This window comes from Thermosulfuriphilus sp. (assembly GCF_054026695.1).
In genome coordinates, this window is record NZ_JBPMLP010000011.1 from 1 (window position 1) to 42,371 (window position 42,371).

Consider the following 42,371-nt stretch of genomic DNA (forward strand, 5'->3'; position numbering starts at 1 on the left):
ACAATGAGGCCACTATTGCCGCCATCGCTACCCCTCCAGGTCCTGGGGCTATTGGAATCGTCAAAATAAGTGGCCCCCTTGCCGAAAAGATCATGCACCGGCTTTTTCGACCGGCAAGAACGCTCAAATCCTTTGAAAGCCACAGGCTGTACTACGGCTGGATAGTTGATCCTGAAACAGATCAGCCGGTCGATGAAGTTCTCTGTGTCCTCATGAGGGCCCCTCATTCCTACACCCGGGAAGATGTTCTCGAAATCCAAGCCCACAGCGGGTATTTGATTCTTTCTCAAATCCTGGAACTGGTCCTCAAACAGGGGGCCAGACCAGCAGAACCGGGGGAGTTCACCCGTCGGGCCTATCTCAATGGCCGGATAGATCTCAGCCAAGCCGAAGCTATTGCTGAGATTACCCAGGCCCGAAGTGAAAAGGGCCTCTCCCTAGCCCTTTCGGCCTTGAAGGGGGGAATTGCCCAAAAGGCCCAAGCCATCAAAGAGGCCCTGAGCGAGGCCTTGGCCGTTATCGAGGTAGCCATAGACTTCCCAGAAGAGGACCTCGAGATTATCTCCAACTATGAACTCCGTCAGAAGATCATCTCTCAGGCAATCACCCCTATCCAAGAACTACTGACAGCCTATGAAGTTACTCGCGTCTTTAGAGAAGGAATCTCGGTGGTCATTGCCGGACGGCCCAATGTAGGTAAGTCTAGCCTCCTCAATGCCCTGCTTCGAGAAGAACGGGCCATTGTCTCAGCCATTCCTGGAACCACCCGAGACCTCATTGAAGGTCTGGCTACCATCAGGGGAATTCCGGTAAATCTTATAGACACCGCTGGTCTCAGGGTAGCCCGAGATGAAATTGAAGAAATCGGGGTCAGTCGGGCCCAGGAACGCATCCGGGAGGCTGATCTCGTCATCTTCGTCGTCGATGCTTCAGAAGGGTTCACACCTGAGGATCAGGATATCTACCAGAGAATTGAATCCAGGACTCACATTGTGGCCTTAAACAAGATTGATATTGCCTCTGAAGAGCGCCTCCGATCCTTAAAAGAGAAGTTTTATCCAGAAAATTTGGTCTTTATCTCGGCTCTGACCGGCCAAGGCTTGGGAGAACTTACGGAGAAGATCTACCGAAGCCTGGTTAGCCAAAAGGAAGGGGCATCTTTACAGGTTGTTCCCAATATTCGCCAAAAGGTGGCCTTTGAACGAACCCTTGAGGCCTGCCAAAGGTCCTTGGCTGGTCTTGAGGCCCAAGAAAGCCCAGAAATCATTGCTGTTGATCTGAAAGAGGCCTTAGACCACCTTGGTCAGATAACCGGAGAAACCACCACTGAGGAGATCATCAACCGAATCTTTGACCAATTCTGCATTGGTAAATAAGGAAAAACAACTCCTAAGTTTGGAAAAAGGGCTAAAGGCCCTGGAGATAGAGATTCGCCCAGAGGCGGCTGAAAAGCTTATCCGTTTGGCCGATCTTCTCATCTACTATGCCCGACCACTTGGTCTCACCAGCCTGGATGACCCCCTTGAGATTTTAGAGAAGCATATCATCGATAGCCTCACTCCCCTTCCCCTGATTGCTTCTGGAGCCTGTCTCCTTGATGTGGGCTCGGGGGCCGGATTGCCTGGTTTACCTCTAAAGATTGTCCACCCAGACCTGAAGCTTACCCTGATAGAGCCTAGACGCAAAAGGGTCACTTTTATGACCTACGCTGTGGGGGCCTTGGGGCTTTCGGGAGTAAAGATAATGCGCTGTTATCTGGGAAAAGATTGCCAAGGACTAGAGCACAAAGGCTATCAAGTAGTCATCAGTCGGGCCTTTACAGACCTTAAGACCTTTTATAATCTGGCTTGGCCTTATGTAGCCCCTCAAGGTGTGTTGGTGGCCATGAAAGGCCCTCGAGTTGAAGAAGAACTGGCCTTACTGCCAGAGGCCTTTCGGAGGCAAATTAAAGTTAAAAAACTCAGGTTACCTTTTTCCCAGGCAAGGCGTTGCCTTGTTTTTATGATCAAGGGCCATGATTGAATTTACCCCGGATGTCAAACCCTACATGGACGAAGAAGACATCAGAATCATAGAGTCCGTCCTTCTAAATTTTAAGAAGGATCACCTAGATGTCCTCGAGTGGGGTAGTGGTGGAAGTACCCTCTATTTCCCCCGCTTTCTTTCCTCCCAAGGAATCAGCTATACCTGGACGAGCATCGAACACAACAAATCGTGGTTTGAGACCGTACTCAAGGCCGTCGAAGGCATCCCCCACGTAAGGCTAAACCTGGTCAGATTCGATGGTCCAGGGAGAAAGCTGAGAAAGATTCCCATGAAGGAATATATAGAATGGCCCCGCAGGCTTAACCAGAGATATGATTTGATCCTTGTCGATGGACGCAAGAGACAGGAATGTCTTCTGGAAGCTCCCAGACATCTCAAGCCGGGAGGGCTTGTCCTCCTCCACGATGCCCAGAGGAAAAGATACCATCGGGCCTTTAGGATCTATCCGTACAGTCGTTTCCTGGGATATCGAATCTGGATAGGAGGGCTCAAAGCCCCACAAGCCGATATCAGACTTAAAAATTATATAAATTACTTTTACTACGCCTACATCTATTACCTTTATGAGCGTTTGAGGAGGCTTTTTACTAAAGCATTTTGATTAAGGGATCCTTCTCTGCTAATTCTTTGAGGCTTTCCTCGTAGATCATGTAGGCCTTGTCTCCAAAAAGGACCATCCGAACCTCTTTTATTTCCGGATGCTCTTTAAGATAACTTGTAATGGTCTCAAGGGCGATTGAAGAGGCCTCTTTGAGAGGGTAACCATAGGCACCTGTACTGAGAGAGGGAAAGGCGAGAGTCTTTATCCCCCGGTCACTGGCCAGTTTTAGACTCGAGTGATAGGCACTAGCCAGCAGTTGGGCTTCCCCCTTGTTGCCCCCTCTATAGATGGGCCCTACGGTGTGGATGACCCAGCGGGCCTTGAGATTGCCTCCGGTAGTGATCACTGCTTGTCCAGTAGGGCAGTGGCCAATACGGCGGCATTCCTCCATAATCTTGGGACCACCGGCCCGATGGATCGCCCCATCTACACCTCCTCCGCCAGCTAGCCTCTCATTGGCAGCATTCACCAGGGCTTCGGTATCCTCCTGGGTTATGTCACCCTGTTTGATGATTAAAAGAGCCCCACCGATTTTGGCCCTAATCATTCCGCACCTCCCTTTGATCTTCTGAAGGAGCCAGAAGTAAAAAAATCTCCCCCTCGGCCTTAAGCCGACCGGCTATCCTACCGGCGGTATCTCCGGTGCCCAAGAAAAGATCTAAACGATCTAAACCTTTTATCGCTGCCCCCTTATCATGGTTAAAAACCAAGCCCCCCCAGGACCTTGTTCCTTGCCACTGGCCCTGGAGACTAAAGCTCGGAAGCTCGGTGAGTAAAAAAAGAGGTACCCCCGGGGGAAAAAATCGATGATCAAGGGCCACACTTCTAAACGGTACCAGGACCTCGCCCAGGGCCCCAAGGGGACCTCGGGTGACCTCCTCAAAGAAAACGTAGCGAGGATTCTTGGCCAAAAGGGCCAAAGGATCCGGAAGAGACCTTAGATATTTCTTCATATCTTCAAGGCCCTTTATCTCTTTGGACTGGGGGAGCAACTGGGATAAACTTTTGTAGGGCCAGCCATTGGCACAGGCAAAATGAACCCTGACCTTCTCTCCTTGAGGAAGCTCTATAACCCCTGAACCCTGGATCTGGAGAAAATAGGCCTCAATGGGGTCTTCTAACCAAAAAAGTTCAAGAGAGCGTCCTCGAAGGGCTCCCCTGATATCTATCTCCTCCCTGGTGTAGTATGGCACCAGAAAACGCCCATCAAGACGCCCCCAAAGCCTGCCCTCAAGACCGAAAAGAGTCAGATCAACGGTCACCAGGTCAGTTGGGCAACGATAGATAGGAAAATTAAAACGAGATGAAGGTCGGCGAGCTCCCCTTATAAGGGGCTCATAATAACCAGTGACCAAAAGAGCCGGAGTTAAGCGATAGGCCACTAGGTGGTCCCTTAAAAAAGAGGATCTTTCTTCTCGAGGAAGCCTAAAGGCCTCTTCCAAGACCTCTAAGGTCCTAAGAATTCTTTTGCGGCTAAGAGGACCAAGAGGAGAGGGAAATTTTTCTTGTGAAGATCTTTCAAGAAAGGCTCGGCTGGCTGAAAGGGCCCGGAAAAGTCCCTCATCTGGCCCCTGATCTACTAAAGGGAGACGAGTGACCGGCCAGGACTCATAAGGTAGCCTTTTGAAAAACCTCTCCCAGACCAAGGGACGCAGAAAAAGGGCCCCTAGAAGAACGAGTAGAAAAAGAGCTAACCAACCTAACCTTCTTCTCACAGACCAGTGGCTTCGATCTGACGCCTGACGGCCTCAAAAGAGGCCCTTAAGGCCTGCCTTTCCCCTTCCTCTAAGGGGAATTCAACTATTCTCTCCACTCCAGAACGCCCGAGGATCACCGGTACCCCCAGAAAACATCCCGAAAGGCCGAACTCCCCCTCGAGGTAGACCGCACAGGGGAGAAGACGTTTCTGATCCCGAATAATAGATTCAGCCATCTCGATGGCCGAAAGGCCGGGGGTAATAAAAGCGCTTCCGGTTTTAAGATAGCTGACAATCTCGGCTCCCCCGTGCCGAGTCCGCTCAACAATATCGGCCATAGTCCCAGAGGAAAGGAGATTCTCTACCGGTACCCCATTTACGTTGGCTAGTCTGGTCAGGGGGAGCATGTGATCTCCATGGATGCCCATAACCATAGCCTGGACGTCAGCCGGAGATACCCCCAAGGCCCGGGCCAGAAAATATCTATACCGAGCCGAATCAAGAACCCCGGCCATACCGATGACCTTTTCTTTGGGGAGTTCAGAGACCTTATAGGCCGTATAAACCATGGCATCTATAGGATTAGTAATCACGATATAACAGGCCTCAGGGGAATACTTGATAGTATTTTCCACGCAGGATTTGACAATCTCAAGGTTAACCTTAAGGAGATCATCACGACTCATCCCCGGTTTACGCGGCCTTCCGGCAGTGATTATCACTATCTGACTGCCTTCGGAAGCCGCCCAATCCTGTGTTCCGATGACCCTTCCAGAATATCCCCACAGGGGGCTGGCCTGAGCTAGATCAAGGGCCTTGCCCTTGGCCAGCCCCTCCACTACATCGATGAGGACTATATCCGCCAGCTTCTTGACAAAGGCCCAGATAGCTACCGAGGTCCCTACCGCCCCTGCTCCCACAATAGTGATCTTAGCCATGAAGAGACATTCCCCCTTCAGTTCTTAATTTGCTGATTCTTTACCTGAAATAGATCTATTTGACCAGAGAGAAGACTTTAAGGAGATACTTTTATCGCCCAGAAGGGGATAATTACCTGAGATAAAGGCTCCTTTTCGAGGGTCGGCGAGGTCACCGAATAATAAATAAAATTTCGCCGTCCATCAGGAAGAATGATCTCTCCCATCCCCACTGTCCTATCTGGAGAAAGGATTCGAGACTCCGCCTCCTTTTCTATAAGGAGAGCAATTATCTCTTCAGAGACCCCAGCCCCCTTAAGCCTTATAATCTCCTCCACGGTCAAGGAGAAAGCAGGAGAAGACGTAAACAAGACCAAAGTAAAGAGAACCAATAAAACCCTCATCATTATTAAAGATCCTTAAAGACCTTGGCCAGGGATTCCCCGCCCACATGCATCTTCCATTCATTAAGATAGCCAAAAGGGGTCTCGTGGACAAGAAATCCTGCCCGTTCAAGCCGCTGCCGCACCGAAGGAATTATGGCCAAAGCCAACTCTGGCGGAGCCTTGCTTGTGGAAAGATGGCTAAATGAATGTAAAAGGACTGTCTTGGTGGCAAACTTCCCAGCTAGCCACTTGATATTTTTTACCATTTTGCCTATTAAAGACTTCTCCCGCCCCATGTCTTCAGCCTCAAGATGATAAAAGACCACCACTGCTTCTCTCAAGGAAAGAGGCCCCGAAGGCTCTTCAGCCCCGGGGAGAACCTTGGCAAAAGGGCTTGACCAAAACTCCTTGGCAAAAAAGAGCAAAAGCTTCAAGGCAAGTATTGATCTGATTCCCGGGAACTGAGACAAGCACACTCCTTAAGAGCAAAAGGGCTATCCAGACGATACCAACGACGACCTGAGAGAAAATACCAACGCCCATCATCATAGCGGGCGACCAGAGCCCCATGGAAATCCATAAGCCTTTTGACATCCTCAAGGGAGTAAGGATTGTGATAATCTCCCTTGACCGGAGTCCGACCACAGGAAAAAAGGACAAAGACCAGACCAGGAACCACAGAGACAATAACAATTCCTAAAATCCATCTCCAAATCTTCATAAGCCTATTTTAAGATTGGCTGAATCAATACTCAACCCTCATTTTTAAAATGCTCGATAAAACGAAGTCTTCAGAGGTATTAAGAGAAAAGCCTTTTAAACTTTAAAGTTCTGGGCTTAAACACTATATCAACCTTGATAAAAGCTTAATTATTAAGTAAATGACCGAAGTTCTAAAATAGAAAAGGGGGGCAATGCCCCCCTTTTTGGTACTATTTGGCTTTGATTTAGATCTCCTCTACAGTAATGGCCCCCTGAGGACAGACCTCAACACAAGTTTCACAGCCCAGGCAATCTTCAGGACGCTCGATGACGGGTTTGCCATCATCTCCGACCTCGTAAACCTGAGCCGGGCAAGCATTAATACACTCCTGATCGGCCGCACACTTGTCGTAGTCGATGGTAATCTGGAACATACTTCCCTCCTCAGTTAATTTTTTAGGCCCTTACACGGACCCCATTGGCCCCAAAACACCTCGGTGATCCTTACCACGATCTGACACAATTTTCACCAATATTTTAAAGCCCAAAAGTTTCTTTTCTATACTTCTACCTCTTTTTTAGAGACTCCATAAGAAAGCCAGAGGGGAGCTTTAGTTCGAAGACCCGCCTTATACAGATGATATTCTTCGGCCAGACGACAGATAGCCGGGGCCCAGAGAGGACACCCCAAGGCATGTATATGAGTGTAGGTACCAAGTACGTTTCGGTAGATGATACCGTCATGGAAACCATCCACCCCATACCCCCTCAAGACCCTAAAGGCAAAGTTTAGACCGGCTTCACCTCTGGGGCGAGAATAGTGAAATTCATGTCCGATTATTTCCAGACCTTTGGGATAAAAAGGATTCTCATTCTCAACCCTGACGATCACATAGCCGTGTCCCTGAGGACGGGGGCAGACCTCAAAATCAAGCCCCAAAGCCCCGACCATCTCAAAGGAGCGTCCCTGGTAGATTATCCTCTGGCCAAGATACATCAATCCTCCACACTCCGCGTACACTGGAAGACCATCATCTATGGCCTCACGGAGATCCTGACGCAAGGCTTGATTGCTTTCTAAAAATTCGGCTTGGGTCTCGGGAAAACCTCCTCCGATATAAAGGGCATCAATGTCTGGAAGCCGGGAATCCTCCAAGGCATTGATAAAGATCAATTCCGCCCCACAGGACTCAAGAGCCTCAAGATTTTCAGGATAATAGAATTGAAAGGCCGCATCCCTGAAAATCCCAATCTTGACCTTAAAAGAAGAGTTAGGCGGGGAGTCCACTTCTGGAATGCTTACGGGATGAACCTCACGGGCTAGAGCTAAAATGGCCTCAAGGTCAATATTGGCCAACACTTTTTCTTCAAGAATTTTTAAGACGCGGGATCTTTCTTCATACTCTTGCCAAGGCAAAAGCCCCAAGTGCCTCATAGGTAAAAAGTTACCCACCCGGGGCACAACTCCCAAAACCGGAAGATCGCAGTATTTCTCAATACTTTCTCGAACGATACGCTCATGCCGAGAACGGGCAATTCGGTTAAGAATTACCCCCCTGATCGCCAAATCGGGGGCAAAATGAAGACAGCCTAGCACTTGGGCGGCTATCGTCCTAGTGACTTTGGTACAGTCAAGGACTAAAATTATCGGCGAGGCTAATCGTTTGGCCAACTCGGCCGTCGAACAGCTCCCCTCAACATCGGCTCCATCAAAAAGCCCCCGATTGCCTTCAACAAGAGCCAGATCAGCCCCAGGGATTCTTTTTCCAAAGGAGTCCAAAATAGCCGAGGCATCCATCATGAAGGGATCAAGGTTATAACAATTCCCCCCAGCTACCAGCCCCAACCAACCAGCATCAATGTAGTCTGGCCCCTTCTTAAAAGGAATCACTTTAAGACCTTTAAGACGTAAGCCATGAAGGATACCCAGGGTAATCAAGGTCTTCCCGGCCCCGCCCTTCAAGGCGGAAATAGTCAAACGAGGAATACGAGCTTGAGGTCTTTTCATAAAAGGGGCCTTTGGATAGTCAGTGAATCGCCATTCAGCTAGTAGATATATGACGGCCTAGTCTTTGTCAACCAGAACCACAGGGATATCTTTTTTTTAGGGAAGATATCCAGGCCTCCTTAAGAGCCTCGATCTGATCCTCATATTCTCGAGACGGCCTTTCTAGCCCGCATCTCTGGCAGGTCACCCGGGCCTTGGCTCAACATCCCTTGAGAAGGGCCGGCCCCCCACAGGCCAAACACCTTAAAACCATCTCTTCCATTGGCAAAGCCTCCACAAATGGGTAAATTGTCTCCGGCTTTTAAAATTGTGCCCTAGGTGGAGAACTATGGCAAAGGAAATTATTGAAGCATTAAGAAAAGAGCTGGCCGAAAATCCGCAGTCCGTATTTGCTCACCACCGTCTGGCCTTGGCCCTCTGGCAAGAGGGTCAAGCCCAAGAGGCTATTGAAACCCTCAAGAAGGCCCTGGAAATAGATCCTTATGCCTACGATGTCCGGATTAATTTGGGAACTATCTACTTCCAACAAGGGGATCTAGAGGCCGGAATTCGGGAAACAGAACAGGCCCTAAAGATTTATCCCCGTTCAGCTGAAGGCTGGACAAACCTGGGGCTGGCCTACTTTGAACAAGGTCGCCTGGAGGAGGCCATTTCTGCCTATAAAAAGGCCCTCGAAGTCCGCCCCGGGATGGCCACCACTTGGGTCAATCTATCCACCGCCTTGGTAGAGAAGGGAGAATACCAAAAGGCCATAGAGGCCTGCAATGAGGCCCTTGAGCTGGAACCCGGTTTCTCCGTGGCCCTTAATAATCTGGCTGTAGCCCACTTTTATCTCGGAGAATATCAAGAGGCCCTTGACTACGCCCAAAGGGCCAAAGAACTCGGCTATCCTGTCCCCGAAGAGCTCATTGAAGAAATCAAGAAGAGACTTTTTTAAAAAATGCCCCTTTACATCTCCTTAAAAGAACCTCGATGCCCATTTTGTGAACAGGAGATCCTTCCTCCCCAAATGCGCCCAGATATCTACTCTGGTGACTTTGAAATCGGTTTCTGTGACTGCGGAGCTCTCTATCTCCACGACGCCACCGGCCACAATATTGGAGCCGCCATGGTCGAGGCCTTGACTATTGCCTGTCGCCCCCATCAAGAGATGGCCTGGGATCTTCTCCCCGATGAAGACTATCAAGATGCTCTACTGGAACACTATGATCTCCGGCTCCACCGGCTGGTACCAGGAGGAGAATGGGAAGGACGAAGGATCAGAGGGATTCTCTACTTTCTCAAACTAAAGGGTGACCTTCAAGGACCTCTTCCTTCATCTCCGGCCGTCTCATCCGGCCCTCCTTCACCTTCGCCTCCTTCAAGACGGCGTCTCAGCCGCCAGCAGGCTGAAAGATTGATAGCCTCCGGAAGGCTAGGGGAGCTCAAAGATCTGGCCCGGGCCTCAACAGGCGTCCTTCGAAGTCTTCAGAAGGTCCTTTATAGTGCTGACGAATCCCTTCGCTGGAAGGCAGTCATGGCCTTGGCCGAGGTGGCCGAAGAGTTGTGCCCAGAGAGAGTCTCTTCCGTGGGGGACCTTATCAAGGGGCTTATTTGGGCCAGTGCCGACTCGGCAGCCACCAACTGGGGCGCCCTTGAAGCCGTAGGAGAGATTATCAGCCGCTGTCCAGATCTGTTTGGCGATTTTATCCGCAACCTTGTGGCATTTCTCAAAGATGACACCAACCGAAAGGCAGCCCTCTGGGCCCTGGGTCGTATTGGCCAAAGGAATCCCCAACTTGTAAAGCCGCGGGCTTTTTTCGCCATTGTTGACCTCCTTGATGATCCAGATCCAGAAGTAAGAGGACACGCCCTCTGGGCTATCCTTCAAATAGGAGCCAAAGAGGCCACCAGCTTTCTCAAACAGCTGAGCAACGACAAAGGTGAATTTCGTCTCTTCGACGGGCAAAGACTCCAAACCCTTACCGTCGGCCAGCTGGCTCGAAGAGGATTAAAAGCCACCTAAGGGATACAGAAAATGACCGCAGATTCTCTCTCAAAAGACAAAGAAAAAAGGGCCCAAGAAGCTCTGGACAAGGCCCAAGAATGGTCGGCCAAAGGGGCCGTCGGCTTTGCCCTTGAAGCTTACCAAGAGGCCTTTGCCCTTTTTGACGAACTTGGCCAACTAGGACAGGCCGCAAATATCGCCGAAAAGATTGGAGATCTTCAGCTCATCCGAGGCAACCTGAACAAGGCCCTGGTGGCCTACAAGTATGTCCTTGAGGTCTGTGAAGAAGAAGGAGATTCCATCGGCACGGTCCTTATCTCCGAAAAAATAATCGACATCCTCAGGCAGAAAAAAGAATATGAGCGCCTCTTACCTTATTTTTTCCGTTGCCTAGAGCTAGCTGAAAAGTTCGGCGATGCCCACAAGGCGGCCAGATATCTAGTTGGAATAGGCGATGTTTATACCTACCAAAAAAAGTTTGATGATGCCCTTGAGGCCTATCAACTGGCTCGAAAAATCTACAAGGGGCTGGGTTCCCTAGAGCAATTGAGAATTGTCGAAAAAGGTATCAAAGAACTAGAGAAAATCAAAGAAGGCCTTTAGTCCGGCAAGCTCACAAATTTAAGCATTAGTTCTGGACCAAAAGCCTAAGAACGCGTGTACCCTGGAAGATCAACATGGGTACACGTCCCCGTGTCACAGGTCTTCTGATCAACAATTCTGGGGCCAGAAGATTTGGAATCTCCGGAAATAAGGGCTCGGGCCACACTCATAAGCCTCTTTACCCTTTTACCATGACAATTAGAACAGGAGACCTCTGAAATCTTATCCCGACTTTTAAGAAGGGTCTCGAATTCATGACCGCAATCCTCACAACGGAACTCGTAGATGGGCATGGTCTCCTCCCTTTATCTCAAACAAGTTTACCATTCCCAAAGAGAAAAAAGCGCATCGACTAAATATAAAAGACCCCGCTTCCCCTTCTGGGGGTGTGCGGGGTCTTCTTTAAGTACCCGATAGGGGTTATTCTACGGCCTGCCCCTTGCCTGGGATCCCGTACATAACAGTTGATCCCGTAGAGAAGTACTCCAACTTCCCTTCCTGAACTAGGGCGTTAGCCGCCTTTTTAATCTCCCGAGGAGAATAATCAGGCAGAGCCCGCTGCATATCCTTTAGATAAAGTTTTGATTTAGCAGCGGCCTTCTTTTCCATGAACTCCATGATCTTCTGTTTCACTTCTTCGATATCGGCCATATCTCAATGCCCCCTTTTATTATTTTACCTGGATATGGTTGGTGAACTTAAAGTGGGTTGAGGTCCGATAAGTGTCATAGGCCAAACGATAGTCATCAATGCTCTTCTCAGTAAAAGGAATCTCAGTAAGTTCAAACCATTTCTCCCAACCTATACGCTCAATCCAATCACCAATGCGCTCATACTTCCGAGCATGCTTCTCATAGACCTCAAGGATATGCCGAATAGCCTTGACCACACTAGGCCACCTTGGTGGCTCGTTGGGCAGATAAGGGATAACTAACTTGGAGAACTTGGGTGCGCTGATCCGGTTGGAGACCTTCCCACCGACCAAGATGGCAATACCATCACCTTCGCCGTCTGCAAGAGGCATAGCTGGACACATAGTATAGCAGTTACCGCAGAACATACAACGCTTCTCATTTACCCGGACGGTCTTGATCTTCTTACCCTCAATCTCCACCGTGGCCGGCTTAATAGCCCCAAGCGGGCAGGCCGCAATGGCCAGCGGGATTTCGCAGACACCGGTAATACGATCGTCTTCTACCAGAGGGGGCTTACGGTGGATACCAAGAATGGCAATATCAGAGCAGTGAACCGCACCACACATATTGAGGCAACAGGCCAAAGCAATGCGCACCTGAGCCGGGAGACGATGGCTACCAAAATACTCAAAAAGATCATCCATGACCGCTTTAACCACACCAGAGGCATCGGTGGCCGGAGTATGACAGTGAACCCAGCCCTGAGTGTGGACGATGTTAGTTACACTGGCCCCCGTGCCTCCGATGGGAAATTTATATGAACCACCAGGATGTTTACGTCCCTTAAGATCATCCTTAAGGGCCCGAAGGGTCTCTTCATCGGTTACGTGAAACTCAATATTGTTCCGCGTAGTCCAACGAACGTAACCATCACAGTATTTATCTGCAATGTCGCAGATCTCTCGAATATAATCAGTAGTAATTAACCGAGGGGTACCACAGCGAACCACGTAGACCACGTCTCCGGTTTCGCTTTTGTATTTGAGAACCCCGGGCTCAAGAATCTCATGGCTCACCCACTTACCATAGTTCTTTTTGATTACCGGGGGAAAGAACTGGTCATACTTTGGAGGACCGATATCGGTAATCCGGTTCTCCATGGGCTTCTTGGGATTATAAAGCTTTTCGGCCAGATTAGGATCATATGGCTGATCATAAATCGGATCGTACGTCTTCTCTGACATATCTTCACCTCCTAAAAAGGTTATAATCTCTTCAAATTAACATTTAAGCTGGATGCCGCCTACGGAACTCGGCCGCATCGCGCTTCCAGCCCCCAGGGACCTCCTCTTCACGCCAGAAGACATAAGGATTAGAACGGGGCTCCTTGACCATCTGGGGAATGGGATCAACCTCGATTTGGCGGATAAACTCCGGCAGAGTGAAGCGCTGAATAAGCTCACCCAGACGCTCCCGGTTCTTGCCGTTCTCCATCCAGAGATCCCAGACCTTCTCAATGAGCTCCTTCAGGTTGTCATAAGGAGGCTCAAGCCGCATAAAAGGAACAATCACTGTTGAAAGCTGAGCACCATCAAGAATAGGGGCTTTAGCACCCATGAGAATGGTAGCCCCAGTATCAGTACCCGGCCTCAAAGCCTCTGGCATAACATTTATACAGTGCATGCAGCGGTTACACTCTTTGTTGTTGATATAAAGCTTCTCGCCATCCCAGGCCATGCACTGGGTCGGGCAGAGATCAATGACCTCTTTCTGGATATCAAAAGCCCCCCAGTCACGCCCTCCATGGGCCCCAGCATTGGGCTTAAGTTCACCACCAACATAGGCCTTCACTGCCTCCTGATCAATGCGAATATCATCAATCCAGGTACCTATGACCGAAAGGTCAGCCCGGGCAATGGCCGCCACGCAATCATTAGGACAACCGGAAAACTTAAACTTAAACTTATAAGGGAAGGCTGGACGATGAAGCTCATCCTGATAGGTCATGGTAAGATCATAACAGAGCTCCTGGGTATCAATACAACTCCACTCACAGCGGGCCTTACCAACACAACAAGAAGGCGTCCGCAAATTAGAGCCAGACCCGCCCAAGTCCATCTTCATCTGGTGGGTAAGATCAAAGAAAATAGGCTCAAGCTGCTCGGTAGTAGTCCCCAAGAGAACCATATCCCCCGTAGACCCATGGAAGTTGGTCATCCCAGAGCCACGATGATCCCACATATCACAAAGCTTTCTTAGAGCCGCCGAATGATAGAATTTACTGGCCGGCTGATTGACCCGCACTGTATGGAAGGCCCAAATGGCCGGAAATTTATCCTGCTGGTCCGAATAACGGCCGATAACCCCACCACCGTAACCAAAGACACCAACGATTCCACCGTGTTTCCAGTGGGTCTCCCTGTTCTTGAAGGACAGCTCCAGCTGTCCCAAAAGATCCATACAGGCCTGTTTGCCCTTGGCCTGGCCATAATTGTCAATATCATCGACAAAGCTCGGCCAGGGACCCGATTTTAGCTCATCGCACATCGGGGTGTCGTGTTTCTTGATGTCCGCCATTATCTCCCTCCTTTTGAAGATTTACCAAAGAAAAGATAGGGAATGGGCGAATGAGCGCCCATTCATTTTTCTACCGGGCTTTTTGTATAATAGGGCAATCTCTTTGTCAATTAAAAAATGTGAGGACTAGCACATGCAAAAAGAAAGGCGGGCCTAGGCCCGCCTTTCGCCTAGCACTTGGCCTTTTTAACCACTAGCTTGAGGCGGGCCTTTTCGTTTTTGAGGCTCATAAGACGATACTTAGGACTACGTTTAATGAGAGAGAGGATATCGGCGCAAGTGTCGGGATCGTTACAGGAAAGATAAACTGTCCGCCCACAGGGTGAATCCTGGAGCACCTTTTTGGCCTCTCCATAGGTCATCATGATTCACCTCCTACCCATGGTAGAGTTTTTATTTTAAAAGAATTTCAGCTTCTTGAAAAGCTCCTAGGCTGTAAAGACCGTCCCCCAAGAGATGATTAGCTCCTCTTTTTCTTGGGCCAACTTGCGGGCCACTTTCTTGATGGTCTCTAAAGTGAGCCCCAGACTGCGGGGAACCTTAAGGGCCGTTTGCTGCCGCCGTGGATCCCCCCCTAGTCCCAAAGGGTAGGTTATCGCATCAGCTACATATATTAGTCCAGCCAGGTTGGAAGAATCCTTCGTTTCGGTCGGTTGGTGATGCCATCTGATGCCCTTAACAATAGGTTCGGGGAAATTCCAGCTCTCGGCCAGATAAGCTCCCACCTCAGCATGGGAGACCCCAAACCTTCCCTCGGCCTCGGTCAGGGAAAGGCTCTCTTCCCGACTCAATTTGAATATCCTGGCAAAGTCCTCTGGTAAATAAAGATAGATAATAAAGCGACCAATATCGTGAAGGAGCCCGGCTGTATATAGGGCCTCTGTATCAGAGGATAGCTCCTTGCCCAGATATTCTGCAGCTCGAGCAGTAACCACTGCGTGAAGCCAGAGATTATTGAGATCAAACTCCTCAAAAGGGCGGCTATTCTCTACAAACTGAGTCAAAGCCAGGGCTAAGGTTATGTTTTTAACCTCAACAAATCCAAGCCTCATAATAGCCTGCCTCAAGGAGACTACGGGTTGCCCTCCCCGGTAAAGAGGAGAGTTAGAAACCTTGAGGATCTTGGCAGCCAGCGCCTGATCATCCTTGATGATCTCCTCTAACTCCTGGGCCGAGATATCGTCCGTCTCTAAGGCCTGAAGGACCTTTTGGACGGTAAGGGGGATCGTTGGTAGGGTGTCTATGTTTTTGAGCTTTTCAAGGACTTCCATAGATTCATCTCCCATCAATTCATCGGAATTATTGGCCGCCTGCTTGAGTCTCAGTTAAGAAGCCTGTCTCCCCCGTCGATAAGAAAAATGAGACATTTTCCTGGAATAACATTTTCCTGGAATAAAAGGGTGAGCGGTATGGCCGATTTTATCCTAACCCCTGAAAGAATCGAACAGACAAAGGCCCTTTTTGAAGAGGCCCTTATATCCACAGGGGTTCACATGGCCCTTCTGATTGATGAGGCCGGGAACATCCTCGTCGACACCGGGGATAATAAAGGCCTGGATACAGTTTCGCTGGCGGCTTTAGCCGCAGCCAATTTCGGAGCCACCTGCGAAATTGCCCGAATGATTGGAGAAGAGGACTTCACCCTCCTTTTTCATAAAGGCAAAAAAGAAAGTGTTCATTTCAGCAAAATAGGCCCCCATCTCATTCTGGTACTTATCTTCGGTGATGACATCTCCCTGGGGGTAGTCCGGCTTAAGGCCGCCCAAGTAGCCCAGGAAATCGCTAAGATCTTTGGTTCAGACGGCAGGGGAAATGGCGCTAATTGATCTCAGTCGTAAAGAGATTCACTGTAAGATTGTCTATTACGGACCAGGTAGATGTGGCAAAACAACCAATCTTCTCCACATCTATAAGAATATTTCTGATAATCACCGTGGGCAATTGCTTACCATAGAAACCAAGGGGGAAAGGACCCTTTTCTTTGATCTTTTGCCCGTCCATCTGGGCAAGATCAAAGGGCTAAACATCCGTATCCAACTCTACACCGTACCCGGCCAGACCCTTTATCGCTCTACCCGAAAACTCGTCCTCAAAGGGGTTGATGGCTTGGTCTTTGTGGCTGATAGTCTCAGGGTCCGCAGAGAGAAAAATATCGAAAGCCTCTTAGATCTCAAAAACAATCTCCGGGAATACAATCTTGATATCAGCAACATCCCCCTTGTCTTTCAGTATAACAAAAGAGATTTGATTAAGACCGGAGTCCCCATACTCTCCATTGAAGAGCTGGAAAGGGACCTCAACAGTGAACTCAAGGCCCCCTACTACGAGGCAGTAGCCACTCAAGGTATTGGGGTCTTTGAGACCCTTAAACATATAAGCAAACTTACAGTTTTACATGTGGCCCGGAAGTACATCTACCGGGATACCCAGGCCGCATAATTTTTAGGAGGAAGAGATGGCTCCCGACCTTCCCGACAGGTCAGACTTTGAGGCCGAAATCGAAGCCGCCATTGAGAAGGTCTTCGAGCCGGTAATCGAAAAGCCGGCTACCGAAAAGAAGACACCTTCGCCCCCTGCTCCAGAGCCCGAACCTAAAACAGAAAAACCCGGAGGAGAGACCCCAGAGGTCTCCAGACCAGAACCAATCCTTGAACTTATTCCCGAAGAGGAAAAGGAGGAGAAGCCCTCTGGAAAAGTACCCGCCTCCAGCCCCAACGAGGCGGGAGATGCCTCAGGAGATGATTTTATCAGCCTCTCTTTGGAAGAGATCGCTCCTCAAGAAGAAATTGGCCAAATAGAGGAGATCACCGAGACAGACGAAGCAGAACCAGCATCACCAACTGAAGGAGAAAAAAAACCAGAGTTTGTTACCCTCCTTGAGCCTGTTGAGGCCTCCATTCTGGCCCTTGATTGGGAAGTATCACCAAGATACCTGGAGGAATTCAAACAGTGGCTTGAGAGGCTGAAGGCCTTTGGAGGGCCAGTGGCCGAAATTGCTGCTCTTATGGATAAGGCCGCCCAAAGACTTAAAGATCCCTCAAAGGCTACCCCAGAAACCATGGCCCTCCTCTATCGAGCCCTAGGACTTCTTAAGGCCTTAAGCCAGGGGAAAGATATCTCTAAAGGACTAGAAAAACTTCAAAAAGAACTAGGAGAGACCAAAGCCCCACCACCTGAGACCCCGGAAGGCATTCGGGATCTATTAGAACTTCAGAGCAACATACTGAAGAAATGTCTTCATCTTATCCAGACATTTGAACGTCTCTTCCGAAAGGCCCGAGGATTGGATCGACTAGCGGAGACATGTGCCCAGATGAAATCAGAGATCGAATTTGCCCTTTCTATCGCCCCGGAATGGATAGATATAGACCTTGAGGTCTCTGGCAAAAACCTCCTCCTTCCCCAACAAGGCCCCAGGCCAGAGGAGCCCCAAGAAGAAAAAGAACCTGAGATCACCCCTCCAGACTACAAAGTAATCCACTGTTTTGCTGGTGAAAGGGAATTTGTTGTTCCCGAAAAACAGGTTGGCTTTCTCGATAAACTCCCTAAACGCCTCCAAAAGAAGCTGGTCAACAATCGAGTCTTTAAGGCCTATTGGTTAAAATGGCCTTTTATACGGTTAAACAAGAAATTCCGAGGAGCCTTAAGCCAGATCTCCGAAAATCGTCTTCTGACCTTCTCTGCCCCCTATATCCCCTTAAGCCCTACAGCCGAGACGGTCCTCATCCTTTGGGACGGCCAAAAAGGATTGGCCCTGGGCATCGACGAGGCTTTGGAATTTGAGCTCTCCCCCAAGGCTAAACTTTTCCCGGCCGAGGGGGCTATTGGGTTGGTGGAGATAGATGGTGAAAAAATTCCCTACTACGACCTGGAACATATAAAGGAAAACTTTTGGGGTCAGGATCTATGAAGGCAGAAATCCCTGAAGAGATCAAAAAGAGACTCATCGAAGCCGAGGTTTACCTAGACCAGGGCTTAATAGACGAGGCCCGGTCTGTCTATGAGACCCTGCTTAAGGAGCTACCAGAACTTGCTCCTGAAGACGGAGACGGCCTTCGAGAAGAGATTCAGAAAAAACTAGCCACTTTAGGGCAGGAATCCTCTGATAGTCACGAGGCCCCGGTGCTCCTTGAGGTGGATGAAAACGAGAAGGCTTTTCTCAACGCCATTGCCCTTAAAGATTCCGGATTTCTGCCCGAGGCCATAAATGAATTCCGCCGTCTTATTGAAAAAGGGTACCGGGAGTTTGAATGCTGGCGTCACCTGGGAGAGGCCTATATCAGCCACGGCATGATATATGAGGGTATCGAGGCTCTGAAAAAGGCCCTTGAGGCCCCCGGAGTGGGGACAGATCAATACCTTGATACCTGTTATCGAATCGGCTTGGCCCTAGAGACCGCAGGAGCCTATACTAAGGCCATTCAATATTATGAAAAAGTCAAGGAGATCAATCCCTCTTATCTCAATGTTGCCGAACGCATTGAGGAACTTTCCCGTCAGGTAGAGCGTTTCGGTCGTTTCTATTACCTGATCCAGAAAAAGATTATCACCGAAGAGGATTTCGAAGAGGCCACCAAGTTGGCCAAGGAGAGGGGAACCTCCATTGAAAAGACCCTCATTGAGGACTTTGGGGTTCCCAAAGAAGAGGTTGGCAAGGCCTTGGCCGAGTTCTATAAACGTCCCTTTGTGGAATTCAATGAGCTTGAGGCCGGTGAAAAACCCTCTTGTCTTGAGGGAGTAAGAGAACAGTTTTTAAGGGCCAATGTCTGTGTCCCTATACTGGAGAAGCCGGGGGGCACTGTCGTGGTGGCCATAGATAACCCCAATGATATTGTCAAAATAGACGCCATCCGCCGGGTCATAAAGGCCAAAAATCTAGAGTTTGTCGTGGCCCTGCGCGAAGATATCAATCAATTTATTGATTATTTTTACGGAAAGTATGGCCTCACAGAAGAAGATGAAGACGTCTTCAGCCAGCTTGAAGTCATCCCTGAAGAAGAGGAGGAGTAGACCGAGGAGACCCCGGAGGCAGAAAATGTAGTTGTCCAATTGGCTAACCGCATCTTGGAAGATGCCTACAATAAAGGAGCCTCAGATATACATATTGAAAGCCTTTCCGGGAAAAGAGGGGCCCGGATACGCTTCCGGATAGACGGAGACTGTATTCACTATCAGGATGTTCCCTACGCCTATAAAAAGGCCTTGGTCTCCCGGTTTAAGATCATGGCTGACCTTGACATTGCCGAAAAAAGACTCCCTCAGGATGGGAAGATCAAGTTCCGGATGCGGAATGGCCGAGTGTTTGAAGTCCGGGTGGCAACCCTGCCAACCATCGATAACAATGAGGATGTGGTCATGCGAATCCTTGCCGCTGTTGAGGCCATGCCGCTGGATAAAATCGGGCTCCGTGAAGAGAATTTGGAAAAATTTAGAAAAGCCTTGGAGCTGCCTTACGGCCTGATTCTGGTGGTAGGCCCTACAGGGTCAGGTAAGACTACCACCCTCCATGCCGCCCTGGGCTATGTCAATCGCTCAGAGAAAAAGATCTGGACGGCCGAAGACCCGGTTGAGATTGTCCAGGAAGGATTGCGCCAAGTCCAGGTAAGGCCCAAAATCGGCCTAACCTTTGCCCGAGCCCTAAGGGCCTTTCTTCGGGCCGATCCAGATATCATTATGATTGGTGAAACCAGAGATGAGGAAACCGCTCATATCGTTATCGAGGCCTCCCTCACCGGACACTTGGTCTTCACCACCCTTCACACCAACAGTGCAGCCGAGACTATTGTCCGCCTTTTAGGAATGGGTATGGACCCTTACAACTTCGCTGATGCCCTTTTGGCTATCCTTGCCCAGCGGCTGGCTAAAAAGCTCTGTAGCTGTAAGGAACCCTATGAACCCGGCCCCAAGGAGATCGAAGAAATCCTTTATGAATATGGTGACCATCCAGTCCATCCCTTGCGGGCCGAAGACCTCAAGGGAATCACCCTCTACCGTCCCAAAGGGTGCTCCCGTTGCCATAAAACAGGCTATCGAGGAAGAATGGCCATCCATGAGCTTTTGGTCGCTAGCGATACCATCCGGGAGCTTATCCAGAAACGGGCCCCAGTGGCCGAGATAAGGGACCAAGCAATGACCGAAGGGATGCTCACCCTTAAACAAGATGGCATCCTCAAAGTGCTTGAAGGACATACTGACGTCAAACAGATACGGGCCGTCTGTCTGCGTTAGACCACCTCAAGACGAACGACCGGACAGGTCATGGTGTGCTGGATATCATCGATAGTTTGAATCTTAGAGAGAACCATATCTGAAAGGGCGTCGTGGTCTTCGGTCTCTACCTCGGCAATGATGTCATAAGGGCCCATGATGACATCCAGCCTTCTTACCTCTGGCATCTCTTTAAGCCGACGGGCTACCTCTGCCGTCCGACCAATACGAGTATTAATAAGAATGTAGGCCTTGAGCATCCCGGACCTCCATATGATTGGGTCTTTATATGAGAATAGGGCCAGCCTAGAACAAGGTCAACCCGAAAGCCCGTTCAGTTAGGCTCCATACAATTGACTTATCAGGCTCCGCCGTTTTAAATAAGCCCCTCTTAAGGAGACAAAAGCTCTCTTTTTAGGGAAATTTTTGCTTCAAGGAGGGGCTAATGCCCTACGCCGCTGTGCGAGGTTTTAAGGATATCCTTCCTGGTGAGGCCTCCCGTTGGGCCTGGGTAGAGGCCCGGGCCAGAGAGGTTCTTACAAGCTATAATTTTCGGGAAATACGCATCCCTGTCCTCGAGAAAACAGAACTTTTTGCCCGCTCTATCGGGGCCTCCACTGATATTGTCGAAAAGGAGATGTACTCCTTCCTTGATCGAAGTGGTGAATCCGTCACCATGAGGCCTGAGGCCACTGCTGGAATCATCCGCTCAATTATCGAAAATAATCTCTATCGGCAGACCGCGGTCCTCAAGCTTTTCACCATTGGTCCCATGTTTCGCTACGAGCGCCCCCAAAAGGGTCGTCTTCGCCAATTTCACCAGATAGACGTAGAGGTAATAGGCGCCGAGGAAGCCACTACAGATGCAGAGGTCATCGTCTTGGCCCTGGACCTCCTCGAGACTCTAAAGGTTAGAGGGGTTCGTTTGGAAATAAACTCCCTGGGATGTCCTCTCTGTCGTCCAAATTTTAGAGAAAAACTTCAGGCCTTTCTCAGGCAACAAGAGGGGCTTTGTCCGGATTGTCAGAGACGAAAAGATACCAATCCTCTCCGGGCTCTTGATTGCAAGAACAAAACCTGCCAAGCCCTCTATACTGAGGCCCCGCTAATAGGAGACTTTCTCTGTCGGGCTTGTCGGAAGCACTTTGGGGAGCTTAAAAAGACTCTGGAGACCCTGAAGATCGCCTATGAGGTTAATCCTCGTTTGGTCCGGGGGCTAGATTATTACATCCGGACCACCTTTGAAGTTATTGCCTCTGGCTTGGGAGCTCAGAATACAGTGGCTGCTGGAGGTCGCTATGATGGACTGATGGCCGAACTCGGGGGCCCCCAGGCCCCAGCCATAGGCTTTGCCATCGGGATGGAGCGCCTTCTTCTGATCGCCGATATCCCGGAAGAGATAGAACCACCGCTGGCCCTATTCTTTGCTCCCTTGGGGGAAAAAGCGATAAGGGTAAGCCTGGGGTTGGCCAGAGAGCTACGCCAGCGGAGAGTCACGGTAGAGGTAGATCATGCCCCTCGAAGCCTTAAGGCCAAGATGCGTCGAGCCCATCGCCTGGGGGCAAGATTGGTAGCCATCATCGGAGAAGAAGAGCTTGCCAAACAGAAGGCCATCATCAGGAATATGGAAACCCATCAACAGGAAGAGGTAGCCCTTCAAGCCGAAGTCATCTGGAAGACGGTAGTCAAAGCCATAGAAGTCTAAAGAAGAGCGAATCGGGAGGGATCATGCAAGATTTAGGAGATTGGAAGAAGACCCATCATTGTAATGCCCTAAGGGCCTCTGATATCGACCAAGAGGTCTGCCTGATGGGCTGGGTATTGAGACGACGCGATCATGGGGGATTGATATTCATTGATCTGCGCGATCGGGAAGGTATAACCCAGGTAGTCTTCTCTCCCGATGTTGACCAGGCCTCCCATGAACAGGCCCATCGTCTGAGGAGTGAATACGTCATCGCTGTGAAGGGCTTTGTCAGACGACGGCCGGAAGGGATGGAAAATCTCAAACTTCCCACTGGGGAAATCGAAGTCGCTGTCAAGGAGCTCCGAATCCTAAATACCTCCAAGACCCCTCCCTGGCCCCTTGATGAAGATTTAGAGGTCTCTGAAAGCCTGCGTCTGCGTTATCGTTATCTTGATCTTAGAAGACCGGAGATGTACCGGAACCTTCTCCTGAGGCATCAAGTAGCCCAGGCTTGCCGTCAATATTTGAATTCCCAGGGATTCCTGGAGGTAGAGACCCCTTTTCTGACCAAAAGTACCCCGGAAGGAGCCCGGGATTTTCTCATTCCCTCAAGGCTTAATCCCGGACGGTTTTACGCCCTGCCTCAGTCACCACAGCTCTTTAAGCAGATTCTGATGATCGCTGGTTTTGAACGTTATTATCAGATTGTCCGCTGTTTTCGAGACGAAGATCTTAGGGCCGACAGGCAACCTGAATTCACCCAGCTTGACCTGGAGATGTCCTTTATAGACGAAGAAGATATCCTTTCCCTCATGGAGGGACTGATCAGCTATATCTTCAAAGAAACCTTGGGGATCGATCTGCCTTGCCCCTTCCCCCGGCTGACCTACGAGGAGGCCCTTGACCGCTACGGCCTTGATCGTCCTGATCTCCGGTTTGGATTGGAGCTGGTCGATCTGTCTTCGCTCTTCAAGGAAACTGGCTTTAAAGTCTTTCGGCAGGCCATTGAATCCGGAGGGGTGGTCAAGGCCCTTAAGGCCCCAGCAGACTTTTCCAGGAAAGATCTAGACGAGCTGACCAGTTTTGTTGCTAGTTTTGGAGCCAAAGGGCTGGCCTGGATAAAGGTCCGCGAAGATGGCCTTCAGGCCCCAATTGTCAAATTCTTCCGCCCCGAGGAGATCGAAGGCCTAAAGGACCAACTTGATCTTAAACCCGGAGAGACGGTCTTTTTTGGCGCTGATGAACGGGCGGTAGTCAATCGCGTCCTGGGCGAATTAAGGCTGGAGTTGGCCAGACGCCTTGATCTTATCCCCCAAGGGGTCTTTGTCCCCCTTTGGATCCTTGATTTCCCCATGTTTGAGTTTGACGACGAAGAAGGACGCTGGGTCGCTGTTCATCATCCTTTTACCGCCCCTAAGGTCGAAGATCTCTACCTCCTTGAGAGTAATCCCGGCCAGGTTCGCTCCCGGGCCTATGATTTGGTCTTAAATGGGGTAGAGGTAGGGGGAGGTAGCATCCGTATCCACCGGAAGGATGTCCAGGAAAGGGTTTTTTCTCTTCTGCAGATCTCCCCGGAAGAGGCTGAGGAGAAGTTCGGCTTTCTCCTTGAGGCTTTGACTTACGGCGCTCCTCCTCATGGGGGTATTGCCTTGGGTTTTGATCGTCTGGTAATGCTAATGGCGGGCTGTGAATCAATACGCGAGGTTATTGCCTTCCCCAAGACCCAGAAGGCCCAGTGTCTTCTAACTGGGGCACCCAGTCCGGTGGCCATGACTCAGCTGGCCGAGCTCTACATCAAGCCGGGCTGGCTTAAAGAAAGCAAATAAAGGAGTAGATTATGCCGAGATGGAACCCTTATCGTCGTCTCCTGGATCACGAACACACCAAGTTCTGGCGACATGAGCTCAAAGATGTCGCCGAACCCAATCTGATGAAGGAGATTTTTCCCTACGATCAGGTCCCCTTGATCGACTTTGATCACAAGTTTTTGGCCCCTTCTCCAGCCGAAGAGATCTTCATCACTGACACGACCTTTCGTGATGGCCAACAGGCTAGGCCTCCCTACACTGTGGATCAGATAGTCACCCTCTTTGACTTTCTTCACCGGCTAGGCGGAGACCTAGGAGTTATTCGCCAGAGCGAATTCTTCCTCTACACCAAGAAGGATCGTGAGGCGGTGGAGAGGTGTCTTGAGCGGGGCTACCGCTATCCAGAGATTACGGGTTGGATCCGGGCCAAGGCCGAAGATATGAAGCTGGTCAAGGAAATGGGACTCCGGGAAACTGGGATACTGACTTCGGTTTCTGATTATCACATCTTCCTCAAACTAAAAAAGACCCGCCGCCAAGTAATGGAAGATTACTTGGCAATTGTTAAGGCCGCTCTGGAACTGGGAATTGTTCCTCGATGTCATTTTGAGGACATAACCCGGGCCGATATCTTTGGTTTTGTCATACCCTTTGCCCAGGAATTAATGAAGCTCCGGGAAGAATCGGGAATCAATATCAAGATTCGCCTCTGCGATACCTTGGGGCTGGGGATAACCTATCCAGGCGCCGCCCTTCCTCGCAGTGTTCCCAAGCTGGTCAGAGCGATGATCGACGAAGCCGGAGTTCCCGGAGAGCTCTTGGAATGGCACGGGCACAATGACTTCTATAAGGCCCTGATCAACGCCACGACAGCTTGGCTTTATGGCTGTGCTGCCATAAACGGCACCTTGTTGGGCTTTGGAGAACGGACCGGCAACACCCCTATCGAGGCCCTGATAATTGAATACATTGCCCTTCGGGGGGACGACCATGGGATCGACACTACAGTAATTACCGATATCGCCGAATATTTTGAGCGGGAGCTTAATCATCACATACCCCCCAATCAGCCCTTTGTCGGTTCGGAGTTCAACGCCACCAAGGCTGGCATCCACATCGATGGACTTCTCAAAAACGAAGAAATCTACAACCCGTTCAATACGGCCAAGATCCTCAAACGTCCAGTATCAATCATCATTACCGACAAAAGTGGAACCGCTGGCATTGCTTACTGGGTCAATACCCACTTTGGCCTTACAGGTCCTCGGGCGATAGACAAACGACATCCAGGAGTAAGCAAGATCTACAAGTGGATCATCAAACAGTACGAAGGTGGCCGGATAACCTCCATCTCCCATGAGGAGATGATGCGTCTTTGTCGTAAATATCTACCCGAGCTTTTTGTCTCCGAGTTTGACCGTCTCAAGGCCAAGGCCTATGATCTGGCAGCCAGCATCGTCGAAGAGCTGGTGGAAAGGGAAGAGATCCGCTCTATGGATCCAGCCAAGATCGAACCCGTCCTCAAACAGATCCTGGAGGAGAATCCTTTTATTCAGTTCATTTATGTAGTCGATATTGAAGGGCGGAAGATAACCCGCAACATCACCCATCCTGAAGACCGGGGCAAATACGCCCACAGTGGTCTTGGAGACGACTTTTCTGACCGAGCTTGGTTTATCGGCCCCCTTAAGGACGGCAAGGTTCATGTTACTGACTTCTATACCTCACGGATCACAGGGGCTCTATGCATTACGGTCTCCGCTCCTATCCGAAACGAATATGAGGAGATAGTCGGTGTCCTCGGGGTGGACATCCGCTTTGAGGATTTGGCTAAGATGGAGGAAAACGGAGAAATTTGATCAAGACGTTGATCATATTTTTGGGGCAGGTGGTCATTATCTCCTTATCCGGAGTGATGGCCCCTGGCCCCCTTACAGCTGCCACAGTCGGCCAGGGCCTTAAAGACCGATGGGCCGGGGTTTGGATAACCTTAGGCCATGGGCTTATAGAAATCCCCTTGATGATTATCCTCCTTCTGGGCTTAAGCCACCATTTACAGAATCCCCTGGCCAGCAAAATTATCGGTCTCCTGGGTGCTGGGATCCTCCTCTGGATGGGAATCGATCTGGCCCGATCACCAACCAATTTTATCAAGACTAAGGCCCATTTCTCTCCTTTGATCTCAGGTCTTCTCCTTTCGGCTGGCAACCCCTATTTTCTCCTCTGGTGGGCTACCATAGGGGCCAGTCTGATAACTAGATCCTTAAAATTTGGCTTCTTAGGTTTTATTCTTCTGGCCACCGCTCACCTCCTCTGCGACCTGATCTGGCTAACCCTCCTGTCTCGAGCGGCCCATCGGGGAGGAAGCCTCCTTTCCCCTAAAATCCAACGTCTAGTTTATATAGCCTTGGGAATCGGTCTCATGGGGCTTGGGATCTCCTTCCTTCGAGAGGCTTTGATTTAAAATTGCTTTCCCTGAAGACTTTATTTGATTATTTTGAATAGGCTTCCAATAGATACGGGGAACCTATCATGTTTCAAGAACCCAAAAGCGGAGGAGTCTCTAAAGGATTTCAGGCCATCCCTGGGATGATCAAAGGTCTTTTCTGGCTATTTTTTATCTGGCTTGCCATCTGGCCTTTTGTCCAACAGCAAGCTTTAGAGAAGGAACGTTTGGCTTTAATGCGCCAGATGGAAGAGGCCCGAGGCAGCCGAGTTATCACTCTTATCCATCGTCAGGAGTCCCTATCTATCTTGGGAATCCCGGTTTATCACTACATAGATATCGATGATTCTGAAGCCATCTTGCGAGCCATCAGGTTGACCCCTGAGGAGATGCCTATAGACCTAATTCTTCACACTCCAGGGGGGTTAGTCTTGGCTGCCGAACAGATTGCTCGGGCCCTCAAAGAGCACCCTGGCAAGGTAACCGTCTTTATTCCCCATTACGCTATGAGTGGCGGTACCCTCATTGCCCTGGCCGCTGATGAAATCGTCATGGATAAAAATGCTGTCCTTGGCCCGGTAGATCCCCAATTTGTCTCTGGGAGAACAGAAGTAGTAGCAGCAGCCTCTATTCTTCGAGTCTTAAAAGAAAAACCCCTTGAGAAGATCTCTGATGAAACCCTAATGATGGCCGACCAGGCAGAAAAGGCCCTAAGACAGGTAAAAGATTTCGTCTATAAACTCTTAAAGGACAAACTTCCCTCCGAAAAGGCCTCCCTTCTAGCCCAGAAGCTTTCTCAAGGAACCTGGACCCACGATTATCCCATCTTTGTTAGTGAGGCCCGGGCCATGGGGCTTCCGGTAAAAACCAATGTTCCCCAGATAGTCTATGAACTTATGGCCCTTTATCCGCAGGCCCGAGGGGCTAAACCTTCGGTGGGCTACATCCCTTTGCCCTACAAGCAGGAAGGGTCTAAGACTGGAGGGAGGACCTGATGGCCTGGAAGCGGGGCTATGTCCAGGTATATACTGGACCGGGCAAGGGTAAGACTACAGCCGCCTTGGGTTTGGCCGTTCGGGCCGCTGGGGCTGGGCTTTCGGTCTTCTTCGCCCAATTTGCCAAGGCTGGAGACTATAGCGAGATCAAGGCCCTTTCCCGTTTTGCAGATCTTATTACCGTACGTCAGTACGGTACGGGAGTCTTTGTTCGGGGAAGGCCCAGCTCCATGGAGCTGGCTGCAGCCAGAGAAGGGCTTAAAGAAATAAAATCCATCCTTAAATCCCAAGAATATCGGTTAGTAATCCTAGATGAAGCAAATGTAGCCATCAGGTTCGGCCTTCTACCCCTTGAGGAGATCCTCGATCTCATAAAAGGAAAACCAGAGCCTGTAGAACTTGTTCTCACCGGGCGCTGGGCGCCCGATGAGATCATTGAGGCCGCAGACCTGGTCACCTATATGGAGGCCGTCAAGCACTACTACCAAACCGGGGTTAAGGCCCGGGTTGGCATTGAAAAATAGTCCTTAATCTAAAGAGGCCCTACCGTAATGGTCTTTTTCTTCTTATCTCTGACGACTTCGACTATCACCTTATCCCCTTTGTTTTTGCCGTAGAGAATAAGGCGTAAATCAGCCACGGTTTTGATAGGCTGGCTATCAGCAGCAATAATGATATCTCCTTTTTTGAGGCCAGCCTTCTCCGCCGGGCTTTCCTCGGCCACCCCTTTTATCTCCAGACCATCTTCAGTCTCCTTGAGGTAAACTCCCAGCTTTACCCCTGTTGGGGCTTTAACCGGAGCCGGATAGAGGACATAGTCGGCCAAGCCGGGCTCCAGCCTCTCCCCACTTGACATCACTAAGATACTGTAAGGGACTTTGTGGCGTCGCCAGACTCGATCTGGTATCCCGGCACTATACATAACGTGGCCTTTACCAACAATGACCACCATGACCTCTTCGGGGTGTTCCTTGAGATATTTGACGATGGCCAAGGCCATGGCCTCGTCCCAAAGGATCTGACTCTGGTAGAAAGTCTCAAAATCCTTGACATCACCCTCGGGATGTTGCTCAAAGACCTTCTTTAACCGGGCCCGATAGACCTCGTTAGAAAAGTCAAGCTCCCCCGGCACCCAGACCTTTTCCTCCGGGCTTAATTCCTCAAGACCTTTGCGGGCCACCTTCTCGGAGATCTCCTTGGGAATATTAAGGGCCACTACCGGCAGACCTTTTTCCTTAGCGTAGTCAAGGATCGGTTTATAGAGCCGGAAATCCATTCCCCAGCGCTTAAAATACTCTGTCTTTTTAAGAAAGGTGAATTCATCAATTCGACCAGCCAGATAATCGTCCAGGACCGGCTGATAAGGCTGTTGAAACATCTCCATACCTATGGCCACCTTGAGACCAAACCGCTCCACCAGGGCCCGGATGATCTCTAATTGAGTGAGGTGGTGGGAATACTCATCATGTTGCTCCCCTAGATAGATCACCCTATCGCGAGCCAGACGGGGTAAGATATCCGTAAGAGACGTCAGCCGGGAGATATCCACGGCTGGTATCTCTTGAATCAGCTCCAAGCGATGTCCCTTACCCACCGGTGCCTCCCGAAGAACTGTTTCTCCTCCGCCCAGATAGACCTCCTGATAGCGCCCGAGGTGAAGGATACGGGGGAAGAGACGCTTGGTGGCCTCTGGATCCTCGACAAGCACCAGGGCCACGAAATGATTGGAAGCCCAGGGACTTCTCTTAACCCCCAGGAAGAAACCATGCCCCTGCCAAGCCGAGGCCTCAAAGAGTCCTTTCAAGGCCCCCGGAGGACCTTGTTGGCTGATAAAGAGGAGGTCCATGGTCTCCTGATCAAAATCTGTCAGGCGCTTAGGGGGAATGATCACCGCTCCTCGACGCAAGAGGTAATCAACCAGAGGTCTGGCTAGGGCCTGTTCCTCAGGACCAGCGACAATTCCTATACCCCTGGCTCCCAAAAGTCGCCAAATACAGGGAGGATATTCATCATCGGCCAAATAACGCAAAAGATCATAGCCTGGGTCTAGAATCAGGGTCTGAGGGCGAGAGGAAAGATTGACATTGACCACCTGACGCCTTTCTTTGAGCTCAATAAAGATGTTCTTTTCCTCGGATTCGGTGATCACCTTAAGAGGGACAGAGACCCTAAAGATTGGCCCCTCCTGAATAAGGGAGAAGGTGAGGACAAAGCCTGAGTCTTTTGGAGTGACCAAGGCCCCACTAAGCTTAATTTTGGGAACCACCCGGCTCTCCAACCACTGGGAAAAAAAATCCGAGAGATCTTGGCCGCTGACCTCGGAAAAGACTCCCTCCAAATCTTCCCAACCGACCCGACGGAAGAGATTCTCTTTCCAGAAACGACGCACCCCTCTGAGGAAAACGTCCTCCCCTAAGGTCTTTTTGAGCATATGGAAGAACATAGCCCCTTTATTGTAGCCGATGACCTTAGAGAGCCGATCATAGCGGCCGTAGAAGTCCTTAAGAGCTCCACCCTCAGCTCCTGCAAAACTCTGATATTCCACCAACAGCCGGTGCCGGTAGGCTACTCCTTCGCCTTTTGCCTCGGCCAGGCTATGGTCCGCCAAATAGGTTGTCAATCCTTCTGACCAGTTGCCGGTAGCCTCATCAACAAAGACACTACAGCCCAGCCACTGGTGAAGGACCTCATGGGGAAGGGAGGTCTCGGGGATAAAGGGAAGGCGCATCACCTTGCTTCCCAGAAGAATGACCCCGGGAAAGGAATAACCCACCTCGTAAGGACTCTCCACCACTGCCAGACGCCGATAGACAAAGGGGCCTATCTTCTCTGAATAGAGGCGGAGATAGGCTATGGTTTTCTCCAGATAAAGAACCGTCAGGTTAGGATCTTCAGAAAGGGTATAGACGGCCACGGTGGTCTCCCCTTCCTTGCGATCGGCAATATGGTAGGGGCCGGCGACCAGGGGTGGGGGCTCAGTAGGATGGGGAAATTTGAAGCGATAGTAGCGTCCTTTCTTCTTACGTTTGACCTTTATTTCATCGGCCGGGGCTATGGCCCGAAATTTGTGGGGAACTACGGCCGTAAGATGATAGACGGCCAGATCCCTAGGGGCAGGGAACCATCCTCCTGTAAGAAGAATTCCCTTAGGGGAGATGGCATTGGCCGCCAAGGCCTCCCCTCCTTGGCTAAAATGAAGTCCCCGAGGATCAAAGCGAGCGATAAAGTTGATTTTCAGCCGGCGGTTGTGCCCCAAGGCCATTATCCGAAAGGCATTACCCTCTATCTCCGGTTCAATGGCCTTGCCGGCCAGAGATACCGATCGAAGCACTATATTGCCGACCTCAAACCAGACCACCTTCCCGTTAGGAAGATCGGTGGTCAGGGTGCCCCGGAGGAGATGATCCTTGAGGCTGAAGGAGACAAAGAGGTTGATCTTTAAGGGCTCTTCTTCTTTGGCCAGGGATTGAGGGGGAGAGAGGAACAGGGAAAGGATAACAAGGACAAGCAACCATCGAAAAACCATGGAGCCTCCTTAAAAAACTGGCCTGGAAAAATTCTGTTTTAAATACCATGTCCCTTGGAGGTGGTCACCCCCGGATGCTGCTCACCAGGGAACGGACCAATGAAGGATTGCTGTCAAAATGAAGATGGATATAACTTCCCAGCACCCTATCCCTCAAAAAACCCTCTTGACCGATCAGTTGGCCGTGAGCATCAAAGACTAGATAGGCCCGGGGACCATCATAGGCCCCTAAAAGATGAGAATAGTGGAATTCGTGGCCTCTGGCCCTTTTCCCTTTAGGGCCAAAGATGGTCTTCCTCTCAAGGAGAATCTCCCTGTAGCCTAGAGCCCGATACCTCGGGCCCATCTCAACCTCAAAGGGGAATATCCCTGCCCAGGGGATAAGCCCTTGGGGACGACGAAGACCGCGAGTGAGAAACATAAAACCGCCGCATTCGGCATATATAGGGATTCCAGAACCCCAGGCCTCTCGGAGATCCTCCTTGAGGGCCCGGTTTTCAGCCAGCCTTTCGGCAAAAAGCTCCGGATATCCCCCACCAAGATAGATACCGGCCACCTTGTCAGGAAGACCTTCTCTTAAAGGAGAAAAGGCCTGAAGAGTGGCCCCTGCAGCCCTTAAGGCCTCAAGGTTTGCCTGATAATAAAAAGAAAAGGCCTCATCAAAAGCATAAACAATAAGAGGACCGGAGGAGGGTACATCCTGAGAGGAAAGACCTTCGGAGGGGATCTCTGGGGCTAGATTGAGAAGCCGATCAAGATCGACCCCGGATTCAATCCAGTCCGCAAGCTGGGAAAGGACCTCCTCTGAGAAAGAAAACCCCTGTGAATCTACCAACCCCAAGTGGCGAGAGGGGATAAACAGCGATTCTTTCCGGGGCAAGGCTCCCAGAACCTTGCTTTGACAATAGGTCTCGATGGCCCTAGTCAGGAGAAATTCATGCCTTTTAGAACCTACTCGGTTAAGGATGACCCCAAGGATTCGGAGATGAGGGTCAAAGGACTCAAAGCCTCGGACCACAGCGGCCACCGAGCGGGCCAGACTCCGGGCCTCAACCACCAGGACCACCGGCAACCCAAGGGCCTTAGCCAGAGCGGCGGTAGATCCGGACTCATCCGTAGCCGAGGACCCATCGAAAAGGCCCATTACCCCTTCGACAACCGCCACCTGTGCCTCTTGGGCTGCCTGACGCAGATAGACAAGATTCTTCTCCAGAGGAATCATCCAATGGTCAAGATTATAGGAAGGTCTTCCACAGATCTTACGATGGTGGCCAGGATCAATAAAATCGGGACCGACTTTAAAAGGAGCCACCTTCAGCCCTCGTCTCACCAAAGCGGCCATTATGGCCAAAGAGACAGTGGTCTTGCCACAACCGGAATGGGTGCCGGAGATGATAAAGCCCTTCATTACAAATTCCCCCTTGAAGGGCAAGAATCTGACCATAAGGCCACAAAAGTCAACCCTGATCCCTGGCTTTATAACAAGGATTTTCTACTATCACCCCTGTAAGGCCTTCTGGTAAAGAAAGAGACAAAGGTTTTAACTAAGGAGGAGAGGATATGGATTTTTGGGGTCAAGGAAGGGGGACACTTATCGGCAGCATGCCTTTTGAGGAGGCCGAAGAGGCTGTAGAGCTCATTATCTCAAGGCTCCCGGAGCTGCCCTGCTGGCCTCAGCTTCCCAGACGGCCCCAGGAGGGGATGCTGGTTCAATTCTGCGAGGGACTACCTGGCTTTCGTCTAAAAGAAGGGATACCCTACCTTTTTACCGGAGAAGATTTTGAAAGGGAGATGCTTTCTTTCTATGAGGCTTATTTGGCCTGGGAAGCCGGAGGGAATCTTCCTGAGACCGCAGCCCTCTCTCCAACAAACGCGCCTGGGTTCTATCTCCTTGAGGAAAAGCTCCGATCCCAAAAGGCCCATCCCTACGGCCTAAAAGGCCAAGTCACTGGCCCTTTTACCTTGGCCACGGGGCTGAAAAAAGAAGACGGAGAGGCCGTCTTTTACGACCTTCAGCTCCGGGACTTGATAACCAAACATCTCTGTCTCAAAGCTGCTTGGCAGACAGAAAGGCTTAAAGCGCTCTCTCCAAGGGTAGTTATCTTTATGGATGAGCCGGCCTTGGCCGGTTTTGGCTCTTCATCTTATGTTGGAGTCTCCAAGGAGGAGGTTCTCTCAGTCCTTGGGGAGGTGGCCCAGACTATCGCCTCCAAACAGGGAGTACCCGGAATCCATGTCTGCGCCAACACCGATTGGGCCCTGGTCTTTGAGGCCGGAGTCAAGGTGGTCAACTTTGACGCCTATGGTTATCTGGACCGTTTTCTCCTCTTTGGAAGGGATATCCGGAAATTCCTCGAAGAAGGAGGGAACTTGGCTTTAGGGATAGTTCCCACTCTTGATCCAGAGGCCCTGGCCCGAGAGACCGAAGATGGTCTCTTTGCCCGCCTAGAGGAGGCCTTGAGCCTGATAAGTAAGGCCTCTGACCTGTCGATAAAAGATATAATAAATCAGAGCCTGATTACCCCTTCTTGTGGAATGGGAACCTTGGAGCCGGAGCTGGCTGACAAGGCCGTCCGGCTCACCGCCGGTCTCTCCCGGCGGGTAGCCAAAATGAAATAATGCTTTAAATTTGTCTTAGACAAGCCACTATGGATGAACCGAACAAAAGTATCCTAAGGACCATCCGAGATCTGTTCCGAAAGCCGCCAGAGGAAGAAGCCGCCGAGATAGCCCACGAGATCGAAGAACTCATCAACGAGGGGGAACGGCGGGGAATCATTTCAGCCCAAGAGGGCGAAATGATCGAAAGCATACTACACTTCCGCAACAAGATCGTCCGTGAGGTGATGATCCCCCGAAGTCGTATGGTTTGCCTGGATCTTAAGGCCTCCCTAAAAGAGGCCGTGGAGACGGCCGTAGAGTCCGGACACTCCCGAATTCCAATCTACGAGGCCGATCTCGACCACATCGCTGGCATCCTTCACGTCAAGGATCTCCTACGTTTTTGTCTCAAGAGACCAGAAGAGTTTCGCCTTCAGGATCTTTTAAGACCAGCCTATATCGTCCCTGAGACTAAACGCATCGGGGAACTTCTACGCGAGTTTCGGGAACGTAAGAGCCATATGGCTGTTGTTATTGACGAGTACGGCTCTGTCTCTGGATTGGTGACCTTCGAGGATGTACTAGAGGAAATCGTCGGCGAGATTGAAGACGAGCACGACCGGGATGGCGAAGACCTTAAGGAAACCGAAACCGGTCTGATAGTAGCCGGCCATGTCCCTCTGGAAGAGGTCGAAGAGGCCTTAAAGCTTTCTCTTCCAGAGGGTCGTTCTGAATCTATCGGCGGCCTAGTAATTGAGCATCTCGGTCATCTACCCTCTTCTAAAGAAAAACTTCGACTTGGCCCGGTGGAAATCGAGATCTTGGAGGCGGATTCCCGACGCATCAGACGACTCAGGATAAAGAAGGCCTCCTAGATGTCCGGTCTTATCCTTTCCTTGGCCTCGGCTGGGCTACTGCTTCTAGCCTATCCCAAGCCAAATTTGTACCAAACGGCTTGGTTGGCCTTGGTTCCTTTCTTCTGGCTGTCTGAAAGGTCCGTCAGGGAGGCCGGCCGTTATGGTTTTTTTACCGGTTTCTTCTTTTTTCTGGGGCTTCTTTACTGGCTCATCCATGTACTTAATTATTATGGATTTATCCCCTTAATAGGGGCCATATCAATGGTTGCCCTTCTAGCCCTTTATCTAGGGGCCTACTTTGCCCTGGTGGCCATGGGGGCAAGCTATCTCCTCAAACATCTCTCTGGCTGGTGGACCGTAGCCTTTCCTCCTCTGGCCGCCTTTATCTTTGTAGGCTGTGAATATTTGAGGGAAATAGCCTTTTCCGGATTTCCCTGGGGAAGCCTTTGGGCAAGTCAGGTCAGGTGGCCAGAGATTCTGGCCATAGCCAGACTCGCCGGCCCCTGGACAATCTCCTTTGTCGTGGTCTCCTTTAATGCCTCTGTTTACCTCTGTTTGCGCCACAGGGAACTGCCCAGCCTCTTCTCCTTGGCCTTGGCCGGGTTGATGGTTGTTCTTGCGTTTTGGTATGGCTCTGAAAAGCTCCATCACCCCCTTAATTTCTCCGGACTCAAGGTAGGAATCATCCAGGGTAATATCAGCCAAGATCAAAAATGGGATCCTGCCTTCCAGGAAGAGACTCTCAAAATTTATGAGGCTCTAAGTCAAAGGGCCGTGGCCCAGGGCGCCAGACTGATCATCTGGCCAGAGACCGCCACTCCATTTGTCTTCCACCCTGAAGAGGGCCCAGGCAAGGAGGTCATTGACTTGGCCAAAAGACTCAAGGTCTACCTTCTCTTCGGGGCCCCTGTAGCCAGATTCGAAGGAACAAAACTTCTCTATCACAACAGCGCCTTTCTTATCTCCCCCCAGGGGCGGATCATCGGCCGATACGATAAACAACATCTTGTCCCTTTTGGGGAGTATGTTCCTGGAGAAGGGAAGATTCCTCTGCTTCGCAAACTGGTTGGCTCTGCTGGAGACTACTCTCCGGGTCCGATGGACGGCCCTCTTTTTTGGAAGGACTCCGGTCTGGGGGTTCTCATCTGTTTTGAGGCCATATTTCCAAAGATATCCAGGAACCTAGTCCTCAAAGGAGCAAAAGTGCTCATCAATCTTACTAATGATGCCTGGTTTGGACGCTCTGCCGGACCTTGGCAACACTTTGATCTGGCCCAAGTCCGGGCGGCGGAGACGGGGATTGCCCTTGTTCGGGTGGCCAATACCGGAATCTCCGGCCTGATCGGCCCTTATGGCCGGCCACTCGTCAAGGGCCCCCTAGAGGCTCCCTGGTACCAGGTAGTAGACCTGCCTCAGCCCGAAAAAAGCCTCTATCTGGTCATCGGTCCCCTTGTTCCCTACCTGTCACTGGCCATCTCTTTGGTGGTCTTGTTGGCCATGGTCAAGGAAGCTCTTTCCCGAAGGAGAAAAACTTGAAGGCCTATCTAAAACCATTAGAATAGGCTTGGCCTGCATTAAGAACTTAGTTCCATTCAAAAGACCAATAAAAATCCAATTCTTAACCTAAGGAGGGATTCCTATGACCTTACAGCCAGCTGAACTTCGAGCCGAACTCGAAGAACTCAGGGAAAGACTAGACCTTTTAAGGAGGTATCTTTGATCCAGAAGGCAAGAAAAAACGGCTTAAAGAGTTAGAAGAAGAGCTTCTCAAGGAAGGTTTTTGGGAACGTCCAGAGGCTAAGGAGATCCTCAAGGAAAGGGCCGCCCTTCAAGAGGAGCTTTCTGCCTGGGAAGAACTAAAACAAGACTTCGAGGACACAGCCACCCTCCTTGAACTGGCCCAGGAAGAAGGAGATGAGGCTGCCCTTGGGGAAGTCCGGAATCAGATCGCTCATCTCAAAAAAGAGATTGCCCAGCAGGAAATCAAACAGTTTTTGGCCGATCCCGTTGATAAAAACAACGCCATCGTCACCATTCACGCTGGGGCTGGTGGTACTGAGGCCCAGGATTGGGCTGAGATGCTCTTGAGAATGTATCTCCGCTGGGCCGAAAGAAAGGGCTACCAGACCAGAGTAATTGACCTCCTTTCAGGAGAAGAGGCCGGAATCAAAAGCGTTACCTTTATCGTTGAGGGACCTTATGCCTTTGGTTACCTAAAAGGAGAGTCAGGTATCCACCGTTTGGTGAGGATCTCTCCCTTTGATACGGCTCACAAAAGACACACCTCTTTTGCTTCGGTCGCCGTCATCCCGGAGATCGCCGAAGACATCCAGATAGATATCAGCGAAAAAGATCTCCGAATAGAAACCTTTAGGGCCAGCGGGGCCGGTGGGCAGCACGTAAACAAGGTGGAAAGTGCTGTCCGAATTACCCACCTCCCGACTGGGATTGTTGTTCAGTGTCAAAATGAACGAAGCCAGCACCGCAACAAGGCCATTGCCCTCAAGATCTTAAGGGCCCGGCTTTACGAGCTGGAGAGAAAACGCCGTGAAGAAGAACGTCAGAGGCTCCAGGGAGAGAAGAAGGAAATCGCCTGGGGAAGCCAGATACGATCCTACGTCCTTCACCCTTATCGGCTTATTAAAGACCACCGCACTGGAGTAGATATTGGAAACGTTGAGGCCGTCCTCGATGGGGATCTAGACCCCTTTATTAAGGCCTATCTGGTTTCCAGGGGCAAGGATAACTAGAGAGGCTCTGGACTTTGAGGTATATTCTGACCTATGCCAGGTAATTCTTTCGGTCAGGCCTTTCGGATCACCACCTGGGGCGAGTCCCACGGACCGGCCTTGGGAGTGGTTATTGATGGTTGCCCACCACGGATCCCCTTGAGCCCTGAGGATATCCAGACTGAACTTGATCGTCGTCGGCCGGGTAAGTCGCTGGCCGAAAGCCCCCGCCGGGAGCCAGACAGGGTGAAGATCCTCTCCGGAGTCTTTGAAGGTCTGACCACAGGATGCCCTATATCCCTTATCATTTATAACCGAGACGCCCGTCCAGAAGCCTATGACCATCTACGGGAGATCTTTCGCCCCGGCCACGGTGACATTACCTTCTTCAAGAAATATGGCCACCGCGATTACCGGGGCGGAGGACGGTCAAGTGGTCGGGAGACAGCGGCCCGGGTGGCTGCTGGGGCAGTGGCCCAGAAGATCCTGGATACTGTAGGGATTAAGGTTGTTGCCTACACTTTAGCCCTTGGAGGCATAAGATCTAAGATACGAGATCTTTCCTTTGTTTATGCCAATCATCTCTTCTGCCCGGATCCTAAGGCCCTTCCGGCCATGGAATCCCGAGTGGCAGAGATACGGGCCCGGGGAGATTCCATAGGGGGAATTGTAGAAATAGTTGCTCAAGGGGTACCTGCTGGCCTCGGTGAGCCAGTTTTTGATAAGCTTGATGCCGAACTAGCCAAAGCTTTAATGAGTATCGGGGCAGTAAAAGGGGTAGAGATAGGCTCCGGTTTTGCTGCCGCGGAGATGATGGGCTCTGAGCACAACGATCCTATTGCCCCCGACGGATTCAAGAGCAACCATGCCGGCGGTATCTTGGCCGGTATTTCCAACGGAGACGAGATCATCTGCCGGGTAGCGGTAAAACCCATCCCTTCTATCTCTCGGGAGCAAGAAACCATCGACATCCACGGCCGTCCGACAAAGATCAAGATTGGCGGTCGCCACGATGCCTCGGCCATTCCCCGGATTGTCCCCGTCTGTCAGGCCATGGTGCGTTTGGTTCTGGCTGACCACCTCCTGCGTCAACGAGCCATTGAGGGCTGGGGCCCATGAGAAATCCAGAAAAGATTGGTATAATTGGGGGCCTGGGGAGGATGGGTCGGTGGTTCAGCCGGCTCTTCCAAGAGGCCGGCCTTAAGGTAGAGATTTCAGATATCGGCACCCCTCTCAGCAATAAAGACTTAGTCCAGAGATGTCCAGTTGTCTTTTTAGCCGTGCCTATGGAGCACCTAGAGGGTGTGGTCTCCGAGGTAGGTCCTCTTCTGCCAGAAGACTCCGGCCTCATTGACCTCTGCTCCCTCAAGGCCAAACAGGTAGCCGTCATGTTGGAGAAGACCAGCTGCCAGGTAGTCGGTGCCCATCCTCTTTTCGGCCCGGGGGAAGACTCCATAGTCGGCCGTCGAGTGGCCCTTTGCCCGGCCAGGGGAAGAGACTGGTTTGGCTGGTTTGAGACCTTTCTTAAGGATCAAGGAGCCGAGACTATTGTCATCAGCCCGGAAGAACACGACCAGCTCATGGCGGTCATCCAGGTCCTCAATCACTTCATCCTCCTGGCCCTAGGGGAAGTAATCAACCGGGAAGGGCTAGATCCTCAAAGGCTGGTCAAACTGGCCACCCCTAGTTTCATCCGCCAGCTCAACATCTTGACCCGTCTAGCGGATCAGGATCCTCGTCTTTATGCCGCTATCCAGTTTGACAATCCAGCCGGAGATCGGATTCGCGAGGCCTTTGTCAGCGCCGTCTTAAAGCTTAAAGGGATCGCCCAACGGAGAGAAGTCCAGGAGTTTGTTGACCTTTTTACCGAAGTTCAAAACCTGGGCCAAAAGATCCGAAAAGCAGAATAAAGGCACTGTTCAAGGAGGAATGGGCCATGTTTCATCTGCCAAGCTGGGTGCCGTGGGTATTGCTTCTGGTTTTCCTGGGTTTTCTAGCCGGTCTTATTACTAGCTATTATCTTTTGCGTTTCAAGGCTGTCCAAGTGAGAGACGGAGCTGAGGTCTTATCCCTTTATATGCCCCTTTTTGGTCTTGTCCGGACCTCCATTCGCACCAAGTTCTCCGGCTTTTTTGTAGATGAACTGATAGAATTTATGGAGAAGCTGGAACGGTTCCGGCGTCTTCTGGACATAAACCTGATGATCAGTTACGCCAAGGCCTATGACATAAATTACATAGGCCTTGAAGGTGACCAAGAAGATCTAAGTTGGGGTCCAGGAAAGCTGGCCTGCACCACCCCTTCTGACATCCCTGGAAAATTTGGCTATAATGTTTTCCTTAACCCTCATATTGACAAACGCCGGGTGGCCGAAAAACTTTCTGAAGAATTGGGAGTTAAGATCCACCCTACAGAGGTTCAGACCTTTCTCTTCCTCCACGAGATTGGCCATACCCCTAAGGCGGGTAATCTTTGTTTCTACAAAGTCTTTGTCAGTCACGCCCTCTCAGGAGGGCGGCGTTCTGCGAAACGCAGAAGTGATCTTGCCCGTCTCAAGGCCCGTATGGAATGGCTGGCCGATCAGTTTGCCCTTAGGGAACTTCTCAAGCTCCGGATGCAACGAGGCCTTCCCACGCCTTGCTAAATTTATAGGGCTTACCAGCCTCCCAGATAAAAGAGAATTATCTTTTCTCCGAAGAAAACCCAGATCAGGGCCCCAAGAGAGAGGAAGGGGCCATAAGGAATGGCCAATTTGATCGTAGCTCCGCGCTTAAACAGCATAAGGAGGATTCCCACCAGAGAACCTACTAAGGCACTCAAAAAAATAACAAAGGGAATCGCCTTCCAGCCCAAAAAGGCCCCAATCATGGCCAGAAGTTTAATATCTCCTCCACCCATACCCTCGCGTCCAGTAAGACGCTGGTAAACAAAGGCCACTAACCAAAGAATCCCTCCGCCAACAATAACCCCCAAGGCCGAATCAATCAGGGAAAGGTCAGACCGGAGGACCGAGGCCAGAAGACCCACAATAATCCCCGAAAGGCTCACCTCATCTGGGATGATCTGATGGTGGAGGTCAACGAAGGTAACCACTACGAGGGCTGAAATAAAGAGAAAATAAAGAATAGCCAGTGGGCTGAAGCCAAAACGATGGACGGTGGCCACGGCCAACAGGGCACTTAAGGTCTCTACCAGAGGGTATTGCCAAGATATCGGCTGCTGACAACAACGCGAACGACCCCTTAAAACCAAGAAGCTCACCAAAGGAATGTTGTCATACCAGTGGATAGGACTCTGACAATGGGGACAATGAGAACCAGGGCTGACGATCGAACAGCCCCGGGGAAGTCTGAAGATGCACACATTGAGAAAGCTTCCCCAGACCGCCCCTACCAGAAAGGAAAAGATATAGACCGGCCAAGCAAGGATCATGAGGAGCGGCTCTTTTCTTCTATTATCCGGGTATAGAGATCCTTGATCTCTTCAAGCACAGGCATGATTTTGAGAAACTTGGCGTAGACCTTACGGTAGCCCTCATCCATCTCCACAAACTGGACTCCGACCCCTTGTCCCCCACCAGTATGCTGAATGAAGCCGGTAACAGGGATACTTCCCACCCCGGGAATCTCCAGAATGAGCCCCACTACGGTGCCCTCTGGCAGGGGATCATCCATGGGGATAAAACAGCCCTCAAGGCTTAAGTTTTCCACCGGATAAAAGGCCCCCTTCTCCTGGACAAATACATTCAATCGATAGCGATAACGGGGATACTTTCTTCTTTCAATCATTCTTCCTCCTAACCACCCCCTCCATCCCCTAAACTTTATTAAATTATCGGCCAGAAGTGAATTTTATTTAGCCAGTCTTACTTGTTATTGGCAGGTTTTTTCCCTATAATCGCCCCATTATTCTACAGCCTCGGAGAAAATCTATTTCTTTAGGGCCCGAAGCCTCTTCCAGAGTTCTTAAAGTTAAAGGGGATAACTCGTGCGCAAAACTCCTCAGACGGCAGCCTCCTGGATCTCCATCTTTGGACTTTTCCTCTTTTTTCTTCTCTCTGCCTGCCAACCAAAGGAAACTGGTCCAGGGTCCTCCTCTCCGGCCGAGGCCCAACCTTCTCTAACCATGAAGGAAACAATAATCGCCCCGGGGGATACCCTTTATAAGGCCCTCAGGCGCCTGGAACTAAAAGAAGAGGAAATAGCCTCGGTCGTCAAACAGCTCACCCAGATCCTTGACCCCCGGCGTGAAATTCGACCCGGCCATCGGCTAAAGGCAGCCTTTGACGCTACAGGGGCCCTCGTCTTCTGTCGCTATGAGCCCAATTTTACCGAGGCCTGGGTCGTCCAGAAGAAAGACGAAGGCTTTTCGCTCCGCAGGGAGAGGATTCCCGCTGAAAGGAGGCTTAAACGCCTGGAAGGTCAGGTTGATGGCAGTCTTTACCGACTCTTTATCCAGGCAGGAGAAGGCAAGGAACTCCTGATGGCCTTTGTGGAGATCTTTGCCAGCCAAATAGACTTCAACCTCGACGTTCATCCTGGCGACCGGATTCGCCTTCTTTTTGAAAAGCTCTATGTCAATGACCATTTTATCGGCTATGGTCGCATTCTGGTAGCCAGTTTCGAAGGGCGTTTCGGTACCTACAGGGCCTACTATTTTCGAGATACCAAGGGCCAAGCTGGCTACTTTAACGAGAAGGGAGAGGAGGTCAGGAGTTCCTTCCTCCGCAGTCCTCTACCTTATTATCGTCTAACCTCCCGCTTTTCAAAGGCCCGACTTCACCCGATCCTAAAGATCGTCCGCCCTCATGAAGGCGTAGATCTAGCGGCCCCCATAGGGACTCCGGTGATGGCTGTCGCCGACGGTCGGGTAAAATATGCCGGCTGGATGCGCGGATATGGAAGAATCGTCATTCTCAGGCATCCTGGAGGTTATGAGACCTACTACGGTCACCTGTCTCGCTTTGCCAAGGGAATCAGGAGAGGGGTTAAGGTCCGACAGAAACAGATAATCGGCTACGTCGGTAAAACCGGGCTGGCCACTGGACCCCATCTTGATTACCGGGTCAAAAAGGGAGGACGTTTTTTAAACCCCTTGGCCCTTCCCTTCAAGCCGGCTATAGTTCTTAAAGGGAGTGATTTTGAAAATTTTTTAAGGAAAAAACTCTATCTTGATTATCTCCTCAACCTTGAGGAACCACAGTTTGAAAAGGTCATTGAAACCAAAAACGATCTTATTTTTGGTTAGCAGCGTCCTGGGGGTGTTTTTTTGCCTTTTGGCCCCTTCCCTGTGGGCAAAGGAGATCTTCTCTGGCCTTAAGAAAGAGCTGATCGCTGCCGGCTTTGAGGCTTCTTAT

General features: G+C 50.6%; 43 protein-coding genes and 1 pseudogene. 25 read left to right on the top strand and 19 right to left on the bottom strand.

The window, feature by feature from the left end:
* The 3 genes from mnmE to ACXJJX_RS01850 form a co-directional block, all read left to right on the top strand.
* On the top strand, nucleotides 1-1,376 hold a 1,376-nt coding region (gene mnmE, locus ACXJJX_RS01840), incomplete at its 5' end, for a tRNA uridine-5-carboxymethylaminomethyl(34) synthesis GTPase MnmE (protein ID WP_456431322.1).
* Nucleotides 1,377-1,395: 19 nt separating this feature from the next.
* Nucleotides 1,396-2,022 carry a 16S rRNA (guanine(527)-N(7))-methyltransferase RsmG gene (gene rsmG / locus ACXJJX_RS01845; protein WP_456431324.1) on the top strand — a complete coding sequence of 209 codons (627 nt, stop codon included), beginning with the start codon at nucleotides 1,396-1,398 and terminating at the stop codon, nucleotides 2,020-2,022.
* On the top strand, nucleotides 2,015-2,647 hold the full coding sequence (locus tag ACXJJX_RS01850; RefSeq protein ID WP_456431326.1) for an O-methyltransferase: 633 nt from the start codon (nucleotides 2,015-2,017) through the stop codon (nucleotides 2,645-2,647). Before rsmG ends, ACXJJX_RS01850 begins: the two co-directional genes overlap by 8 nt.
* Here the strand turns inward: ACXJJX_RS01850 and ACXJJX_RS01855 are convergent.
* From ACXJJX_RS01855 to ACXJJX_RS01890, 8 genes are all read right to left on the bottom strand, one after another.
* Nucleotides 2,634-3,194 carry an O-acetyl-ADP-ribose deacetylase gene (locus ACXJJX_RS01855; protein ID WP_456431328.1) on the bottom strand — a complete coding sequence of 187 codons (561 nt, stop codon included), beginning with the start codon at nucleotides 3,192-3,194 and terminating at the stop codon, nucleotides 2,634-2,636. The two genes, ACXJJX_RS01850 and ACXJJX_RS01855, sit on opposite strands and share 14 nt — an antisense overlap.
* A complete protein-coding gene (locus ACXJJX_RS01860) occupies nucleotides 3,187-4,362 on the bottom strand; it encodes an MltA domain-containing protein (protein WP_456431330.1) in 1,176 nt (391 codons plus the stop codon). Before ACXJJX_RS01860 ends, ACXJJX_RS01855 begins: the two co-directional genes overlap by 8 nt.
* Nucleotides 4,359-5,282, bottom strand: a complete 924-nt coding sequence (mdh, locus tag ACXJJX_RS01865) for a malate dehydrogenase (RefSeq protein WP_456431332.1) — start codon at nucleotides 5,280-5,282, stop codon at nucleotides 4,359-4,361. The genes ACXJJX_RS01860 and mdh overlap by 4 nt, the downstream gene beginning before the upstream one ends.
* A 77-nt stretch (nucleotides 5,283-5,359) precedes the next feature.
* On the bottom strand, nucleotides 5,360-5,668 hold the full coding sequence (locus ACXJJX_RS01870; protein WP_456431334.1) for a hypothetical protein: 309 nt from the start codon (nucleotides 5,666-5,668) through the stop codon (nucleotides 5,360-5,362).
* Between the two features lie 2 nt (nucleotides 5,669-5,670).
* Nucleotides 5,671-6,117, bottom strand: a complete 447-nt coding sequence (locus ACXJJX_RS01875) for a threonyl-tRNA synthetase editing domain-containing protein (protein WP_456431336.1) — start codon at nucleotides 6,115-6,117, stop codon at nucleotides 5,671-5,673.
* A complete protein-coding gene (locus tag ACXJJX_RS01880; RefSeq protein ID WP_456431338.1) occupies nucleotides 6,078-6,368 on the bottom strand; it encodes a hypothetical protein in 291 nt (96 codons plus the stop codon). The genes ACXJJX_RS01875 and ACXJJX_RS01880 overlap by 40 nt, the downstream gene beginning before the upstream one ends.
* A 226-nt stretch (nucleotides 6,369-6,594) precedes the next feature.
* Nucleotides 6,595-6,783: a 4Fe-4S dicluster domain-containing protein gene (locus ACXJJX_RS01885; protein WP_166032392.1), complete on the bottom strand. Its 189-nt coding sequence runs from the start codon at nucleotides 6,781-6,783 to the stop codon at nucleotides 6,595-6,597.
* Between the two features lie 125 nt (nucleotides 6,784-6,908).
* Nucleotides 6,909-8,357 carry a cobyrinic acid a,c-diamide synthase CobB gene (locus tag ACXJJX_RS01890; protein ID WP_456431341.1) on the bottom strand — a complete coding sequence of 483 codons (1,449 nt, stop codon included), beginning with the start codon at nucleotides 8,355-8,357 and terminating at the stop codon, nucleotides 6,909-6,911.
* A gap of 328 nt (nucleotides 8,358-8,685) precedes the next feature.
* Here ACXJJX_RS01890 and ACXJJX_RS01895 point away from each other — a divergent pair, with 328 nt between their 5' ends.
* The 3 genes from ACXJJX_RS01895 (at nucleotide 8,686) to ACXJJX_RS01905 (ending at nucleotide 10,947) form a co-directional block, all read left to right on the top strand.
* The gene (locus tag ACXJJX_RS01895) at nucleotides 8,686-9,294 is read left to right on the top strand and encodes a tetratricopeptide repeat protein (RefSeq protein ID WP_456431343.1); all 609 of its coding nucleotides are present in this window, start codon (nucleotides 8,686-8,688) and stop codon (nucleotides 9,292-9,294) included.
* A 72-nt stretch (nucleotides 9,295-9,366) separates the two neighbouring features.
* A complete protein-coding gene (locus ACXJJX_RS01900; protein WP_456431345.1) occupies nucleotides 9,367-10,362 on the top strand; it encodes a DVU0298 family protein in 996 nt (331 codons plus the stop codon).
* A 12-nt stretch (nucleotides 10,363-10,374) separates the two neighbouring features.
* Nucleotides 10,375-10,947: a tetratricopeptide repeat protein gene (locus ACXJJX_RS01905; RefSeq protein WP_456431347.1), complete on the top strand. Its 573-nt coding sequence runs from the start codon at nucleotides 10,375-10,377 to the stop codon at nucleotides 10,945-10,947.
* 44 nt (nucleotides 10,948-10,991) lie between these two features.
* Here the strand turns inward: ACXJJX_RS01905 and ACXJJX_RS01910 are convergent, their stop codons facing one another.
* From ACXJJX_RS01910 to ACXJJX_RS01935, 6 genes are all read right to left on the bottom strand, one after another.
* Nucleotides 10,992-11,240: an FmdB family zinc ribbon protein gene (locus ACXJJX_RS01910; RefSeq protein ID WP_456431349.1), complete on the bottom strand. Its 249-nt coding sequence runs from the start codon at nucleotides 11,238-11,240 to the stop codon at nucleotides 10,992-10,994.
* 127 nt (nucleotides 11,241-11,367) lie between these two features.
* Nucleotides 11,368-11,598, bottom strand: coding sequence for a dissimilatory sulfite reductase D family protein (locus ACXJJX_RS01915; protein WP_456431351.1), 231 nt, complete (start codon nucleotides 11,596-11,598; stop codon nucleotides 11,368-11,370).
* Nucleotides 11,599-11,617: 19 nt separating this feature from the next.
* Nucleotides 11,618-12,742, bottom strand: a complete 1,125-nt coding sequence (dsrB, locus tag ACXJJX_RS01920) for a dissimilatory-type sulfite reductase subunit beta (protein ID WP_456431395.1) — start codon at nucleotides 12,740-12,742, stop codon at nucleotides 11,618-11,620.
* 127 nt (nucleotides 12,743-12,869) lie between these two features.
* Nucleotides 12,870-14,159 carry a dissimilatory-type sulfite reductase subunit alpha gene (dsrA, locus tag ACXJJX_RS01925; RefSeq protein WP_456431353.1) on the bottom strand — a complete coding sequence of 430 codons (1,290 nt, stop codon included), beginning with the start codon at nucleotides 14,157-14,159 and terminating at the stop codon, nucleotides 12,870-12,872.
* Between the two features lie 170 nt (nucleotides 14,160-14,329).
* Nucleotides 14,330-14,524: a hypothetical protein gene (locus ACXJJX_RS01930; RefSeq protein ID WP_456431355.1), complete on the bottom strand. Its 195-nt coding sequence runs from the start codon at nucleotides 14,522-14,524 to the stop codon at nucleotides 14,330-14,332.
* Between the two features lie 63 nt (nucleotides 14,525-14,587).
* The gene (locus ACXJJX_RS01935; RefSeq protein ID WP_456431356.1) at nucleotides 14,588-15,430 is read right to left on the bottom strand and encodes an HDOD domain-containing protein; all 843 of its coding nucleotides are present in this window, start codon (nucleotides 15,428-15,430) and stop codon (nucleotides 14,588-14,590) included.
* Nucleotides 15,431-15,568: 138 nt separating this feature from the next.
* Between ACXJJX_RS01935 and ACXJJX_RS01940 the strand changes: the two genes are divergently transcribed.
* From ACXJJX_RS01940 to ACXJJX_RS01960, 5 genes and pseudogenes are all read left to right on the top strand, one after another.
* Complete coding sequence (locus tag ACXJJX_RS01940; RefSeq protein ID WP_456431357.1) at nucleotides 15,569-15,985, top strand: roadblock/LC7 domain-containing protein; 417 nt, start codon at nucleotides 15,569-15,571, stop codon at nucleotides 15,983-15,985.
* Nucleotides 15,972-16,598 (top strand): GTP-binding protein, encoded by a 627-nt coding sequence (locus tag ACXJJX_RS01945; RefSeq protein ID WP_456431358.1) that lies wholly within the window; start codon nucleotides 15,972-15,974, stop codon nucleotides 16,596-16,598. Before ACXJJX_RS01940 ends, ACXJJX_RS01945 begins: the two co-directional genes overlap by 14 nt.
* A 16-nt stretch (nucleotides 16,599-16,614) precedes the next feature.
* The gene (locus ACXJJX_RS01950; protein ID WP_456431359.1) at nucleotides 16,615-18,069 is read left to right on the top strand and encodes a hypothetical protein; all 1,455 of its coding nucleotides are present in this window, start codon (nucleotides 16,615-16,617) and stop codon (nucleotides 18,067-18,069) included.
* On the top strand, nucleotides 18,066-19,169 hold the full coding sequence (locus ACXJJX_RS01955; protein WP_456431360.1) for a GspE/PulE/PilB domain-containing protein: 1,104 nt from the start codon (nucleotides 18,066-18,068) through the stop codon (nucleotides 19,167-19,169). The genes ACXJJX_RS01950 and ACXJJX_RS01955 overlap by 4 nt, the downstream gene beginning before the upstream one ends.
* A gap of 33 nt (nucleotides 19,170-19,202) precedes the next feature.
* Nucleotides 19,203-20,387: pseudogene (locus tag ACXJJX_RS01960) on the top strand (GspE/PulE family protein); the annotation flags it as partial.
* On the opposite strand, the gene ACXJJX_RS01965 reads toward ACXJJX_RS01960, so the two are convergent.
* Nucleotides 20,384-20,626 (bottom strand): Lrp/AsnC family transcriptional regulator, encoded by a 243-nt coding sequence (locus tag ACXJJX_RS01965; RefSeq protein ID WP_166032377.1) that lies wholly within the window; start codon nucleotides 20,624-20,626, stop codon nucleotides 20,384-20,386. The pseudogene ACXJJX_RS01960 and the gene ACXJJX_RS01965 sit on opposite strands and share 4 nt — an antisense overlap.
* A 185-nt stretch (nucleotides 20,627-20,811) precedes the next feature.
* Between ACXJJX_RS01965 and hisS the strand changes: the two genes are divergently transcribed.
* The 6 genes from hisS to cobO all read left to right on the top strand — a co-directional run bounded on the left by hisS (nucleotide 20,812) and on the right by cobO (nucleotide 27,826).
* Nucleotides 20,812-22,071: a histidine--tRNA ligase gene (gene hisS / locus ACXJJX_RS01970; protein WP_456431362.1), complete on the top strand. Its 1,260-nt coding sequence runs from the start codon at nucleotides 20,812-20,814 to the stop codon at nucleotides 22,069-22,071.
* Nucleotides 22,072-22,094: 23 nt separating this feature from the next.
* Complete coding sequence (aspS, locus tag ACXJJX_RS01975) at nucleotides 22,095-23,879, top strand: aspartate--tRNA ligase (RefSeq protein ID WP_456431363.1); 1,785 nt, start codon at nucleotides 22,095-22,097, stop codon at nucleotides 23,877-23,879.
* Between the two features lie 11 nt (nucleotides 23,880-23,890).
* Nucleotides 23,891-25,720, top strand: a complete 1,830-nt coding sequence (locus ACXJJX_RS01980; protein WP_456431365.1) for a triose-phosphate isomerase — start codon at nucleotides 23,891-23,893, stop codon at nucleotides 25,718-25,720.
* Nucleotides 25,717-26,325, top strand: a complete 609-nt coding sequence (locus ACXJJX_RS01985) for a LysE family transporter (RefSeq protein ID WP_456431367.1) — start codon at nucleotides 25,717-25,719, stop codon at nucleotides 26,323-26,325. The genes ACXJJX_RS01980 and ACXJJX_RS01985 overlap by 4 nt, the downstream gene beginning before the upstream one ends.
* Nucleotides 26,326-26,450: 125 nt before the next feature.
* Nucleotides 26,451-27,302 carry an SDH family Clp fold serine proteinase gene (locus ACXJJX_RS01990; RefSeq protein WP_456431397.1) on the top strand — a complete coding sequence of 284 codons (852 nt, stop codon included), beginning with the start codon at nucleotides 26,451-26,453 and terminating at the stop codon, nucleotides 27,300-27,302.
* The gene (gene cobO / locus ACXJJX_RS01995) at nucleotides 27,302-27,826 is read left to right on the top strand and encodes a cob(I)yrinic acid a,c-diamide adenosyltransferase (RefSeq protein ID WP_456431369.1); all 525 of its coding nucleotides are present in this window, start codon (nucleotides 27,302-27,304) and stop codon (nucleotides 27,824-27,826) included. The genes ACXJJX_RS01990 and cobO overlap by 1 nt, the downstream gene beginning before the upstream one ends.
* Before the next feature lie 8 nt (nucleotides 27,827-27,834).
* On the opposite strand, the gene ACXJJX_RS02000 is transcribed toward cobO, so the two are convergent.
* Together ACXJJX_RS02000 and ACXJJX_RS02005 are read right to left on the bottom strand one after the other, a co-directional pair.
* Nucleotides 27,835-30,828 (bottom strand): ChaN family lipoprotein, encoded by a 2,994-nt coding sequence (locus tag ACXJJX_RS02000; protein WP_456431371.1) that lies wholly within the window; start codon nucleotides 30,826-30,828, stop codon nucleotides 27,835-27,837.
* A gap of 64 nt (nucleotides 30,829-30,892) precedes the next feature.
* On the bottom strand, nucleotides 30,893-32,236 hold the full coding sequence (locus tag ACXJJX_RS02005; RefSeq protein ID WP_456431373.1) for a cobyrinic acid a,c-diamide synthase CobB: 1,344 nt from the start codon (nucleotides 32,234-32,236) through the stop codon (nucleotides 30,893-30,895).
* A 152-nt stretch (nucleotides 32,237-32,388) separates the two neighbouring features.
* Here ACXJJX_RS02005 and ACXJJX_RS02010 point away from each other — a divergent pair, with 152 nt between their 5' ends.
* The 7 genes from ACXJJX_RS02010 to ACXJJX_RS02040 all read left to right on the top strand — a co-directional run bounded on the left by ACXJJX_RS02010 (nucleotide 32,389) and on the right by ACXJJX_RS02040 (nucleotide 39,659).
* Nucleotides 32,389-33,447 (top strand): uroporphyrinogen decarboxylase/cobalamine-independent methonine synthase family protein, encoded by a 1,059-nt coding sequence (locus ACXJJX_RS02010; protein ID WP_456431375.1) that lies wholly within the window; start codon nucleotides 32,389-32,391, stop codon nucleotides 33,445-33,447.
* A gap of 29 nt (nucleotides 33,448-33,476) precedes the next feature.
* A complete protein-coding gene (locus tag ACXJJX_RS02015; RefSeq protein WP_456431377.1) occupies nucleotides 33,477-34,304 on the top strand; it encodes a hemolysin family protein in 828 nt (275 codons plus the stop codon).
* A complete protein-coding gene (gene lnt / locus ACXJJX_RS02020; protein WP_456431379.1) occupies nucleotides 34,305-35,822 on the top strand; it encodes an apolipoprotein N-acyltransferase in 1,518 nt (505 codons plus the stop codon).
* A gap of 103 nt (nucleotides 35,823-35,925) precedes the next feature.
* Nucleotides 35,926-37,036, top strand: a protein-coding gene (gene prfB, locus ACXJJX_RS02025; RefSeq protein ID WP_456431381.1) for a peptide chain release factor 2 whose coding sequence is annotated in 2 segments (ribosomal slippage) — nucleotides 35,926-35,994 and nucleotides 35,996-37,036 — 1,110 coding nt in all. Because the reading frame shifts where the segments join, the coding sequence is not laid out codon by codon here.
* Nucleotides 37,037-37,069: 33 nt separating this feature from the next.
* Nucleotides 37,070-38,134, top strand: a complete 1,065-nt coding sequence (gene aroC / locus ACXJJX_RS02030; protein WP_456431383.1) for a chorismate synthase — start codon at nucleotides 37,070-37,072, stop codon at nucleotides 38,132-38,134.
* 41 nt (nucleotides 38,135-38,175) lie between these two features.
* Nucleotides 38,176-38,925, top strand: a complete 750-nt coding sequence (locus tag ACXJJX_RS02035; RefSeq protein WP_456431385.1) for a prephenate dehydrogenase/arogenate dehydrogenase family protein — start codon at nucleotides 38,176-38,178, stop codon at nucleotides 38,923-38,925.
* 26 nt (nucleotides 38,926-38,951) lie between these two features.
* Complete coding sequence (locus ACXJJX_RS02040) at nucleotides 38,952-39,659, top strand: hypothetical protein (protein ID WP_456431387.1); 708 nt, start codon at nucleotides 38,952-38,954, stop codon at nucleotides 39,657-39,659.
* An 11-nt stretch (nucleotides 39,660-39,670) separates the two neighbouring features.
* Here the strand turns inward: ACXJJX_RS02040 and ACXJJX_RS02045 are convergent, their stop codons facing one another.
* Both ACXJJX_RS02045 and ACXJJX_RS02050 read right to left on the bottom strand, forming a co-directional pair.
* Nucleotides 39,671-40,447, bottom strand: coding sequence for a prepilin peptidase (locus ACXJJX_RS02045; RefSeq protein ID WP_456431389.1), 777 nt, complete (start codon nucleotides 40,445-40,447; stop codon nucleotides 39,671-39,673).
* A complete protein-coding gene (locus ACXJJX_RS02050; protein ID WP_456431391.1) occupies nucleotides 40,444-40,803 on the bottom strand; it encodes a PilZ domain-containing protein in 360 nt (119 codons plus the stop codon). The genes ACXJJX_RS02045 and ACXJJX_RS02050 overlap by 4 nt, the downstream gene beginning before the upstream one ends.
* A gap of 199 nt (nucleotides 40,804-41,002) precedes the next feature.
* On the opposite strand from ACXJJX_RS02050, the gene ACXJJX_RS02055 reads away from it, so the two are divergent.
* On the top strand, nucleotides 41,003-42,262 hold the full coding sequence (locus ACXJJX_RS02055) for a peptidoglycan DD-metalloendopeptidase family protein (RefSeq protein ID WP_456431393.1): 1,260 nt from the start codon (nucleotides 41,003-41,005) through the stop codon (nucleotides 42,260-42,262).
* Nucleotides 42,263-42,371: the final 109 nt, after the last annotated feature.

Excerpts from the sequence above, each read along its gene's own strand:
- ACXJJX_RS01870 (WP_456431334.1), bottom strand. The coding sequence starts at position 5,668 with ATGATGAGGGTTTTATTGGTTCTCTTTACTTTGGTCTTGTTTACGTCT.
- aroC (WP_456431383.1), top strand. The coding sequence starts at position 37,070 with ATGCCAGGTAATTCTTTCGGTCAGGCCTTTCGGATCACCACCTGGGGC.
- ACXJJX_RS01855 (WP_456431328.1), bottom strand. The coding sequence starts at position 3,194 with ATGATTAGGGCCAAAATCGGTGGGGCTCTTTTAATCATCAAACAGGGT.
- ACXJJX_RS01955 (WP_456431360.1), top strand. The coding sequence starts at position 18,066 with ATGAAGGCAGAAATCCCTGAAGAGATCAAAAAGAGACTCATCGAAGCC.
- ACXJJX_RS01935 (WP_456431356.1), bottom strand. The coding sequence starts at position 15,430 with ATGGAAGTCCTTGAAAAGCTCAAAAACATAGACACCCTACCAACGATC.
- ACXJJX_RS01980 (WP_456431365.1), top strand. The coding sequence starts at position 23,891 with ATGCCGAGATGGAACCCTTATCGTCGTCTCCTGGATCACGAACACACC.
- ACXJJX_RS01890 (WP_456431341.1), bottom strand. The coding sequence starts at position 8,357 with ATGAAAAGACCTCAAGCTCGTATTCCTCGTTTGACTATTTCCGCCTTG.
- ACXJJX_RS01905 (WP_456431347.1), top strand. The coding sequence starts at position 10,375 with ATGACCGCAGATTCTCTCTCAAAAGACAAAGAAAAAAGGGCCCAAGAA.
- mdh (WP_456431332.1), bottom strand. The coding sequence starts at position 5,282 with ATGGCTAAGATCACTATTGTGGGAGCAGGGGCGGTAGGGACCTCGGTA.
- ACXJJX_RS01945 (WP_456431358.1), top strand. The coding sequence starts at position 15,972 with ATGGCGCTAATTGATCTCAGTCGTAAAGAGATTCACTGTAAGATTGTC.
- lnt (WP_456431379.1), top strand. The coding sequence starts at position 34,305 with ATGTCCGGTCTTATCCTTTCCTTGGCCTCGGCTGGGCTACTGCTTCTA.
- ACXJJX_RS01965 (WP_166032377.1), bottom strand. The coding sequence starts at position 20,626 with ATGCTCAAGGCCTACATTCTTATTAATACTCGTATTGGTCGGACGGCA.
- ACXJJX_RS02050 (WP_456431391.1), bottom strand. The coding sequence starts at position 40,803 with ATGATTGAAAGAAGAAAGTATCCCCGTTATCGCTATCGATTGAATGTA.
- hisS (WP_456431362.1), top strand. The coding sequence starts at position 20,812 with ATGCCCTACGCCGCTGTGCGAGGTTTTAAGGATATCCTTCCTGGTGAG.
- dsrB (WP_456431395.1), bottom strand. The coding sequence starts at position 12,742 with ATGGAGAACCGGATTACCGATATCGGTCCTCCAAAGTATGACCAGTTC.
- ACXJJX_RS01910 (WP_456431349.1), bottom strand. The coding sequence starts at position 11,240 with ATGCCCATCTACGAGTTCCGTTGTGAGGATTGCGGTCATGAATTCGAG.
- ACXJJX_RS01990 (WP_456431397.1), top strand. The coding sequence starts at position 26,451 with ATGATCAAAGGTCTTTTCTGGCTATTTTTTATCTGGCTTGCCATCTGG.
- aspS (WP_456431363.1), top strand. The coding sequence starts at position 22,095 with ATGCAAGATTTAGGAGATTGGAAGAAGACCCATCATTGTAATGCCCTA.
- ACXJJX_RS02035 (WP_456431385.1), top strand. The coding sequence starts at position 38,176 with ATGGGTCGGTGGTTCAGCCGGCTCTTCCAAGAGGCCGGCCTTAAGGTA.
- dsrA (WP_456431353.1), bottom strand. The coding sequence starts at position 14,159 with ATGGCGGACATCAAGAAACACGACACCCCGATGTGCGATGAGCTAAAA.
- ACXJJX_RS01850 (WP_456431326.1), top strand. The coding sequence starts at position 2,015 with ATGATTGAATTTACCCCGGATGTCAAACCCTACATGGACGAAGAAGAC.
- ACXJJX_RS01950 (WP_456431359.1), top strand. The coding sequence starts at position 16,615 with ATGGCTCCCGACCTTCCCGACAGGTCAGACTTTGAGGCCGAAATCGAA.
- ACXJJX_RS02045 (WP_456431389.1), bottom strand. The coding sequence starts at position 40,447 with ATGATCCTTGCTTGGCCGGTCTATATCTTTTCCTTTCTGGTAGGGGCG.
- ACXJJX_RS01930 (WP_456431355.1), bottom strand. The coding sequence starts at position 14,524 with ATGATGACCTATGGAGAGGCCAAAAAGGTGCTCCAGGATTCACCCTGT.
- ACXJJX_RS01940 (WP_456431357.1), top strand. The coding sequence starts at position 15,569 with ATGGCCGATTTTATCCTAACCCCTGAAAGAATCGAACAGACAAAGGCC.
- ACXJJX_RS01885 (WP_166032392.1), bottom strand. The coding sequence starts at position 6,783 with ATGTTCCAGATTACCATCGACTACGACAAGTGTGCGGCCGATCAGGAG.
- cobO (WP_456431369.1), top strand. The coding sequence starts at position 27,302 with ATGGCCTGGAAGCGGGGCTATGTCCAGGTATATACTGGACCGGGCAAG.
- ACXJJX_RS02040 (WP_456431387.1), top strand. The coding sequence starts at position 38,952 with ATGTTTCATCTGCCAAGCTGGGTGCCGTGGGTATTGCTTCTGGTTTTC.
- ACXJJX_RS01915 (WP_456431351.1), bottom strand. The coding sequence starts at position 11,598 with ATGGCCGATATCGAAGAAGTGAAACAGAAGATCATGGAGTTCATGGAA.
- ACXJJX_RS01900 (WP_456431345.1), top strand. The coding sequence starts at position 9,367 with ATGCGCCCAGATATCTACTCTGGTGACTTTGAAATCGGTTTCTGTGAC.
- ACXJJX_RS01880 (WP_456431338.1), bottom strand. The coding sequence starts at position 6,368 with ATGAAGATTTGGAGATGGATTTTAGGAATTGTTATTGTCTCTGTGGTT.
- ACXJJX_RS02005 (WP_456431373.1), bottom strand. The coding sequence starts at position 32,236 with ATGAAGGGCTTTATCATCTCCGGCACCCATTCCGGTTGTGGCAAGACC.
- ACXJJX_RS02015 (WP_456431377.1), top strand. The coding sequence starts at position 33,477 with ATGGATGAACCGAACAAAAGTATCCTAAGGACCATCCGAGATCTGTTC.
- ACXJJX_RS01895 (WP_456431343.1), top strand. The coding sequence starts at position 8,686 with ATGGCAAAGGAAATTATTGAAGCATTAAGAAAAGAGCTGGCCGAAAAT.
- ACXJJX_RS02000 (WP_456431371.1), bottom strand. The coding sequence starts at position 30,828 with ATGGTTTTTCGATGGTTGCTTGTCCTTGTTATCCTTTCCCTGTTCCTC.
- ACXJJX_RS02010 (WP_456431375.1), top strand. The coding sequence starts at position 32,389 with ATGGATTTTTGGGGTCAAGGAAGGGGGACACTTATCGGCAGCATGCCT.